Origin of the sequence: Clostridium cuniculi (assembly GCF_004353185.1) — a bacterium.
GTDB lineage: Bacteria > Bacillota > Clostridia > Clostridiales > Clostridiaceae > Clostridium > Clostridium cuniculi.
In genome coordinates, this window is the sequence record NZ_SMUS01000007.1 from 57,672 (window position 1) to 115,342 (window position 57,671).

Sequence of the window (57,671 nt, forward strand, 5' to 3'; positions counted from 1 at the left end):
CCATAATCTTTACTTATTATTTTAGTATCATAAAATTCAGTGTATTTTTCTTTAAATATCATTTCATTCTCCTATATCATTTAAATAATACATTATCATTTTACCATATTCTACATTTTAATGCCTGCTTTCCTTTTTACTTTTGATTCTGTAGCTATTTCATTATTAAAACAATTATTCCTAACCCAAACCACTCTTCTTTTTTGGTAATCCTCAATACTTTCTACAATACTATTTATTAATTCTTTACTTTTGGGAATATTATCTAATTTCTTTTCAATTAATGTAACTTCACCTATTTTTCTACCTATTAATCCTTTAGTTACTCTAACTGGTTTTATACTTTCATCTAATAGTTCTGGTAATATATCTTTAACTTTTTTTAAAACTTCTTCATCTCTTTTTTTCCAATTAATATTCTTTTTTCCTTGTTTTCTTTTCCTTTTCGGTGAATTTTCTCTTAACCAAGCCTTATCATATCTATATAAAAAATCATATACACCTCTATCAAAAGCTCTTATTTTAGTAGTTGTTGAGTGTGGATTTTCTTTTATAAAATTCAGCCATTTTTCTCTCTTTAAATTAATTTCATTAATATCTTTCTTAATCTTTTTGCTGAAAGTACAGTCAAACTCCCTACTATTAAATAACTCTTTTATATCTATTCCTAAGAAATCAATCATAAGCAGATGATATAGTGGATGAAAAAAAGTTCTATGCTTTCTTGTTATCTTAGTTAACCAACTATTATTATCTCCTACTGAAACATCACAATTTAATAACTGTAAATATTTATGTCCATAAAATTCAATAAACTTTTGGTGTAATATATCTTGATTTACTTTATGCTTACCATCTGCAATTCCTAACATAACCAATTTATTAATATAATAATCTCTAAAAAACTCCTTATTTTTATGTATATAAAAATCCTTTAAAAGATACCTCGAATTATTTATTAAAGATATCTGCTTTTTTATAATTTCTTCATCAAGCTCTACTACAATTTCTTTAGCTTTATAATTAAAGTGATTTATATTAATAAACTCCTGTCTATTCTTAACCTCTTCATTTAATACTTCAAAAAGTGAAATCTTATGCTTATCACAAATTAATATGCCTAATATTTGATGTTCTCTATGCCAATATGCCTCCCCATATTTTTCTTTATCTTCTCTAATGCATTCTTTACAATATTTTAAATTATTCTTATTACTCATATTATTATTAGATAATCCTAGTGTAGAAAAAATTCTTGACCCATCCCCACTTTTCATTAATTCAAATATAATATTAGTCCTTTCATAATCTGAAAAGGCTAAATAATATTTATATAATGTAGTTTTATTAATAAATTCTTCTATACTTACTTCATAATTTAAAGGTAAATTCTTTTTCAAATCTATGAAATTTGAAGGAAGATGTTTACTAGCAGTAACACTTACCTTCCCATATAGCTCTCTTAATAAAGCTTTAGAGTTTGTATTACCACTCCAAACTCTATACCTACTTACTAAACTATAAAAAGTTTCATCTTCATATATATAAGGAAAAAAATATATCATTGCTATTACACCTCCTGCAATAAATCATCTAACTTTTTTATATATCCTACCTCTTTCAATTTTTCATATATACTTTTATCTTCATCTTTTGCCCTTTTAGCAATACCTCTAATATCATCTTCTTTAAAGATTTTCTTATTTGTTTTAGTTACTTTACTACTTCTATTTATATCTCCTGTTATTAAATCAATAATAATCCTAACCAATCTATTCACATTTGATTCACCTATAGATAATACTCCTTCTAAATATTCATTAAATTCATTATCTTTATAACCTAATTCTAGTAATTTAATAACTACTTCTTCTTTTAAATCATTTAAGTTCTTCTGTTTAATATCACTCTTAACCTTCTTTAAACTTTCTAATTTTTCATTAAATTCTAATGATTTTTTCTCTTTTTCTATAAAAGAATCTATATTTAATGGCATAATATCATCAAAATTAGCTAATTCATTAACTTTTCCATTTTTTAATGCATTAAGCATAGGTTTCAACATTTTAAAGTTTTCTTTCGCTACTTTTTTTATTAATTTAATATCTATAATCTCCTTATTAGTAGAAATAGCCTTTACTTGAGCCATAAAAAATAACTTTAAAACAATATCTATAATTCCTTGGCTTTCCTCATAAAGAGAATTAATAATATCATTACTTAACTTTTGTGGGTTCTTAACCCTCTGATACTCCCACAAACCTTCAACTAACATTGTGAACTCTTCATTATTATCAAGCCTATTCCAAAATATATTACCTTGTCCGCAACTTCTTCTTGCTTGTCTAAATTCATTTTCAAAAAGTGGTAATACCAATTAGAATTACTGGTATAGATACTGTATTAATTAAAGTAATAAAAAAAGTGCCTTGCGCCACGCTCCCTTCAGGAATTTAATTTTAAGTATTCTAAAAGGCATAGAACCAACATCGGTTCTATGCTATATTTTTCCTATTAATTAATACTTTATTCCGTATATCTCAGTAAATTCTTTAGGTCTCATTATTCCCCCTCACGTTTCGCATGAAAAGCATGGCGGCTCATTAATATCGCTTTGATCCATCTCGTCAAAGTATTCAATCACTTCTTCAGGTATATTCTCTTTAAGCCCACAACTAGTACAAATATATATTATTTCTTCTGTATTTACTTTATCTCCTCCAACTACTTTGTCTTCGGAATTATTTTACCATCTAATATATATTTGATGATAGCATAGTTTTTATAGTTTCTTCCATTTTTTCTTCATTTTCTGATATAATTTTTATTCTTAACCGTTCTCTCATTGATCCATACTCGGGATATACACTGTCATGAAATCTCATCTTATTCTTGCAATTAGAACATTTACACGAATCTACCACCCGCTATAGCTAATATTCTATTTTCCCAACTTGCCATAGACTTTCTTATAGTTAATATCCTTTTATCTATCATTTTTATAAAATTAACTTTTCCTTTACTCCTTCTAGAATATATTCCAAAATATCTTATCATTTTAAAATTCTTCTCTGGAATATGCCTTATTATCCTTTTTATAAACTTATATACATGCACAGTCTCAACTATAACCTTATTATCTTCATGTCTAGTATATTTATAAGTTACATTTTTGCCATCATATTTAAGTATTCTTGATTCCGCTATCGCAGGAACTCCAACATATCTCTCTACATATTTTACTGCTATTTTAGCTGATTTTATCTCCGTCTTAGCATGAACATAAAATCATTTATCTTTCTTTTTATAAAGTTTGTTTTTTAGCAATTTCATTTCTTTTGTATTTCCACTTATTTTAATTATTTCATTTAATAAAACCTTTTGTCACCTTTTTCTTAGCGATTAATAAGATATGTATCTTATATGTCTCCATTCGGTTATCTTTCCTTTTCCACCTTCTGTAATCATCATATGTACATGTGGATTCCACTTTAACGCTCTTCCAAATGTATGTACTACAGTTACTATTCCCGGTGTAAATTCTTCCTTTTTTATTTAAACTATGCATCCAACTCGTAACAGCTCTAGCTGTGCATTTCGGTAATATCTTAAGCCTTTATCTATCTACTCCAAAGAACTTTCTTAACTCTTCTGGTATAGTAAAAACTATATGCCTATGCTTGACATTTATTAAATTTCCTAACATATTATCAATCCAATTATCTGTATAAATCTTTCCACACGAAGTGCAGAATCTACTTTTACATGTAAATCCAATCTTCTTTGTAGTATTACAATTATCACACTTCAATTTAATAACACCATATTTTGTATTTTTACATTTTAAAACTTTTTCTACTTCTTTCTTAACATTAGGTCTAATTTTATTTTTATATACCTTTAAAAATTCATTCTAATGATCTTCTAATATCATTTTTATTTTGCCTTTTTTCATCTGTTAAACCTTCTAATTTATAGTGAATTAATTTAATATACTTAAAGGCTAAAAGTTAGATATTATCTAACTTTTAGCCTTTAAATTTTTTTATACTTTCCTATACTTCAAAAAGAGCCTCATAAGAAATCATTACAATTTCTTATGAGACTCTACTTTCTCGAAACTTTTTATAACTTTCGAAAATTTTTATAATTAAACACTTAAAATTATATTATTTAGCGTTTTCTTCAACTGCAACTGCAACTGCAACTGTCATACCAACCATTGGGTTGTTACCAGCACCGATTAATCCCATCATTTCTACGTGAGCAGGAACTGATGAAGAACCAGCGAATTGAGCATCTGAGTGCATTCTTCCCATAGTATCTGTCATACCGTAAGAAGCTGGACCTGCAGCCATGTTATCTGGGTGAAGAGTTCTTCCAGTACCACCACCTGATGCAACTGAGAAGTATTTCTTACCTAATTCAACACATTCTTTTTTGTATGTTCCAGCAACTGGGTGTTGGAATCTTGTTGGGTTAGTTGAGTTACCAGTGATTGATACGTCAACACCTTCGTGATGCATTATAGCAACACCTTCTCTAACGTCGTTTGAACCGTAGCAGTTAACCTTAGCTCTTGGTCCGTTAGAGTAAGCTTTTGAATTAACTATTTCTAATTTACCAGTGAAGAAATCGAATTTAGTTTCAACATAAGTAAATCCGTTAATTCTTGAAATTATCTTAGCAGCGTCTTTTCCAAGACCGTTTAAGATAACTCTTAATGGTTCTTTTCTTACTTTGTTAGCTTTTTCAGCTATTTTAATAGCACCTTCAGCAGCAGCGAAAGATTCGTGACCTGCTAAGAATGCGAAACATTTAGTTTCTTCTCTTAAAAGCATAGCTCCTAAGTTACCGTGTCCTAAACCAACTTTTCTATCGTCAGCAACTGAACCTGGGATACAGAATGCTTGTAATCCTTCTCCGATAGCTTCAGCAGCGTCAGCAGCCTTTGTGCAACCTTTCTTTATAGCGATTGCAGCACCTAAAACGTATGCCCAAGCAGCATTTTCGAATGCGATTGGTTGAGTTTCTTTAACGATTTTATATGGATCTATTCCATACTCATCACATACAGCTTTAGCATCTTCTAATGTTTTCATTCCATACTTTTCTAAAACTGGAGTGATTTGTCCTATTCTTCTTTCATAACTTTCAAATAATGCCATGTCAAAATTCCTCCTTACAAATTATTCATGTCTTGGATCGATTAATTTAACAGCGTCAGCAACTCTTCCGTATTGACCTGCAGCCTTTTCTAATGCTTCATTAGCATCCATTCCCTTACCGATCATTTCCATCATTTTTCCTAGGTGAACGAACTTGTAACCGATGATTTCATTATCTTCATCTAATGCGATTTTAGTAATGTATCCTTCAGCCATTTCTAAGTATCTTGGACCCTTTTCTAAAGTTCCGTAAGTTGTACCTACTTGAGATCTTAATCCCTTACCTAAGTCTTCTAAACCAGCTCCGATTGGTAGTCCACCTTCAGAGAAAGCAGTTTGAGATCTTCCGTATACGATTTGTAAGAATAATTCTCTCATTGCTGTATTTATAGCATCACAAACTAAGTCTGTGTTTAAAGCTTCTAATATAGTTCTTCCTGGTAATATTTCTGAAGCCATAGCAGCTGAGTGAGTCATTCCTGAACATCCAACTGTTTCAACTAATGCTTCTTGGATAACTCCACCTTTAACATTTAAAGTTAATTTACAAGCTCCTTGTTGAGGTGCACACCAACCTATTCCGTGAGTTAACCCTGAAATATCTGATATTTGTGTAGCTTGTACCCATTTTCCTTCAACTGGAATTGGAGCACATGCATGATTAGCGCCTTTAGCAACAACGCACATTTCTTCAACTTCTTTTGAATACATCATTATATTGATTCCTCCCTAATTAATATTAGTTATAGCTCTCCTAAATACTCTGTAATAAATAGGCTGTACTTAACTGGGTCAGGATTTACCCCGCTGGGAATAAATCCATCCTACTTTTATATAATAACAGATGAATCAATCTCTAACAATAAGAAAATGATATTTTTTTATCATATTGTTAAAATTTATTGCTGTTTTTTCCAAAAATTATCTTAAGTAAACATTTTAATAATAAAAATGATAATTATTCTCAATTGCCTTGCCATTTATTTATACATTTTGCTATAATTAAACAAATATTTGATAATGTTTATCATTAATTTTATGATTTTCTTTGTCATATAGTTATTTCTTATATTTAAGGAGGATTTTAAATGAAAAATGTTGTTGAAATAATTAATGTTGTTGCAAGACAAATACTAGACTCAAGATGCTTCCCAACTGTAGAAGTTGAAGTTATTCTTGAAGATGGAACTGTAGGAAGAGCTGCTGTACCATCAGGTGCTTCTACTGGTATATATGAAGCTGTAGAATTAAGAGATGGAAATAAAGATTACTTCATGGGTAAAGGTGTGCAAACTGCTGTAAAAAATGTAAATGAAGTAATTGCAAAAGAATTAGTAGGATTTAATGTATTTGATCAAACTGCTATAGATAAGAAATTAATCGAGTTAGATGGAACTGACAATAAAGGTTCTTTAGGTGCTAATGCTATATTAGGAGTTTCTTTAGCTGTAGCTCAAGCTGCTTCTAACTTCTTAGGCCTTCCTTTATATCAATATGTTGGTGGGGTAAATGCTAAAGTTTTACCTGTTCCAATGATGAACATAATCAATGGTGGTTCTCATGCTGATAACTCTGTTGATTTACAAGAATTTATGGTTATGCCTGTAGGCTTTGATTCATTTGATAAAGCTATACAAGCTTGCGCTGAAGTTTACCACTCTTTAAAGAAAACTTTAAATGAAAAAGGATACTCAACAGGAGTTGGTGATGAAGGTGGATTTGCTCCAAACTTAAAATCAAATGAAGAAGCTATTGAAGTTATCTTAGAAGCTATAACTAAAGCTGGATACGAACCTGGAAAAGAAATGTTTATAGCTATAGATGCTGCATCTTCTGAATACTATAAAGATGGTAAATACGTTTTAGAACATGAAGGAAAAACTTTAACTGCAGCTGAGATGGTTGATTTCTTAGAAGCATGGGTTAATAAATATCCAATTATCTCAATTGAAGATGGTATGGCTGAAGAAGACTGGGAAGGTTGGAAGCTATTAACTGAAAGACTTGGAGATAAAGTTCAATTAGTTGGAGATGACTTATTTGTTACTAACACTTCTAGATTAGAAGATGGTATCCAAAGAGGTGTTGCTAACTCAATATTAATTAAGTTAAATCAAATTGGTACTTTAACAGAAACTTTAAATGCTATTGAAATGGCTAATAGAGCTGGATATACTGCAGTTATTTCTCACAGATCTGGAGAAACTGAAGATACTACAATAGCTGATTTAGTTGTAGCTGTTAATGCTGGCCAAATTAAAACTGGTGCTCCTGCAAGATCTGAAAGAGTTGCTAAATACAATCAACTTATCAGAATTTCAGAAGAATTAGGTGAAGTTGCTGAATATAGAGGAAGAAAAGCTTTCTTTAATATAAAATAATTATTTTCAGTTTATCTATGTAATTAGGATGATACACATTTACTAGTGTCATCCTTTTTCTATTTGTTCATATTTTCCTATCCTAATGTTACATCCAAAATCATCATAGTTATAAATCCAAGTATTAATCCTATTGTTGTTAAAGCCTTATTTTCAATAGATGCCTCTGGTAATAACTCTGAGCCTACAACTGAAACCATAGCTCCTGCTGAAAAAGCTAAGAAAAATGGAAGCATACTTCTAACACTTATGGCTGCTATTGCACCTAAAACTCCAGCAATTGGCTCCACTATACCAGATGCTTGACCATAGAAAAAACTTTTTCCTCTTGATAATCCTTCTCTCCTTAATGGTAAAGAAACTGCTGCACCTTCAGGAAAATTTTGAAGTCCTATACCTAAAGCTAAACTCATAGCTGCTCCTATTGATGCAGATGGTATTCCAGCTGCCACGCCTCCAAATGCCACTCCTACTGCTAATCCCTCTGGTATGTTATGAAGAGTAACTGCAACTACTAATAATATACTCTTCTTATACTTTTGTACTATTGAATCTTTTGCTATCTCATCATTTTCAGTTATTACACCATAAGAATACTTATCCATCATTTTATCTGCTAATATTATAAATATTCCTCCAGCAAAAAATCCTATAGCTGGTAGTATAATTTGACTATATCCTAATTCCGAACATAACTCTATTGCTGGATTTAATAATGACCAAAAACTTGCTGCTACCATGACCCCAGCCCCAAAACCAAGCATACAATTTAAAATCTTTTTATCAACAGTCTTAAAGAAAAATACTAAACATGCACCTAATGCCGTTATTGCCCATGTAAATATTGTAGCAACCAAACCTTGTACTATAGGGCTTAATCCCATAAACCACTCCATACCTTTGTATTCCTTTCTTTATACGTAGTTCTATCATTATATAAGCAATATATGATAAATTCCTACAAATTGTTCTATAATATTTTCCATAAAATACTACTATTAATAATGTTTTTTTATTGACATAAGAACTGGTATATGTTAACATTATAAATATATTAATTATGTCGGCATGGCGGAACTGGCAGACGCACATGACTCAAAATCATGCGGGCAACCGTGTGGGTTCGATTCCCACTGCCGGCACCAATTATATATCTAACAAGTAAAAAGCCTTAATATTACTCGTTTCCGTAATATTAAGGCTTTTTACTTTTATTTCTCTTCATATACTCGTTATAAGCTTTTCTAAAATATTAAAACTATCCCTTAAACTATTAATTTAACTCATTTTCCAAATTTCTTATAACTTTTGCTGGCACCCCTGCAACAATACAATTATCAGGAACATCTTTTGTTACTACAGCACCAGCAGCTACAACTACATTATTTCCAATATTAACCCCTGGCAAAATTGTACAATTACCACCAATCCATACATCATTTCCAATAGTTATTGGTTTAGAGTTAGCAATTTTTTCTCTTCTCTTTTTAGGAGATAATGGATGCCCTACCGTTGTAATAATAGTATTAGGCCCTATCATACAAAAATCTCCGATTCTTACTGGCGCAATATCTAAAATTGTGACATTATAATTTGCAATAAAATCTTCCCCTACATGAATGTTCTTGCCATTATCACAATTAAAATTAGGTTGTATATATACCTTTTCTTTTATAGAGCCAAATAAATTTTTAATTTCCTTAAGCTGAGCGTCATAATTTGAAGGATCTATGCTATTAAATCTCTTACATCCATTTAACGCATTTTCCTTTCTAGCAGCTACTTCACTGTCAAAAAAGCAATATTCAAGACCAGCATCTAATTTTTCAATTTCTCTCATTTTATTACCCTCCATTCTCTTGCGTTAACTTTCCTTATTTTATTTTTATATTCACCTATATACTAACTAAATAAATCTCAAAATTATAGTAATTTCATTATATTAATGATAAAATTAATCTGCATTTTTTATTGAAAAAGGAGATTATATAATCTTATGAATATAAATAATTTAAACAAAGAAAAGCAATTACATTATATGAGCTTTTTAAATCGAGAAAATAATTATAGACATCACTACTATGATGAAGAAATGCTTCAATATGAATACTTAAAAACAGGTAATTTTGATGCTATTGAAGAAAGTATCCGTATGTTTTCCTCCCCTACTACAGGCTATCTTTCAAATGATCCTTTACGTAACATTAAATATTTATTTGTAGCTTCTATTACACTGGCAACAAGATTTGCTATTGAAGGAGGTATGGATTCTGAAACAGCCTATAATTCTAGTGATTTATATATAAATACTATGGATAAGCTTACTACTATTGATGAGGTAAAAAAACTTCATACAGATATGTTTACTTATTTTACCACTGAAATTAATAAACTCTCAACAAAAAATATTTATTCAAAACCTATTATTCAAATAATGGATTACATATATGAACATCTATACGATACTATTACAGTATCTACCTTAGCTCATCATGTAAAACTAAATTCTAATTATTTATCTATACTTTTTAAAAAAGAAGTAGGAATTCCAATTTCAGATTATATAAGAAAAAAAAGAATTGAAGCCGCGGAAAATATGTTAAAATACTCTGAATATAATTACGCACAAATAAGCTCATATCTTGCTTTTAGCTCACAAAGCTACTTTATTAAAGTTTTCAAAAAAGAAACTGGATATACTCCTAAAGAGTATCGAAAACTATTTTTTAGAAATAGCTTTAGACAAAATAATAAGTAATATAATTGATAAATAAAACAATAAACAAATATACTTAATATATTATTTAAAATATTTTTTAAATAAATATAGAGAAGATTTTTTATCTGAGATACTCATTCTAAAATTTCTTCTCTACTTTAAACTATAACGCTGTTCCTTTTTTAGGCACAAAAAATTTAGACATTTCTAATCCTTCAAGTTCAAGTAACTTTATTTTTTTATCGATTCCACCAGCATATCCAGTAAGATTTCCATTTGCACCTACAACTCTATGACATGGAATAATAATAGATATTGGATTATGTCCTACCGCTCCACCAACAGCTTGACTGGACATACTTTTTTTATTCATTTTAAGTGCTACTTTTTTGGCTACTTCCCCATAAGTAATAGTTTCTCCATATGGAATCTGGCATAAAATCTCCCATACTATCTTGCGGAATTCTCCACCAATGGGAGCTAATGATAATTCAGAAATCTCAGGCTTTTCTCCTAAAAAATATCTATTTAACCACTGTTTTGTTGCTATAAATATGTTTAAATCATTATTTTCAACCATAGACTCTTCTATATTATCAGCAAAATACTTTTGTCCTTCCAACCAAAGACCAATTAAATTTTCTCCATCACTTACCATTGTTATTAATCCTAATGGTGATGAATAAGTTGTTGAGTACTTCATATTTAATCTCCTTATATTAATTAATATCAGATTTAAATATTATTCCAGCTTTTTTTCTTGCAATAGTTTGAACCTCACTTACTATTAAACTATGATCTAACATTTTATAACATCTCTCTAAATCATTATTATGTATAGTATCTATAAACTCTATAAATTCACTAACCATACGGTTATCATATTTATTTTCATTGAATACAGTAGTAGTCCCATCATTCATTATAACTTTTAAATTTTCACAACTATTAACTGGTGTATCTACATATATACACCCATTATTTCCTTGAATATTATTTGCAATTGGTGCTTTACAATCCTTTGCCCCAACACAAACACATTTAAATCTATCATAATCTAATATTAAAATTCCTGATGTATCTATTTCTTTTTCTATATTAGGATAATATTCAATATTTTTAGGCCTTCCAAATAATCCTACCACATAATGAATATTATAAATATTTATATCCATTAATGCCCCACCCGAAAACTCTGGATCAAATGCTGGCAATACATTCCCCTCTTTAAAACTATTATATCTACTTGAATATTGAGAATAATTGCATTGAACTATTTTTATATCTCCTAATTTAGGAAGTAATTCTTTTATCTTTAAATAATTAGGTAAGTATTCAGTAGTAATTGCTTCAAAAATAAATAGATTTCTTTCTCTTGCTAAATCACTTAATATTTTAGCCTCCTTATAATTTGATGTTATCGGCTTTTCAACTATAACATTTTTATTTTCTTCTAAAGCTTTTTTAGAAAATTCAAAATGAAGATTGTTTGGTAATGCTATATATACTGTATCTATATCACTTTTAAGTAATTCTTCATAATCATAAAAAATTTCTTTAATATTATGTTGGCTTTTTAGTCTATTTAGCTTTTCTTCACTACCTTTTCTACCATAAATAGCCCTTAACTCTACTCCATTTAAATATGGCATTATTTCTAAAAAATCTTTAACTATCATACCTGAGCCAATAATTGCTAACTTCATCTAATATAACCTCCTCTATTTACCTTACTTATGTAAAATATTTAGTTAATTATAACATAAAATAAACTGTTGGAAATTTATCTTAAATAAGCTTCCAACAGTTATTATATAATATCTATATTCATTATCTCATACTAATTTTATTTTAAAACTAAAGTTCCTTTTCTCCATCTTTTTCTTCTAATTTATTTCTTGTAAAAAAATCACTTCATTCTTATTAGTAATAGATTCTATAAAATCATTATGACAAATATCTCCTGATATTCTAAGTCCAAGTAAAATTCCAATTAAATCATTAGATGATACATTATTATTACTTATTTCTATATCACTAATCTTTACATTTGCACTTTGTATATCCTCTAATAATTTAGATGCGGCTTTAGTTGAATTAACTAAAATATATATAGTAATATTTCTAGAATTTCTATTAATTTTTTTATCAAGCTTAGAAAGTACCGCTGTAACTGATGCTATAAATAAACATCCTATAATTGCTCCTGAATAAAATCCAGCACCAATAGCTAGTCCCATACATGCACATGCCCAAAGTCCAGCAGCTGTTGTTAATCCTCTTACTTTATTTTTACCTGTAACTATAATGGTACCAGCCCCTAAAAAACCAATTCCACTTATAACTTGGGCTCCTAGTCTTGTTGGATCACTGGATATGCTATACATTTCATACATATAAATATTAGTTGTCATTGCAAGAGTTGCTCCAATAGATACAAGTATATGTGTTCTAAGTCCTGCTGGTCTTCTTTCTCTTTCTCTTCCATATCCAATTATTCCACCAAAAATTATTGCCATCAAAATTCTAATAAATATTGAAATAAAATTTAACTCTCCTAAATATATTACTATATCATTTACCCCATAAAAACACCCCCACTTTATAATATTATTTTAAACAAGGGATATTTACATATATTTTAATTTATATTTTTTTGTTACAGATTCCTAATATACTCTTATCTTAAATCATATAATAATAAAAGGTCCTCTAACAATTAGAAGACCCTTTTTATTATTACTTATTAATTATTCTTTTTCCTACTTAATCCTAATCCACAAAGTAAAGTAACAATTCCACTAATTAATGTTCCTGCAACACCTGCTGTTCCTGTTTGTGGCAATTTACCTGTAGTTGAATTTCCAGTACTTGAGTTACTTGAACCTTTATTATTATTTTTACTTGAATTTGCTGAATTTGAGTTAGCATTTGAATCTGAGTTTGAATTTTGGTTCGAGTTAGTATTTGAGTTTGAATCAGAAGATGCAACTAGTGAATTTTTAGCATTTTTAAGATTTTCTAAAGCTATATTTACTTCTTTTTCAGTAGCTTCTTCATTAGCTAATACCTTATTGGCATCTTCTAAAGCCTTTTCTACTACCTCTGCACTTTTAGCTGTATATTTACTTAAATCAATACTTGAAACTTCCTTAATTAATCCTTCAAGTAAAGACTTATCTGGAGTTAATCTTAAGCTTAAATAAGCTCTTAATAAGGTATTATAAGAAGAGTCTACTTCTTCTTGCATTGCATTTTCATCTGCAAATACTTTATTTGCCTCTTGGAGTATAGCTTCTAAATTACTCCAGCTTTCTTCTGTATAATCCTCTTTATTTAATGCATTAACTGAATTAATTAAGTTTTCTAAATCTGATTTATCTATGACTTTATTTATTGTAATACTATTGCCTAACTCTATATCCCCATTTAAAGTTGTATTTTTACCAACTGTATTTAATATTTCAATATCATTATTGCACTCTAATACTAAACTAAATGTTCCTTCACTTAATGTTGTTGGTAGTGTTCCTTCGAATTTAAACTCCCTTGCATTACCTTCTGATATTGGATTTAATATTATCTTGCTGTCTCCAATCTTTAATATTAAATTTTTATTACCAATTAAGCTTACAGCTTGATCAAAAGATAACTTAACAGTTATTTTGTCTCCTGGAGTATAACTATTCTTACCATCTAATAACTCTATTGACTCTATTTTACCTGGAGCTACAAGCTCTTCTAATGATGATTCATAATCAAACTTAATATATTCTGGCGACATTTCTATATAAGACATTTCTTTATTATCTGTTCCCTCATAAAATAATCCAATATCACCATTTGGTAACTCTGTTAAACATGAATACGCATAAGTACCCGCTTTAACTAATTTATTATATTTCCATTCAAATTCATATCTTGGTTCTCCATTAGAATGAGTTCCATTTTGTTTTATAATACCCAATCTTACTGTTCCATTTGTTCTTCCAGCTCCTTTAGGATTAGCAAATACAATAGCGTCTTCTCCATCTATTTTTTTGCTATAATTCATAACACTTAATTGACAATATGGCTCTGGCAAATTTGTATCTTCATAAACTTCAGAATCCCAAGTTGCTCCACCATCAAAACTTGTAGCTATTCTTACATATGAACCAGTGTTTCTCATAAATAGCTTTAATTGTCCATTAGGCATTTCAACTGCTTGACATTCAGTTAACTCAAGACCACCAGTCATTGTTTGTGAATCTCCAAAGGATCCATCCCCCAAATCTCTACCATCATTAGGAGACTCACCCATATTCCATGTTTCCCCATGATCATCACTATAAATAACTGCACTTGATTGCTTTCCTGCTCCATTTGTATAATATACTGGGAATACTATTCTTCCTGCATATTCTCCGTTTTTAATTTGAATACCTGATCCTGGTCCAGTTCCTAAGAACTTCATCCAATCAGCCTTGATATCTGAGTTTATATCTACTGGTTTACTCCAAGTAGCACCATCATCATCACTATATATTAAACTTAAATAACTTGTACCATAAACCTTTAATTCACAACTTGCAGTCATAACATTACCTACTACATTGTTATCTTTAGTTAATTCCATAGTATTAACATTTACATTATAATTTGTTATATTTCCTTCACTATCATAAACATTTCCTGATTCCCTTATTGTATAAAGATTTCCTGAAGCGTCATATAAGGATCTATATTTAACTCCATCAATCTCTGTATATCCACTACCAGCCTCAGCTTGCCAGAATCCGTAATTCTCTGGGAATGTAGTAACTAATAAGAATACTCTTCCTGTTTCTTCATCCTGTGTTAATGATGTATCAATAACTGATGCTCCATTAGGATAATCTATTACCTTTTGAGCTTCTTCCCACTCTCCTCCTAATGTTTTTCTCCTTATGGCTGAATCTATATCATTCCACGGTGCATCTGCGCCACCTTTATTTCTAACATCAATTGATGCTATAACAGTTCCATCCTTTGTTGTAAATAATGCAGGTATTCTAAAGTTTTGAGATCCTAAATCACCTGGTTTAAATAAATCTATCGGCTCTGTTTTCATACCTTCTGGTAGTATTTCTTCTTCTGACGGTAATACTGTTTGTCCTGTTATATCTATTAAATATTTATCTGAAAGAGCCTCCCCATAGATATCTATAAAATCAATATATCCATTAAAAGGATATTCATTACCTGAGGCTCTATCCGTTTTACCTATAAATACGTTATTAACACCAACTACTCCAGCACTTAATGTTGCGGCAGTAGTTTTAATTTCTCCAGCTAATTTACCATTAATAAAAATTTTATATCCTTCCCCACTTGTAACTTTTAAAGCTACAGTATTTATCCCTTTATTTAAAACTGCTGAAGCCTTTCCAGTAGCTACATTTCCACTTTGATTTCTTACTTCAAATCCAACTGTATTATCAGCTACATAAAGATGAAAATGTCCATTAGCAACAGTATTATTTCCAATGCTAATTAATGATTGAATATCACCTTTACTAGTATCAAACCTTGAAATTATTGTACCACTTTCTAAATTTTTAAGACTTTCAACATCACTAGATATATCTATTCCATTATTATTACTTATCTTTGTATTTTCATAACTAGCTAATGCTGTCATTTGATTTTGAGGAATTTCCTCTTCAATTATTAAGTTTTTAAACTCTTGCATCTCATCAGCTAATACGTTTACATAAGATAGAGAACTAACTGTATTAAATGCTATGGCCGAAGCCGTAATTAATACAGCAATTTTCTTTCTCTTCATAAATACTTCCCCCTTTTATACCTACTTTCTAATCACACTTAATTATATTACATATTTTCCAATTTTTGTATAGTTTTTATGCTTGTTGTGAATAATTGCGATTTATTATAAGTATATTGCGATTTAATATAGTAAATAAGTTTCCTCTCATATATCAAAAGTATTATAATATATTTTATATTTATTAATTTTAATATAAATAATAAAATTATATATAAAACTTATATATTGGAGGTATTTTCATGTATCTTTTAAAAAAGGATGACTATATTGGTATCGTAGCCTGTTCCAATGGTCAACCATTAGCTAATAAGAATAAAATTGAAAACTTATTATTACAATTAAAAAATTTAAATTTAAATCCTATTTGCAGCGAATATATTTATGAAATTAATTCACCTTTTAATGGTTCTGCTAAAGATAAAGGAAAAGCTTTTATGAATTTATATAAAAATAAAGAAATAAAAGCAATTTTTGATATTTCAGGTGGTGATTTAGCCAACGAAGTTTTAGATTATTTGGATTATGATTATATATCTAAAAATCCTAAACCATTCTTTGGTTATAGTGATTTAACTACAGTACTAAATGCTATTTATTCTCAAACTAACAACCCCGTTTATCTTTATCAAATAAGGAATCTTATTTATTCTGATAGTGAAAATCAAAAATCTAATTTTACTAATAGCTTATTCAATAATAAAAATGATTTATTTAATTTTTCTTATAAATTTATTCAAGGTTCTAAGATAGAAGGAACTGTTGTAGGTGGAAATATTCGTTGTCTCTTAAAATTAGCAGGTACTAAATATATGCCTGATTTTACAGATAAAGTTTTATTTTTAGAAAGTATGGGTGGTGAAGCTGGGCTTATGTCTGCCTTTTTAAATCAACTTAAACAAATGGGCATCTTTGATAAAATTCAAGGTTTAATACTAGGTACTTTCACTAAAATGCAGGAAAGTAATATCTCTCCTACTATCGAAGAATTAGTAGTAAAAATAATAAATAATCCTAATTTACCTATTGCTAAAACAGAAGAAATTGGCCATGGAGCTAATTCTAAATGTATTGCTATAGGTGAAAATATTACTCTTCTGTAAAAGAAGACAAATAATGGTAAGGTATTGATTTATACCTTACCATTATTTAACTAACTCTTTAATTTTTCCACTTTCAACTTGTTTCTTATAATTAAGAGGGCTAACCCCCACATATTTTTTAAACTTACTATGAAAATAATCAATATTTTTATATCCTACTTTTTCACAAACTTGATATACTTTAAGTTTATCTTCCATAAGTAGCTTCTTAGCTTGATCTATTCTTATAGTGTCTAAGTAAGTATTAAAACTCATTCCTGTATTATTCTTGAAAACCTTTCCTAAATAAGCACTATTATAGTTAAATATTTCTGCTAAAAGCTCTAATTTTAAATCGGTATAATAATTATTTTCAATATATTTAACTATTCTCTTTATAGATTTATCTGAAGAATTAAAAGAAATAACTTTTGAAATACTAATTAATCTTTTTTCTAAAACCTCTATAATCTCTTGTAAACTTTCAGTGCCATATATCTCCTTTATTATTACTTCATTATCTAAAATTAAACTTCTATCTACTTCATAATCATTTTTAATTTTATCATAAAACTCTAAGCAACTTTTCGTAATTAAAATTTTAATTTGATCTTCAGTATAAAATTTTGATTGAATAACTTCCTTTAAACTTTTTAATAGCTCCTTAATTTTAATATTTTCTCCAATTTCCACATAAGTGAAAATCTTATTTATAATATCCATCTCACCAACTAAAAATTCCATTTTACTAAGCTCACTTACTCTTTCAGCAGTTAATATACTCTCTTCTAAAAATAGAAACTTAGTTTTCATCAATTCATTTGCTGTAGTATAAGATAAAATAATATCATCAATACTATTAACCTTTTTTCCTACGGTTAAAAATATTTTTCCATTTAAAGATTTACTAAGTTCATTACTTACACTATTTAATATATTAAGCGAATGACTACTATTAAAATCACAAAATAATATTGCTACTTTGTTCTTAATCTTACAAACCTCTACTCCATCAATATTATTTAATCTATTTTTTACACAGTTTTCTAGTTCTATTAAATTTTCATTTTTTGTTTTTTCATCATAATTAAATACTAATGCTACTGTATAATTTGAATAATCTAAATAACTTCTAACCTCCTCATAATCATCTACCTTTTTGCCTAGCATAAGCTGAGATAAAGAATATTCCTTAACATATTTTTTTTGAATCTCAATATTTCTAATTTTATTTTTTTCTTCTTCTATTTCATTTTTTAAATTAATAACTATATCATATAGTTCATCTTCATCTATAGGCTTTAACAAATAAGATTTTACACCATATTTAATAGCCAGCTTTGCATATTGAAAGTCTGAATATCCACTTATTATTATAAACTTTCCTTTAAACCCATTCTCTACACTTTCTCTAATTACATCTACCCCTAATTTTCCTGGCATTCTTATATCTATAAGAACTAAGTCAGGATTTAAATCACATATCTTTTTATACGTATCATCTCCATCAGTACCTTCTCCACATATATCAAATCCACACTCACCCCAGGGAACTATATTTTTTATCCCTTCTCTTACATATGGCTCATCATCTGCAATTAAAACTTTTAACATAAATCCTCATCCCCCTCAATAGCTGGTAATACTAACACTACCTTTGTACCTACATTTAACTCACTAAATACATGTATTCCATATTTATCACCATAAAATATTTTTATTCTTTCATTTATATTTCCCATTCCAATACTTTGATGTCCATTTTCCTTTTTATTGGTTTTTCCTAAATTATCATTAATAAATTCTAATCTCTCTCTAGACATACCACAACCATTATCAGATATTTCAACTAGAAGATATCCAAAATCCTCAAATGCACTTATAATTATTTTCCCTTTTTCCTTTGTACCCTCTAAACCATGAACAAAAGCATTTTCTACAATTGGTTGCAATAATAATGGTAGTATATTATATTTTTTTGCATTTACTTCTATATTAAACTCATGTTCAACCTTACCTTTAAATCTTAATTCTTGTATTTCTAAATAATTCTTAACTAACTCTAATTCAGATTCGAAGGAAACATTTTGATTACTAACTTCTAAGTTTCTTCTCATAATTTTACCTAGTTTTTTTACTATACTTGCAAGCTCCCTATCTCCACTACAAAAAGCTCTCATTCTAATAGTTTCTAAAGTATTATATAAAAAATGTGGATTAATTTGACTTGCTAGCATTTTAAACTCAGCTTCTTTTTGTTTAACCATTAATTTTTCCTGTTGAATCTTTCTAATATATACTTCATCAATTAATTTATTTATACTTTCCATCATTATATATAAGTCATCATAAACTTCTGAAATCTCATCATTTCCATCCATGCTCTTTTTAATATTGAAATTTCCTTTAACAACTTTATGCATTTCACTTCTTAATATATTTATTCTATCTGAGAAATTTTTAGAGAAATATAATATTACAATTAATGAAGACATTATGGCAACTCCAATTATAAGTATACCTTTATTAATAACAGTACTTGATTCCATAGTTATTATATCCACTGGAACATTTACTAAGACTTGAAATGTATTATTAAAAGACTTATCTAATTTAAATGTATTTAAAATTAAATGATCTCCATTCTCATTAAACTCTTCATTTATCTCATAATAATAACTTGCTTCAGCTTCACTTCTCCCTAAATCTGCAATTTCTCCAACTTTAAGATCGTTTGAATATATAACTCTACCATCTACTAATATGCTTGTCTTATATCTCTCATCGTTAACTATATCAGCTAGATAATTAGGATTTATACTTATTACTAATACACCTATATGACCTCTAGAAGTTGAATTAATTGCTCTAACAAGAGATAAACTATAATTTCCTGTTGTTTCATCTTTTTTGTATAGCCAAGTTATTATTCCTTTATCTTCTATTGCCTTCTTATACCATGAGCTTTCTCTAATCTCATCTGTAACTTTAAATATTCCTGTTGCACTTAATAGGGTATCGTTATCTACATACATCTCTACACCATTAAACTCATTATAATACTTTAAATAATCTCTTAATATAGTATACTCATTATATGCTGATACAACTTGTCCGTAATTATCATATTCTCTTTTTAACATTGAATGTAAATTATCATCTTGATAAATCATATCTGAAGTATTTATTGCTAATTTTAATACTTCTTCCATTCTAGACTTAACAGAATTATTATTATACCGTCCCTCTTTTATTGCATTTTCTACTACTATATTATTCATTCTAGATATTAGATATACTCCAACTATAAGTACAGTAACTATTACTATAGATAAATATGAAATTATTAGTTTAGTTCTTATTTTCATATTGTTAATTATATTTTTTATTAACTTCATTTCTCAATACCTACTTATAAATTCTTTCTAATTACCTACATTAATTGTAAATTCTACATATTACTTTCAATATATCACATTTCTTTTGTAATTGTATACATAATTTAAAATTTTATTATTTTTTATTTTTAATATATAATTTTTAGTGTATTATTAATCAAATTATTATAGTATTTTTTATTTTATTTTTATTGTAAACTATACATTAATACTCATTTTAAAGCACAAATAATCCCCACTTTAAATAAAGAGAGAATGTGAAAAGTATTAAAGCTAATCACATTCTCCTTTCTATTTTAATCTATAAGTTTTTCCTGCAACTGTATCTATTTCTATAAAGTCATTAATCATTGAACCTTCAAAACTTTTATCAAACTTAACTTTACACTTTCCTCCAACAGTAGATGTTATAGAAAAATTAGTTACAATACTATCTCTCCATTTAAAATCAACTATAAATCCACCTCTTGCTCTTATTCCTTTAACGCTTCCAGATGACCAACTAATAGGAATTGCAGGTAATATTTCTATAACTTCATCATGACTTTGAATTAGCATTTCTGCTATTCCTGCTGTGCCACCAAAGTTACCATCAATTTGAAATGGAGGATGTACGCAAAATAGATTAATAAATGTCAACTTCTTTAATAATACATGTAAATATTTATCTGCTAACTCTGCTTCTTTCAACCTTGCATAAAAATTAATTATCCATGCACAACTCCAACCAGTATGCCCTCCACCTTTGCTTAATCTTCTTTCTAATGTTTTTTTACTTGCTTGAAATAATGATGAATTTTTTCCCTCTGTAATTTCCTTTCCTGGATAAAGAGCAAATAAGTGAGACATATGTCTGTGTCCAGGTTCATATTCATCAAAATCTTTAAACCATTCCTGAACTCCCCCAAACTTATTTATTTTATACTGCGGAATTCTTTCTATTGCTTTTATTAAAGTGCTCTTAAATTCTTTATCATAATTTAATATGTTAATAGCAGATATACAGTTATTAAATAAATCTCTTATAATAGCAATATCCATTGTAGACATTATACTTGCACAACATTTTCTTCCCTCTTCATCCAAGAAATTATTTTCCGGAGATGTTGATGGACATGTAACTAAATTTCCATTTTTATCTTCAATTAAATAATCTAATATAAATGTTGCTGCTCCCTTCATAATTGGATATGCTTCATTTCTTAAAAAATTTATATCTCTAGTAAAATCATAATGTTCCCAAAGGTGTTGACACATCCATGCTCCACCCATTGGCCAGAATCCCCATTCGCTACTTCCACCTACAGTACTAGAATATCTCCATAAATCAACATTATGATTTGTAGTCCATCCATTACAATTAAACATTGTTTTAGCTGTCTTTGCTCCAGTTATACTTAAATCACTTAACATATTTAAAAGCGGAGTATGACATTCTGATAAATTACAAACTTCTGCTGCCCAATAATTCATTTCAGTATTAATATTTACTGTATAATTACTACTCCAAGCAGGTCTTAAATCTTCATTCCAAATACCTTGTAAATTTGCTGGCTGACTTCCACTTCTTGATGAACTTATTAAGAGATATCTTCCATATTGAAAATAAAGACTTATTAGTCCTAAATCCTCATCATTAAGTCTAAGTCTTTCTAATCTTTCATTTGTTGGTATATCACTAAAATCATCATCACCTAAAGAAAACTCTACTCTTCCAAAAAGACTTTTATAATCCCTTATATGATCTTTCAAAATTTCTTCATAGGATTTATCTTTTAGCTTTTCTAATTGTGTTCTACATAAAAGCTTCTCATCTTTTCCTTCAGTTCCCGGCTCTTTATTAAATCCATTAAAGCTTGTATTAGCAACTATTATTAAAGTTACATCAGTAGCATTTTCTATATTAAGTATTCCATTACTTACACTAATATTTCCATCTTTAATTCTTGATTTTAATTGAACTTCAAATCTCATTCCAAGTTGTCCATTTTCATCATAAATAATTGCATCACCTTCGTTTACATAGCCTGGTAAAGCTTTTATAGGTGTTACTCCCTTTAATGCAATAATATCCTTATCTAATTGATAAATTTCTGATTTTAATAAACTTTTCAAAGTAGCACTAAAGCTTATACTTTTTTCTTTATCTGAAGTTAACTTAATTATTATTGCATTATCTGGTGCTGAGATAAAAACTTCTCTTTTATAATTAATTTCATTTATATTGTATGTTATAGTTACTTTTGCATTTTCTATATCTAATTCTCTTTTGTATTCTTCATATTTTTCTATATGATTAAACCTTAAATTTAAATCACCAAGTGGAGCATATGATTCAGTATATCCTGATAAGAGCTTATTATTCATAAGCTCTTGGGCATCATAATATTTTTCACTTAAAATTAAATTTCTTACTTCATCTAAATAGTCAATAGCCTCATAATTGTTTTTATCTACAGGAATACCTGTCCACAATGTATCTTCATTTAATGCAATTCTCTCATTATATACATCTCCTGAAACCATAGCACCTAATCTACCATTCCCAAGTGGAAGAGATTCTACCCATTCTTTTGCAGGCTCTTTATACCATAACTTTAATTTATTACTCATAATTCTTACCCTTAAAATTTATATTTTGATTTAATATTAATACATTCTTCTAAATTAATTTTAGTACAAGAACTACCAACAAGTATATTAAACTTACCAGGTTCTACTATCCATGACTTTTCATCTTCACTATAAAATGCAAAAGCCTTTTTATCCAACGTAATAGTTACCCTTTTACTTTCACCTGGCAATAAAGAAACTTTCTCAAATCCTTTTAATTCTAAAGTAGGTCTTTTTAAACTTGATTCAACATCTTTAACATAAAGCTGAGCTATTTCTGCACCCTTTCTATCACCTATATTTGTTAAATTAAATGATACTTCAGTATTTATTTCATCCTTTTCTTCAATGACATTTACTCTTATATCTTCATATTTAAATTCTGTATAAGAAAGACCATGACCAAATGCAAATTGTGGTTCTACATCATTACTTACAAAATATCTATAACCTACAAATATACCTTCATCATATCTTACCTTCTCTCCCCCTGGGAACTCTCCAATACTGTGTGCTGGTGAATCCTCTAATTTTTTAGGTATTGTAACTGTTAATTTTCCTGAAGGATTTACATCTCCAAATAACACTTCTGCTAAAGCTCTTCCCCCTTCCATTCCATTATAAGAAACGTTAACTAGAGCCTTACAGTTATTAACCCAAGAGCTCATATCAACTGGAGAACCTGCTGTTATAACAACTACAGTATTTGGATTTACTTCTAATAAACTATTGATAATTTCATCTTGTTTATATGGTAATTTCATATCAGTTTTATCATTACCTTCACTATCTATATTTATAACCATGTTTTCTTCTTTTGATGAATGAAGAGCATTTTGGAATAATGAAAAATCTTCTTTTGTATGTTTTAATCCACCAACAAAAATAACAATATCGCTATTTTTAGCTAATTCAATAGCCTCTTCCTTTACTGATTCCCTTTCATTTAAATCATGAGTATACCCTTTAGCGTAAGATACTTCTGCATTTCCACCTAATAACATCTTAATTCCCATTAATGGTGTTACTTCATATAATGACTTAACTTCAGCAGATCCCCCTCCTTCTGAGTGTCTTATATTAGCATTTTCCCCTATTACAGCAACTTTTTTCACCTTCTTACTTAAAGGTAAAACATTTTCTTCATTTTTTAATAAAACTACTGCTTCTCTTGCTATATCAAGAGTTTTTTGTCTACTTTCAGAACTATTATATTCTCCACTTTTTCTATCTTCAGAAAAAATATTTAATCTATACATTAACTTTAATATTTTTCTAACTTTTTCATCTATTAATTCTTCTTTTACTTCACCTTCTTTAACTGCTTTAATTAAAGGGTTAGCAAAGAAATACTCATCAAAATTATCAGTTACAGACATTTCAATATCCATTCCAGCTTCTGCTGCAAGTTTCGTATTACTTATAGCACTCCAATCGGATACTAATACACCATCATATCCCCATTCTTTTTCTAATACATCTCTAAGTAACCACTTATTATGTGAACAATGTAACCCCCAAAGTTTATTATAAGCTGACATTATTGAGTAAGAATTTCCTTCTTTTACTGCAGCTTCAAATGCAGGTAAGTAAATTTCTCTAACTGCTCTTTCATCAATTACAACATCTACATTTAATCTTTCAGTTTCTTGACTATTAACTGCAAAGTGTTTTACACATGCTGCAACATCATTTTCTTGCACACCTTTTATATAAGGTACTGCAAGTTGTGCTGTTAAATATGGATCCTCTGACATGTATTCAAAATTTCTTCCTCCTAATGGACTTCTAACTATATTAATTCCTGGAGCTAAAATTATATCTTTTCCACGGCCTCTAGCTTCTTTTCCTAAAACATTTCCTTCCTCATAAGCTAACTCTCTATTCCAAGTGCAAGCTAGTGCAGAAATGGAAGGTAAGTATGTTACATAATCATCACTATTTCCTACTGGTACCCAACTTGCATTAGGAAACTCATTTCTTACTCCCATTGGTCCATCTGACATATATAATGATGGGATTCCTAATCTTTCTACATTTCCACTTCTAAATAACCCTGCAGCATGAACCATGGCTACCTTTTCTTCTAATCTAAGTTCTGATACTATTTCTTCTATCTTTTCATAATTTATTTTTTCTTTTTCCATACTTAAACTACCTCCAAATTTTTTATATAAAATTTAAGAGTTAAAGATTAAGGATAAAGCTGAGCCCAGCTTTATTTTTCCTCCTCAACCTTTAACTCTCTCTAAAAATTATTTATTAAGTTCAGCTTAACAAAATTTAAATTTTGAGTTTTACTTAAATATTGCAAAGTATTCTATTTGCAGTTGGTATTAACTTAATTCCCTTTTCAGTTAATTCAACACTTGCCCCTTCTACATTTGGCACTTCTGTAATTCCTCTAAGTATTATTGAATAAGAATCCTTAGCCTCAACATTAAACTCAATTGTGTTTTCATTTCTTAATGCTGTAGCATTTAATACTAATTCTCTTTCTTTATTTAATACTTCTACATTGGCTACTTTTCCATCTACTAATTCAAATACTTCTAAAGAAACATCTTTTCCAAAATCATAATCTGGAACTGTATTATTAGCACCTACTGCAATTATACTATTTTCTTTAACCATCATTGGAATACTTAAATATCCGTGCTTTTCAGTTATCCATCTTCCGCCTTCATGCTTTTCTCCAGTTATGAAGTTTGTCCATGTTCCATGTGGTAAGTAATACTCTGCAATACCCTCTTCATTAAATATTGGTGCTACTAATATTGAATCACCTAACATATATTGTCTATCTAAATATCTACAAGCTGGATCATTTTGATTTTCTAAAATCATAGCTCTCATTGTAGGAATTCCTTTTGTAGCTGTATCATTTGCTGTTTTAAATAGATATGGCATTATGCTACATTTTAAGTTTGTAAAGAACTTAACTACATCACAAGATTCTTCATCATAAAGCCATGGAACTCTATAAGAAGTACTTCCATGTAATCTACTATGTGATGATAAAAGTCCAAATGCTGCCCATCTCTTATAAACATCTGGTGTTGAAGTACTTTCAAATCCACCAATATCGTGACTCCAGAATCCAAATCCTGAAAGACAAAGTGATAATCCTCCTCTTAAGCTTTCTGCCATAGATTCATATTCTGATGTACAATCTCCACCCCAGTGCACAGGGAACTGTTGTCCACCAGCTGTAGCTGATCTAGCAAATAGAACTGCTTCATTTTCACCTTTTACTTCTTTAATTACATCAAATACAACTTTGTTATACATTTGTGTATAATAGTTATGCATTTTAACAGGATCAGAACCATCAAAATAAGTGCATTCTACTGGTATTCTTTCGCCGAAGTCAGTTTTAAAACAATCTACTCCCATTTCCATTAAATCTCTTAACTTATCAGCATACCATTTACAAGCATCTGGATTAGTAAAATCTACTATAGCCATTCCTGGTTGCCACATATCCCATTGCCATACGTCTCCATTTGGTCTCTTTATAAAGTATCCATTCTCTCTACCTTCTTCAAATAACGAAGATTCTTGAGCTATATATGGATTAATCCAAACACAAATTTTTAACCCTTTTGCTTTTAATCTTTCAAGCATAGCTTTTGGATCTGGGAACACCTCATTATCCCATTCAAAGTTACACCAATTAAAACCTTTCATCCAGAAACAATCAAAGTGGAATACATGAAGTGGAATATCTCTTTCTGCCATTCCATCAACAAATTGTGTTACAGTTTTTTCATCATAATTAGTTGTAAATGAAGTTGTAAGCCATAATCCAAATGACCATGCTGGTGGAAGTGCTGGCTTACCTGTTAATGAAGTATAGTTTTCTAAAACTTCCTTCATATCATCTCCAGTTATAATAAAGTAATCTAAAGATTCTCCTGGGACACTAAATTGTACTTTTGTAACTAATTCAGAACCAACTTCAAATGATACTCTTTCTGGATGATTTACAAATACTCCATATCCTTTATTAGTAATATAAAATGGTACATTTTTATAACTTTGCTCTGTACTTGTACCACCATCTTCATTCCAACAATCTATAGATTGTCCATTCTTAACAAATGGAGTAAATCTTTCACCTAACCCATATACAGCTTCACCAACTGATAAGGATAATTGCTCTCTCATGAAAGTTTCAATACCTTCATTACTTAAGAATTGTCCACCTTCTTCTTTATAATAAGCTGAGCTTCTATTTGCACTCTTAGTTAACAATTTATTTCCATTAAAGAATTCCATACTAAAGAAATCTTTATTTATATTAACTTTTAAATCTCCAGACTTTACTGTAATAATTTCATCATTTTCAGTTATTTCTGGTTTAAAATTATTATCTTCATATATTTCAAATTCTGGACCATTATTTTGAGTTCCCATATAATGATAAGCTCTTATTCTTAATATATTTTTCATTGGAGAAGATATTTTATAAGTAATAACTGGCCCTCCAAGTGTATCTCCTCTATGATTTATTCTGTTACATGGAGCATGAAGTGTTAAAAGTTTTTCCTCTATCTTACTACTATAAACTTCTTGTGGACTATATCTAACTATTCCATCTTTATTTAACCAACATCCATTACTGAATTTCATTATTTTCACTCCTTATGTTTATATAATATTTCTTTATAACTTAATTATAAGAGCGACCTTTGTAATCGTATACCATAAAAATTTTATATATTTTATTGTAATAATTAGTGCTTTATATAGCTTTTCATTAATAGTAAATAAAAAAGGAGCTATATTGCTCCTTTTTTTATTTACTATTAACTAATTCCATAATTCAAGTCTTTCTTTAGTTAAATTAGTCATTTGCTCATTAAGTTCATCAACACCATAACTCTTTAATGTTGCTTGTATTTCATCCCATGCCTTATCAAAGTCTTCTGGTTTTCCTAAAATAGCTTGTGTTACTGCTTGTTGAATATAATCATCACATTTTTGTTGTATTATAGATATATCGCTATCACTAGGAATAGTATATTGCCATACTTGTCCATGCTTAGAAATTCCTAATTCTTCTGCAGAAGGGAACATTTCTGTAAAGTCATCAATCCCATATCCAGCTAACGTTTCTTTTTGAGCATCATTATAGTTTGCAATAACATTTTCTATAGTAGTAGTAGTATAAGAATTACCAGTTGAATCTACAGCTCCAACTCCTCTTTGTGGGAATGGGTATACATATGCACCTATACCAGTTTTCTTACTAAAGTCAGGATCTGTATTTTTTTGTTCTTGAACTTCTGGTAATAGTTCTCTCTTACCATCTTCATTTATAGTGTAATGCTCACCTTCAATACCCCAGTTTAAAAGAACTTGTGCTTCATCAGATGCCATCCAATCAAGGAATTCAAATGCTCTTTCTTTATTTTCACAGCTTTCTGAGATTGCAATTCCCCAACCTCCACCAAATCCGTAGTTCTTAAGAGATTGATCTTTATATTCCTCACTTACTGTAACAGGTAATCTTGCATAAGTTGAACCTGCCTTACCTTCTGAAAGTAATGTCTTTTCAGCATCACTATAATCCCAAGCAGCATCAGATAGTCCTACTACTCTTCCTGAAGAAATCTTAGCTTTATAAGTATCTTCTTTTTGAGTAAATGATTCAGGGTCTAATAAACCAATATCATTCATGTGATTTAACCATTGGAAGTACTCTTTTATTTCAGGTAATGTAAATTTATAAGTAGTTTCTCCTGTTTCATCATCAACTTTAAATTGTCCATCATCTGGAATTCCTAATGCTGCAGATGCTATGTTACCTGTAGTAATTAACCATCTCCAGTCACTTGCCATTAATGATAATCCTATCCTCTCTTGTCCATCTTCAGTTGTTGGATTCGCTTCTATATAAGTCTTTATAGCTTCTTCATAATCATAAATAGTATTTATTTCAGGATATCCTAATTCTTTTAGTACGTCATGTTGAATTTGTAATGTTCCACCTGGTTCATATACTTCTGCACTAACTCCATAAGTACCTACAGTATATATAGAAGGATCATCTGCACTTGCTTTAAGTCTATCTAATTGATCTCCATATAAGGCTTTTAAATTATCTCCCTTTTCTTCTATCATATCATCAAGCTTAATGATAGCTCCAGCATCAATCAGTTTACCAGTATCCCCTTTAGCATATATTAAATCTGGGTATTCTCCACTAGCTATCATCAATGGAATTGCTTGTGTATCTCCAGCTACTGGATGTGTTATCTCTAATGTTACACCTGTTAATTCCGTTATTTTCTTTGCAACCTCATCAGTAAAATCCCAGTCTTCATTTAAATCACAATTAAAAAATGTTAATGTAATTGGTGTTTTATCCATTCCATCAAGTATTGGCGTATCACTACTTGCTTCTTCAGACTTCTTTCCACAGCCTACAAAACAAGTTACTGTTAACGTTATCGCCATAACCAATGATAATAATTTACGTTTTTTCATATTTTCTCCCCCTAAATTACACATAATTTTATTTTATTATTTTTTAATGGATAATTCAAAATAAATTATCCTATATTTAACTTTTTACTGCTCCTAAAGTCATACCTGTTACAAAGTACTTTTGTACAAATGGATATACTAAAAGTATAGGAACTGTTGCAACCATTGTAATTGCCATCTTAATTGATTGCGGATTTGACTTACTTGCATTTTGTAATAATGGATTATTAACATCCACATTAGAACTTGCATTATCAATAATTTTCATTAACTCATATTGCAGCGTTGTCATACTAGCATTTCCTCTAGCATAAAGGTAAGTATCAAACCAACTATTCCATTGCCCAACTGCTATAAATAATGCTATTGTTGCTATAACTGGTAAACATAACGGCATTACTATCTTGTAGAAGGTTGTCCAATCGTTTGCTCCATCAATTTTAGCTGATTCATAAAGAGCTTCTGGTAAACCATCCATAAATGATCTCATTACTATTACATTAAATGCACTTATTAAACCTGGTAAAATATATACTGCAAAATTATTTATTAATCCTAGGTTTTTAACAACTAAGAATTCTGGAATTAATCCACCACTAACATACATTGTTATTATAAATAATAATGTAACTGCTTTATTAAATATAAAATCTCTTCTACTTAGTGTATAAGCAACCATTGCTGTTGCAATAACTCCAGTAACAGTACCAATAACAGTTCTTAAAATAGAGTTAAAGAATGCTAATGGTAATTTACTACTTCCTGAAAATACTTGTTTATAATTTGCTAATGTAAATTCTCTTGGCCATATATATATTCCACCTTTTACTGTATCTGTAGCATCGTTTAATGAAACTGCCAATACATTTAAGAATGGATATAAAGTTATCACAATTATGAAACACATTATTATTGTAAGTACTATATCAAAAACTTCTATTTTCTTTCTTTTCTTTCTCATATTTTCCTCCTTACCTAGATCAATGACATAATTAATCTAAACGAATATTTAATTTCTAACTTAATAAACTTCCTTCTCCATCGTTAAACTTTTTAGACATTTTATTTGCTAAGAAAATTAAAACAATTCCTACAACAGATTTAAATATACCTATTGCTGTACCAAATGAATATCTAAACATTCCAATACCATAATCTAATGCATACTTATCAATAACTAATGATTTACTTGCAACTATTGGATTTCCAAGTAACATTTGTTTTTCAAATCCTATATTTATTAAGTTACCAATACTCATTATAAGAAGTACTAATACTGTACTTTTTATAGAAGGTAATGTTATACTAAACATTTGTCTAAATCTTCCTGCACCATCAACTTTAGCTGCATTATATAATTCTGGATCTATAGCTGTCATTGCAGCTAAATAAATAATTGCATTCCACCCCATTTCCTTCCATACATCTGAAGCTGTAACTACTCCCCAAAACATACTTGGAGTAGACATAAATTGTATTGGAGTATCTATTAAATTAAGCTTCATCAATATTTCATTAACAATTCCTGATGATGATAACATATTTGTAACTAAACTCGCTGCAACAACCCAAGATATAAAGTGTGGTAAGTAAGAAATTGTTTGTGCTGTTCTTTTGAATTTAGAAGATCGTATTTCATTTAATAACAATGCAAATGTTATTGAAGCTATTGTTCCAAATACTAGACCTAAAATACTCATACCTAAAGTATTTTGAAGTGCTTGATAAAACTGATCTTCCTTAAATAATGTTATAAAGTGCTTAAATCCAACCCACGTTTGATCAAAGAAGCCCTTTTGAGGTTTATAATCCTGAAATGCCATTGTCCATCCAGCTAATGGAAGGTATTTAAATATTATTACCCATATAACAAATGGTAATGACATTGCTATTAAACATTTTTGTTTCTTAATATTATTCCAAGTAATTTTTCTTTCTTTAGGTTTCTTAATTCCCTTTTTTATTTTTTTTGTAGTATTAACTTTTTCTGTTACTTGCACCATTTATTCCTCCATTCCCTTAAGTTCTGTTGATACTATTATTTTAGTCCCTCTTCCATTTTCTAGATACCCATAAAAATGTATATGTTTTCATGTAAAAATTAGAGTATTCTATCAGAAAATACATGTAAAATTTAATATATTACATTTACATGAAATTTTTAATGATAAACCCCTTAACAAATTATGGTATTTCTTTCAAGTCATTTATATTAACATTTATTTAGACTACATTAATAGGAGGTTTATTTAATGACACAATATATATATAAGAACTCTACTTTCCCATTAGATGTAAGGGTAAAGTCTCTAATTTCTTTACTAACTTTAGATGAAAAGATTTCACTCTTACCAACTAGACAAGCTGCAATTGAAAGATTAAATATTAGTAAATATAGTGTTGGTGGAGAAGCTGCACACGGAGTTGTTTCTAATACTGGACCATCAACTGTATTTCCACAACCCCTTGGTTTAGCTTCTACTTTTGATGAAAAATTATTAGAAGAAATAGGTTCAGTAATAGGTGATGAAGCTAGAATTTATTATGATAAAAGTAACAGAAAATATGGTTTGACCTTATGGGCTCCAACTATAGATATGGAACGTGATCCTCGTTGGGGAAGAACTGAAGAAGCTTATGGAGAAGACCCTATTTTAACTGGTAAACTCTCTTCTAATTTAATAAAAGGTATGCAAGGTTATGATGACTTCTATCTTAAATTAGTCCCTGCTCCAAAACACTTTTATGGAAATAATAATGAAGAAGGCAGAATTTATTGTTCATCTAGTATTGATAAAAGAAATAAAAATGAATACTATTTAAAGGCTTTTAAACCTGCCTTTGTAGAAGGAAAAGCTAAGTCAATGATGACAGCTTATAATTCTATCAATGGAATACCTTGCATACTAAATAAAGAAGTGCAAGATATCGTTAAAGATACTTGGAGATGTGATGGATTTATAGTTTGTGATGGTGGTGATTTTTCTCAAACTGTTGATTATCATAAATATTATAAGACTCATGCTGAAACTATAGCTGGTGCATTAAAAGCTGGAATTGACTGCTTTACAGATGATGCAGAATTAGTAATAAATGCAGCTAAAGAAGCAATATCCAGAAATCTTATAACTGAAAAAGATATTGATAAGGCAATATCAAATATATTAAAAATTCGATTTAGGCTAGGCCAATTTGATGATGACTCTTTAAATCCATATGCAAATATATGTCCAGAAAAACTTTGCTCTAAGTCTCATAGTGAGCTTTCCTTAAAGGCTTGTTTGGAATCAATTGTACTTCTAAAAAACGAAAATAATATTCTTCCTCTTAAAGAAGATAAGATTAATAGTATTGCAATTCTAGGTCCATTAGCCAATGAAATATATAGAGATTGGTACTGTGGAACACCACCTTATAAAGTAACAATGTTAGATGGAATAAAAAATAAATTAATTAATAAAGATATTAAGTTTCACAATGGAAATGATATTGTTAAGTTATCTGTTAATAATGAACATTTATTTAACAATAATTTTGAAATTTGTGATTGGGGATTTGGTAGTATTACTTTAAAAGATACTTATACCAATAAATATTTAACTCTTGAAGAAGATGATAATAAAATCTCCCCTTCTGCTGATATTATATGGGGATGGTTTGTAAAAGAAGTTTTCAAATATAATGATATATCTGATAACAACTTTACATTAAGAACCTGGGATAACGGAAAAATTTCTTTTAATAATGGATTACTAAATAAAAATGTTGATGAAAATAGTGATCTTATATTAAATAAAAAAATTATTGAAAATGGTATAAAAGAATGTACAACTCTTGCTGCCAATAGTGACGTAGCTATAGTGGTTGTTGGAAATCATCCATTAATTAATGGTAAAGAAGAAATAGATAGAACTGATTTAATTTTACCTCCATCTCAAGAAGAACTAATAAAAAGTGTATATTCTGTAAACCCAAATACAATCGTAGTAATGATTAGTAGTTACCCTTTTGCAATAAATTGGTGCAATGATAATATTCCTGCAATTCTTCATTGTACTCATGGGTGTCAAGAACTTGGAAATGCACTAACTCAATGTTTATTTGGTGATTATAATCCAGCTGGAAGATTGCCTATGACATGGTATAAATCAATAAATGATTTACCTTCTATTATGAATTACGATATTATAAATAGTAATTCAACATATATGTATTATAAAGGTGAACCTCTTTATGAATTTGGTTATGGATTAAGTTATACAAATTTTAAATATAGTAATTTAGTAATTAGCTCTAATAAAATTAGTAATAGTAAAGAAATCAAAATTGATTTTTTACTTGAAAATATAGGTCCTTTTGATGGTGATGAGGTCGTTCAACTTTATGTTTCATTAACTTCAAGTAGAGCGAAACGACCAATTAAACAACTAGTAAATTTTAAAAGAATACATTTAGATAAAAATGAATGTAAATGGGTTACTTTTAAATTAAATAGTAGTGATTTAGAATACTTTGATGTTTCAAGTAACAACTTTATTTTAGAAAGTGGCAAATGTTCAATATTAATAGGTAGTTCTTCAAAAAATATTAAATTAAAAAAAGATATAACTATTATAGGCGAGACCTTAAAGCCTAGAAACTTATCATATCTAACTAAAGCTGAAGATTATGATAGTTGTAATAATATTATTTTAGATGAATGTAGTTTAGGTGGGACCTGTGTAACAACTTCTAAAAACAATCTGTCTTGGATAAAATTTTCTGACGTTGACTTAAAAAACTATTCTATTTTATCTATAGAAGCTATTTTTAACTCTATAGCTAATATAGAAATACGAATCGATAGTATTAATGGAGATATTTTAGGTAGTTTAAAAATTACAACTGAAGAAATTAAAGATAATTGGAATAATCATATTTGTAAATTAAAACCTTTAAACTCTATAAATGATTTATATTTAGTAATTAATGGTGATTGCTTAATTAATTCATTAAAGTTTATCTAAATTTATAATTAAAATATTATAAAAATTAAAGATATAGATTAAGAAAATATTTAGTAAATTCTTAATCTATATCTTTTTATTAACTTGAGTATTTTTCCTTTAAAGCTACTTCTACATCACTTAAAATACTATCTTCCATTCTTAAAATTAAGTAGCAAACAGCACTAGCTCCAAACAAAGTAGCTATTAATGATATACTTGTAAAATTAACAATTGCTACCCCTATAATTATTAAAGAAATATTAGTTAGTGTTATATAAAATTTCTTAAATACTAACTTAATAGATATTATAAATAAATCTATAGTTTTAGCATTTATCCTTGCTAATATAGGATATATATACAAGCTTATTGCTCCCATAAATATAGCTAAAGCTATAAAAACATAAGAAATTATTTTCATATTAATTGAAAAAAAGTATCCAATATCTATATAAGAAATCATTAAAACTATATTTATTATTGCAGATATAAATATACCTTGTGCAAAATTAATTTTATAAAAGTGAAAATAATCTCTAGTAGCCACTTCTTGCTTATCCTTCATTAATCTTCCCATAACAGAAAACATAGTGGATAATGCTGGACCTATGGATATTCCTAAAAATGTTAAAATAGGAATAGATAAATTTTCTCCCGAAATAAAAAAATAAATTATAAATGGTGAAACAGTTACTAAAAACCATATATTTGTTATAAACAAATACATCACCTTACTAGTTAATAAATAAATTCTATTATCACAAGCTTCTCTAGAATTTGCCATATATCCACATCCTTTTTACTATAATACCCCTTTATTACCTCTGTTATTTTTTAATTATACTAAGTTTAAATTTCTATTTATACATTAAATATTACATATAAAATACATTTAAAATTAGTTATTATAAAATAAAGGCTGAAAACTATATTTTTATAATTTTCAACCTCTATTTTTTTTAATTATTATTTAAATATAAATAAAAATTTGCTTCTGTTAATTTTTGATATGGAGCTACCCAAAGTGCGGCAATTCCTAATGTTACTAATGAAAGCAACCACCATCCAATAAATGTTAAGTTCAAATAGAATAATTCCCACTTATGACCACTCATTAAATTAACACTTTCATTTATACATTGTGTTATAGACTTACTTGGATCTTCTGACAATATATAAAATGCCTGTGAAAACATAAGAGATACTATTATACCTGGTACTATAAATAATAAAGTTCCTGCCAAAACAGCTAAGGTTATTAAAATATTTAATCCCAATGTTTTTAAATAAATATTAAAGCTTGAAAATAATGTATCAAATCTAGGTTCTTGTCTCTTAGTTGCCATATCTAATAAAAATCTACACAATCCAACTGATATAACACCACCTAATAATAGCGCAATTAAATCTAAAGAATATGACAGTCCTTCCATACCTAGCTTGGAAGCTGCCTTATATCCTACATCTACCTCTAATATTATATTAGCAACTAACACTGTTCCTATTGCTACTACCCACTTACCTCTTAACTGCTCCTTTGCTCTACTTTTTAATTCTGCTGTATCCACAGCACCACCCCCTATATTCTATTGTGAAAATATGGTGATATTTGTTAATATTGTTTTTCATACTCGTACATATAATAATTGCATTGATTCATTCCTAGATTAGAGTAGGTCTTTTGTGCAACATAATTCTCTCTTTCCACATATAATCTTATTCCACATATATTTTCATCTTTATCACACATATCTTTTATATAAGTATATAATGCTTTAAAGACTCCTATTCCTCTATTTTCTTTATTTACATAAACACTTTGCACCCATAAAAAAGTTCCGTTTCTCCAATCACTCCACTCATAAGTATACATGATTTGTCCAACAACCTTGCCATCTATCTCACAAACATGATAAACACCTTTACTTTCATCTTCAATTAATCTTTTAACACCATTAGTTAAAATATTCATATCAAGTTTTTTATCTTCCGTTTCAAATGCAAGATTATAATTATATTTAGCTATAATATTTACATCATCTAACGTTGCTCTTCTTATTTTCATCTTAACCTCTCCTAAAAATTATTCTAAAAATATATCTATATAGTACCATAGCATTTAACTATTGTTAATATTTTCTATATAACTATATTAATAATATCATTATACAAAGTAAAAAGGTATAAAGAAATCATACTAAAATTTCTTTATACCTTTTTACTTTTTCTATTTCATTTTCTTTAATGCATTTTTCATATTTTCTAAAGCATCTTTAAATTTCTCTTTTGCTTCTCCTCCAAGATCCTCAATTTCATTAATGACATTACTAATTTCATCGCCTATTTCTTGTGAAAGTCTTCCTTGCTTAATCTTTTTACTAATTTGATTTACTTTTTTCTCAAGTTTTTCAAAAGCCATAATTAAAACCTCCAATGTCTATAAATAATTCTATATAATTATCTTATCCATTTTATATTTTAAAATACCTCCTACTCTTTTGATAATCTTTACACAAAATGTATGATTTTAAATCAACTCTCTAAGTAAATCCATTCTAACTTCATATAACTCTATAGAATCTTCCTTTAAATACTTCCAATAGTTCTTATTTCCCTTTAATTCTTTCAATAATTTATTTAGCTAAATCGTCATCTTAAATATCTAATCCCCATACACCTATAAAAATCAAAGCCTCCATATATCTTTTTATACTTTTTAAATATTATATGAAGTTATATTTTATAGTATTGTTAAAATTTGTAATTTTTTTATTCTTTTACCCATGTTGCTATATACTTATAATTATTTGGCATACCGCTAATATTAGGATCACTTACTTTGAAATTTCCTTTTATCCCTTCTTCCTTACAGGTTAATTCAAAATGACACATTGCAATTCCCATATCAATCCTTTTAATATCATAACTATCTTCTTTTTTTTCTTCCTTCTCTTCATTTACATAAAAATAAAATTCATTTCCACGTTTAACTATTCTCCAGGGTTGTTTATTAACTGCAGATGGTGCTAATCTTACATTTTCAAACATATCCTTAAACCCATCCAAAGTACAATATTGAGTTAATGGACATGAAAAATCTCTAAGGTAAAATATTTCATTCCATTGTTTTCTTTTATCACATTTTGATATAAACCTCATAGTTTTATCAATAAGGCTTCTCTTTTCTTTCGCATACCCTATAGGCAACACTATTGGTAATATTTCTCCTTCTCTTAGCTCCATAGCCTTTGTGAACTGTCCCTTCTTAAAGGTTCCCCCTATCCAACATGTACCTAACCCCATAGATGTTGCATATAGAACTAATGACTCCATTTCATAACCTAACTCTTCTAAAGAATATTGTCCCTCTTTTACCTTTGCTACTATAAACTTAGTTGCTCCTTTAATTACTCCATAAGTTCCAAGTCTGGCACCATTTATACGTTCTTTTGAGTCTAATATTTTAAATGTTATATTCTCTTTAAACGGTCCACTTATTTCATTTATATAATCATTAAGTTTTCCTACTATTTCACTTGATATTTCTTCAGTATTATAAGTTCTTATAGACTTTCTCTTTCTAACTATATTATTTATAGGTTCATTAAATATAAATTCCTTAATTATAATCCCCTCCTATCCTTTTAATTTTTAATATTATAAAAAAACTCACATTTATTAATATTTATTATTACTTCTATTTTTATTCATTTATATTTTTATTTATAAAAAAATGCCATCATAAATAAAATTGATAGTATTTCTATTTCCCCTACTTCTTTATTTAAAAATAGAGACGTATTTTTACGCCTCTACTATACTGATTATTGCTTAAATATATATGCTTTTATTACTCCAAAGAACTCTCGCACATAAAATACTAATGCTGAAGCCTTATGTGATGGTGCAGGATAACTATAAGTATTAAAACCAACCTCTTTTGCTAAAAACTTAGCCCTATACATATGAAAATTATTAGATATTATGGTTATTGTAAAATCTTCTTTTCCAGTCTCTTCTTCTAAAACATTTTTAGTATATAAAAAATTCTCATAAGTATTTGTTGATTTATCTTCCATTATAATTAAACTTGGATCAACACCATTATCTACTAAGAAATTTCTCATAGCTGCGGCTTCAGCCATATCTTCTCCCTCTCCTTTTCCTCCAGATACCACTATTTTCACATCTGGATACATTTCATGAAAATCTAATGCGGTTTCTAATCTATATAACAAGGATGCACTTATACTGCGCCCCCTTAAACCTGCTCCTAAAACCACTAAATAATCTGGCTTCTGAGTATCATGATGATGTCCATTATAAATTATAATACTCTCAATTCCTATAAATATTACTAATCCTATAGTAAATATAGTCATTATTATTATTCTATAAACCTTAGGGATATGACCCCAAATATCTATATTGAACTTTAATTCAACATACCCATAAACCAGTAAAACTATCCCTAAAATACAAAAAGCGCTAGAGAAAGCTATAAATCCAAACATTACCTTTAACATTAAGTAATACAAAATTAATAATATACCTATAATTTCAAAAGAAATATATACATTCTTTTTTCTCTTTGACATATAATTATTCATAAATTTTTCCTTTCCAATTCTTTTTATTATATTATAAAATATAAAATTGTTAATATAAAATATTATTTTACTTTTTACCTAATAAAGCAATTAATTATATTATTAGTTTTCATTTTTATTAATAAAGTACTATAATGAAAGTATACAAATAGATACAAGGAGATAGGAACATGAATCTTAATAGAAATGACCACTGTTGGTGTGGTAGTAATAAAAAATACAAAAATTGTCATTTGCAATTTGATGAAAAAATAAACTCTTATAGGCTTAAAGGTCATATAGTACCACCTAGAAGCATCATTAAAACACCTGAACAAATCGAAAAAATAAAAGAAAGTTGTGCTATTAATACTGCAGTTTTAGACTTAGTAAGCAAAAATATTAAAGCTGGGATGTCAACTGAAGAAATAAATACTATAGTTCATGATTTTACAGTATCACAAGGTGCAATTCCAGCTCCACTTAACTTCCAAGGATATCCTAAGAGTGTTTGTACTTCTGTAAATGATGAAGTATGCCATGGTATTCCTAGTGAAGATATAATATTAGAAGAAGGAGACATTGTTAATGTAGATGTTTCTACTATATATAATGGATATTTTTCAGATGCCTCTAGAATGTTTAAAATTGGAAATGTACATCCTGACTTAGAAAAGTTAGTCAGAGTATCAAAAGAATGCTTAGATAAAGGCTTAGAAGCAGCTAAACCATGGGGGTACTTAGGTGATATAGCAGAAGCTGTACAAAAACATGCTGAAGCTAATGGCTACTCTGTTGTTAGAGAGTTTGGAGGACATGGAATAGGACTTGAATTCCACGAAACTCCTTTCGTTTCTCACGTTGGTAAAAAAGGTACTGGAATGTTGTTAGTTCCTGGTATGGTATTTACTATTGAACCTATGATAAATATGGGTTCTCCTGATATATTTATTGATGAAGCTGATGGTTGGACAGTTTTAACTGAAGATGGTTATCCTTCATCTCAATGGGAATATACAGTTTTAGTAACTGAAACTGGTGTTGAAGTATTAACTCATTAATAAATAAAAATGGTGTAGATTGTATATCTGCACCATTTTTATTTATTCTAATATATATCATCATTTATTAACATTTTAATTATTTCATCCCAATTTTTATAATAATTTAATATATAATATCCAATTTATTGTCTATATTTTGTCATATTATTAAAAGTAATATTTCCTATTTAAATTTTAATAATTCTGTTATAAAATTAATTAATAAATGCAAGAAACATTTCAATGTTTTACACACTCTGAAAGGAGACATTCAATATTGAATACAGAATTAACTAAAGAAAACCTAGAAAAAATTTATGGTAAAGTAAGCCCTTTTGAATTTAAAGATAAATTATTACAACTTGCTACAATAAATAATAATACTATCTTAGATGCTGGTAGAGGTAATCCAAATTGGACAGCAGCAACTCCTAGACAGGCTTTCTTTACATTTGGGCAATTTGCTATATTAGAAACACAAAGATCATTAAATATTGGTGATTTAGCTGGAATGGTTCAAAAAGAAGGAATCTCCAAAAGATTACTTGAGTATATTAATGCTAATCCTTCTTTACCTGGAATAGATTTAATAAGAGAAATTTATAACTATGGTATAAATGAACTTGGATTTGATGAAGATGAATGGATTTTTGAGTTAGCTGATGGAATAATAGGCGATAATTATCCTGTTCCTGATAGAATGCTTGTACATATAGAAAAAATAGTTAATAAATATTTATTAAGAGAGTTATGTGGAAATACACAATTTGAAGATGATTTTGATATTTTTGGTGTTGAAGGTGGAACAGCTGCAATGTGCTATATTTTTGACTCTTTAGAAAAAAATCATCTACTAAATAAAGGAGATAAAGTTGCACTTATGACTCCAATCTTTACTCCATACTTAGAAATACCTCATTTACCACATTATAATTTTGATGTAATTAATATTCATGCAAATGAAGTTGATGAAAATGGAATACCTACATATCAATACTCTGAAGATGACTTAAATAAATTAAAGGATACAAGTATAAAAGCTGTGTTTATAGTAAATCCAAATAATCCAGCTTCAATAGCATTAAATGATAAATGTAGAGAAACCTTAAAAGATATAGTAAATAATTATAATCCAAATTTAATGATTATTACTGATGATGTTTATTGTACATTTGTTAATAACTTTAGATCTGTTCTTAGCGATTTACCTTATAATACTATTGGAGTTTATTCACTTTCAAAGTATTTCGGTGTAACTGGATGGAGACTTGGAACTATAATATTAAATAAAGATAACATATATAATAAATTAATTTCAGAAATGTCAGAAATACATAAAGCTAATTTAAATATAAGATACTGTCATTTATCTTGTAATCCTGAAAAAATATCATTTATAGATAGAATTGTTGCAGATAGTAGACAAGTTGCTTTAAATCATACTGCTGGACTTTCAACACCACAACAAGTTCAAATGGCATTCTTCTGTGCTTTTGCATTAATTGATTCTAATGATAATTATAAAAATTTGACTAAATCAATTTGTCAAAAGCGTAAACAACTATTATGCCAAGGGCTAAATGTTAAAATATTTAATGATCCACACTACGCTTCATACTATACTGAAATAAATATTTTAGATTGGGCTAGAGTTGAATATGGAATTGAAGCAAGTAAGTATATAGAAAAAAATTATACTCCTTTTGATATACTTTATAACTTAGCTAAAAACTATTCTACTGTTCTTTTAAACGGTGATGGTTTTGCTTCATCTAGATGGGGACTTAGAGTTTCTCTTGCCAATTTAAATGATGAAGCCTATTTAAAAATCGGACAAACGTTAAGAGAAATATTTGATAACATTATAAAGGAATTTAAAGCTAATCATAAATTAGAAATAAGCTGCTAATACTAAAAGTGCCTAATACTTATTTATAGGCACTTTTTTCTTTAGTTTGCTTTTTTAAATAATTTAATATCAAAATTTAATATTATATAATATACTTATTAAAGATTAAATGGAGATGATTTTATCCGATGATGTTTCACGTCCCTGGATAAGTTCATCTAGCCAAATATGAAATTTGGAGGTTTAGTTATGGAAAATAAAATAGATCAATTAAGCAAAATATTAAGTGAAAGTAATAACATAGTATTCTTTGGTGGAGCAGGTGTTTCTACCGAATCTGGAATTCCTGATTTCAGAAGCTCTAATGGATTATTTAATGAAAAACTTAATATAACATTTACTCCAGAACAACTAGTTTCACATAGCTTTTATATTAGATATCCTGAAGAATTTTTTAATTTTTATAAAGCAAAACTAATATATCCTGAAGCAAAGCCTAATGGAGCTCATATAGCCTTAGCTAAACTTGAAGAAATGGGAAAACTAAAAGCTGTTATAACTCAAAATATAGATGGATTACACCAGGCTGCTGGTTCTAAAATAGTTTACGAGCTTCATGGTTCTGTTCTTAGAAATTATTGCGTAAAATGTCATGCTTTTTATGATGAAAAGTTTATTTTAGAATCTAAAGGAGTACCTACTTGTACTAAATGTGGAGGAACAGTTAAACCTGATGTAGTTCTTTATGAGGAAGGATTAGATGATTCTACAATTAGAGGTGCTGTAAATGCTATAGCTAATGCAGATACATTAATAATAGGTGGAACTTCTCTTGTTGTTTATCCTGCTGCTGGTCTTATTGATTATTTTAAGGGTAAAAACCTTGTACTTATAAATAAGGGTACAACTTCTGCTGATAATAAAGCTGATTTAGTTATTAATGATTCTATTGGAAAAGTATTAACTACTGCTGTAAATTCAATTTCCTAGGAAATTACTAAAAAAATTATCCTAGTCAAGGAAAATTACTTTCCTCCACTAGGATAATTTAATGATATATTATTCTGCAGCTTTTTCTGAAGAATTTTCTATTTTATCAGAATTTTCTTCATCTCTGCATTTGCACTTATTTTCTTCTTTTTTATGATCCTTACACTTACTATCCTCTTTCTTTACATCTTCCTTGCATTTATCGCTATCTTTTTTGTCATGCTTCTTATGACCCTTTTTATCATCTTTGCATTTTTTCTTATCTTCTTTTTCTTTTTCTTTTTCTTTTTTCTTTTCTTCCTTTTCTTTCTTCTTGCAAGGATTACTTGAAGTATCTTCTACATCATCTTTTGATGATCCCTTAGAAGTCTTTTTACTCTTATCTTCTGTACTCTTTTCTTCTGGAGCTGAAGTTTCCTTCTCCTTCTTTTCCTCTTTATTTTCTGAAGGCGCTTCTATTGTAGCCTTATTACCATCTGCTGGACTAGTACTTAAAGTTTGTGCATAAGTAGTAACACCTTCAACCATCATTAATGCAGAACATATTAATAATGATACAACTTTTTTCTTCATAACTTTTTTCCTCCAATGTTTTCTTTAGTTTATTATTACTCCTAAGTATTTCAAGTTTAGTATTACCCTTTTTAAGCCAAATTATTATTGTCCACCACCATTGTATAGCCCTAAAACTATGATGTAAATAAATCCTTTTTAACTACTAATTTCTCAAATTTGTACAATATAGAAAAAATCTTTTTATCATAGACTAATACTTCTATATTAGTTCCTGAAACCATAGGTGATATTTTAACTTGAAATTCTCCATTAGCCTTTGCTTGAGTTGTTCCTACAGTTCCATTTTCAGATACAATAATAATATTACTGTTAGGAAGAGTCTTACCTGTAATCTTATCACTACTTGATGTAATCTTATCTACTTCTAAGTTAACGTACTCTTCATAATCTGAAATTACTTGTGCTGCCATCATTGCATGTCCAACTTTATTAGGAGAAATTCTAGCTACTCCATTTTCAACCTTAAAATTTAAAACTTCATCATTACTTAATATGTGATAACAATCTAGAATTTTATAATCATAATTACTATTATTCTTAACTATTAAATCATTAATTAAACTTATTTGTTCATCAAAAAAATTATAAATATTACATTTTTTATTAATAGGATTATATACTGTATTTACATATATTTCTGATTCCGGCGCTAATTTTTTAATTTTTTTTATTATCTTAGGAAAATCTTTTGAAAATTTATTTACTTCATTTAAAATTTCACTTTTTATTTCATCACTATTTAAATATTCACTTATTATAGAATCAAACTTCTCTTCATCACATCCCTGTAATATAGTTTCATCTATATTTAGATTTGCTAATATAGCATTTAATATATTGTTACCTCCAATTGATACTGTAATTAAATCTGAATCTTTTATTTTTTCCTTATTTTCGTCTATTATATTTAATAGATCTGATGAAGTTATTCCATCCTTACTTAAATTACTGTAATCTAAATTATCATTTAATGCATATAAAAAATCTTTAATTAATGAAACATATGCAACATCATAATCATTATCTGCTTCCGTAGATATCTCATCACCTATAGCAACATACTTATCCAATACCTTATTAGAAACTTCCCCCTTAACTTGCATAGCTATAGGTAGTGCTAATAAAATTATTCCTATAGTTATTATAAGTATTACTTTAATTCTATTCCTCTTCTTCACAATACACCCTCCACACTTTTGAACTCCTATACTTATTATAGGTGCTTTTTTTCTAAATTTATAGATTTTTTAGGTATTTTTTTCCAAAAATATATCTACATAAATTCTCTCTATATTTAAAAATATTTTAATTTTCTACATATTATTTTAATATAAACCTTTTTAAAGACTCAAAAAATAAGCTACCTTAGGTAATTTCCTTTATTACCTAAAGTAGCTTAAAATTCTACATATATTTTTCTAAAGTTTCAGCTCTATTATAAGATTTTTTTATTATCTCTTTTGGATAACCTATATGATCTAATAGCTTAATGGCATTACGTGTTTTAGATACCCCTCTTTTTAGCTTATAATCAAAATTTAACCCCTTACTATCTACTTTCTCACTAAAATAGAAGAAGTCATAATTTTCTTTAAGAATATCTGTAAGTTCTCTATCATGGGTTGCAACTATTGATATACTATCTTTGCTATTAATATATTTTAGTATTTCTGCAGAAGATGCTATTCTTTCAATTGGATTTGTACCTCTAAAGATTTCATCTATTGGACAGAATACTGGTAAATCTAACTCTAAGGCTTTAATTATTCTAAGTAATGCTTCAGCCTCAGCCATATAATAACTCTTTCCTAAAGTAACATCGTCACTTGGACTTATTGATGAAACTATATTAAATAAACACGCTTCATACTTTTTAGTTAATGTAAAATTAAATGTTTGTGCAAATATAATGTTAAGACCTATCATTCTTAAAAATGTTGATTTTCCTGCCATGTTTGTTCCTGTTAAAACAATTCCCCTTTTCTCAAAATTAATTGAATTAGGAACTGCATCTTTGATTAATGGATGTACACCATCTACTATATTAATACCAACTTTATCTACAAATTTAGGCTTAGTATACTTTCCTTTTATTTCTTCTTTATAAGATGCTATAGACATATAACTTTCTATTTCACCTATTAGATAATATAAATCTAAAATATACTCTCTCTTTTCCTCTAATAAGCTAGCAATTCTATAAAAAGCAGTTTCCTCTAATAAAAATGGAATAGTTAAAACTTCAAACACGCCACCAGCTGTATTAGCCAATTGAATCGGTCTAGTAGCACTATCAATCCCCTTTAATTCTTTTAATAACTCTTTAATTTCTTTATTGTAATTTTCAATTGCAGGGTGTTTTATCTCTTGAATTTTTTTTGCAGAGATTATAATATTTCTTAAATAAAGTAACCCTTGTGATTTAACATTTTTTCTTTCTTTATCATTAATAAATACATTAACCCATAATAATACAAATGTAGCTAAAAGTAAGGTAGGCTCTTTTAATAATATTGATAATATTATTGTTCCAAACATTAAAACTCTACCAAATAAAATATATAAGTAATACTTGGTTTTATTTTCCTCTAAAGATTCCACTATCATATCTAAGAATGTATTTTTTCTATCATATCCTAGTTTAAAATAAATCATTTGTAACTTTGTTCTTAAATCAGTAGATTTTCTTAATGTTTCAACTAATTCATCTCTTTCCTCTAATCTCTTCTTATCATGAAGTGGATTTCTAAGCATTTTATATAAAATTGCTTCTCCCGCACTACTATAAGTTCTATCAACCTTAGCAAAAACTTCATCCATATTAAAATCATCCCAAGTTTGATCATCTATTGTATATCCATCATGTTCTTCCATATCAAAGTAAGTTCTTATATGTTTAAAATTTCTTTTCTTTTTTCTTTCTTCACCAAAATCTTTTTCCATCATATCATAAAGACCTAAAAGTGAATCCATTATATTTTTCATTTTGCACCTCTTTTTATCCATTAAGTTTAATATGAACATTTAATTACTATTATACACTATATTCTTATTCTATTATATAAAAAGCAGCATAATATCCTAAAAAAATCTCCCTATAAGTCTAAATATAAATCTTAAAACTTATAGAGAGTATAAAAATAATTTTATTTTTCTATTTCATTATTTTTTATGTGTAAATCCATTTGTGGATAAGGTATACTAATCTCTTCTTCATCAAACTTAACTTTAACTGCTTCAAGTAAATCAAAATGTACTTTCCAATAATCACTATTATTAACCCAAGCTCTTACTACGAAATTAACAGCGCTATCTCCATGTGCAGAAAGTGCTATAAATGGTTCAGGGTCTTTTAAAATTAACTCATGTGCCTCTACAATGTTAGATAATACTCTCTTTACCTTAAGAACATCTTGTTCATATCCAACTCCAAAAGTTAAATCCACTCTTCTTAACTCTTTTGCTGAGTAATTTACAATGCTTCCATTTGCTAAATTACCATTTGGAACAAGTATAAGCTTATTATCTACAGTTGTCATATGTGTATAAAACATACCTATTCTTTCAATAGTACCTGAATGACCAGAACCTTCAATATAATCTCCAACATTAAATGGTCTTATTAATAATATTATTACTCCTCCTGCAAAATTAGATAAACTACCTTGTAATGCAAGCCCTATAGCAACCCCTGCAGATGCAACTAAAGCTGCTATTCCTGTTGTTTTAATTCCTACATAATCCAAGAATATATAAATTACTATCCCCTTTAACACTACTTCTACAAAAGTATCTAAGAATGAGCTTACTGTTGCATCCACATTTCTTTTCTCTAATGTTTTACTCATTATATTTACTACTTTTTTAGCAAGCTTCCACCCAATCCATAATAAAATTAATCCTATAATTAACTTTATTCCTTCTGTAGTTGCCCAATTAATAATTTTGTTTAAAAACTGTTCTAAATTCATATTTCTACAAAGTCCCTCCTAATTTTATTCATTATTTTATTATATACAGATTTACTTTTTTGTAAACTTAAATTAATTTAATTCATTTTTTATTATAAATTCCATTAAATTTCTCTTAATATTCTCTTAAGCTAATTTCAAAAAGAACATTTTAAGTATATAATATATTTGCTTCTTGTAATTTCTCAAGGTATCTTACCAGAAAGGAGTTATTATCGTATAATGAAATTTAATTTTAAAAATATACCTAAGTATTTATTAATCGTATTATACCCATTATTTTTATCAATTTTATTAGAATATAATATCTGTCAGAACTTTAATGACACATTAAAATTCTTAATAAAAAAACCTAACATATTATTATTTAATATTATTATTTGTACAATCTTATTTGCTGTGATTTTTCTTATATTTAAAAAATCTTACTTATCTATGACTATTCACGGAGGCATACTTTATATTCTCTCTTGTATTGAATATTTTAAATATAAAACTAGCGGCAGTCATTTGGTTATTAGTGATTTATTAATGACAAAAAACTTAAGTGACGTTGGAAAATTTGCTTCATTAAAAATTACTTACCCATTAATTCTTAACTTTATAATATTGGTCTTATATATTTTCTTAACTTATAAAAATAATTTAAATTTAAATTTTTCGCTAAAAAAACGTATTTGTAGTTGTGCTCTTATAAGTTTATTAATAACTGTAATGTTAGCAACATCTATTTCTGCAAGAATTTTTTCAATTTTTGAAATAGAAACTACAGCAGCCACTAATATATTAGAAAGTAATGAGCAATTTAGTGATATAGGATTTCTTCCTTATCTAACAAAGACTACATCAGAAAATTTAATGGATATCGTAGATCCACCGGAAAATTATAGCTATGATTCTATAAAAAATTTACTAACTAATAATGATACAAGTACAAGTTCTGAAACTACATATGAAAATACTCCTAATGTTATTTTTATTATGTCTGAATCATTTAGTGATTTTAGAGTTTTTGACTCTTTAGATATTGATAGTGATATTTACTCTGGATTTGATTCAGTTGGATCTGAAGGCTATGTTGGAAGTTGTGTAGTTCCAACCTTTGGAGGATATACTACAAGAACTGAGTTTGAATTGTTGACAGGCTTACCAACCTATGCTATTAATACACCTTCGGTTCCACAAAACTTATTGAAAAAGCAGGACATCATTGATACAATTCCTAGCTACTTTAAATCTCTTGGCTATAGTACATCATATATTCATCCTTTTAGTAAAACTTTTTATGATAGGGATACATTATATGCAGAATATGGATTTGATCAATTATATTTTGATGATAGCATGACAGTTGAAACTGAAAACTTTAGAAGATATATTTCTGACGAAAGTGTTTTTAATCAAATTAAAAGTGTTTTACAATCAAATGAAAGTCCAAGCTATATATTTGCTACTACTATGCAAAACCATCAACCATACTATGCTGAAACTGCTGAAGGAGCAGATCAATTATCATACTACTTAGCTGGTATTAAAGAAACTAGTAATCAATTAAGAGAATTTACAAACTGGTTAAAGGATTTTGATGAAGATGTATTGCTTGTTTTTGTTGGTGATCATTTTCCTTTTTTCACACCAGATGATGATGTTTATGATAGATTAGGTGTTTCTGATGACAATGCAGAATTAATTTATAATCAAAAGTATATATTATGGAATAATTACGATTCTACTATTTTTAATAAAGATATGGATACTATTTCTGCATTTTATATACCTTATGTTGTTACAGACTTAATCAATTCTAAAAATACTGATTTTATGAGAACTATGAAAAATTTAATGAAGGACTATCCACTTTACTCACCAAGTATCCAAAGCTCTGATACTCGAAATGAAGCCTTAGATTTGATTACTTACGATAGAGTTCTAGGTGAAAATTATAGTTCCGATAATAATAATAATAATAATAATAATAATAATAATAATAATAATAATTGAATTTACTAAACTTGAAATTTTGGCCCCCTTAATTTATATTATATCTGTATTATACATATGTATTTATAAATTAAGGGGGATATATTATGTTAGAACATATTTTTGATATATTACTTCCAATATTAATTCACATATTTGAGTTAATGGGAGTAATTGTATTAACAGTAGGCGCATTTACAGCATTTTATCACTATGTAAAATCTAAATTTGGTAAAGAAGGCTATTCATTAAAATATCAATTTGCAAACTCTATGATTACTGCACTTGAATTTAAACTTGCTGCTGAAATACTAAAAACTGTTTTAGTAAAAAGTCTTGATGAATTAATAATTTTAGGAGCTTTATTCCTAATAAGAGCCTTAATGACCTTTGTTTTAGAACGTGAAATTAAGGATAGTGAAAAAAATCATAAAAATTCTTTAGAATATTAGTAAAAAATTTGACTCTAAAATATTTTAATAATAAAAAATATTTTAGAGTCATTATAAATAAATTTATTTCAAATCAAATATTATATTTCCTTTATCATCATAAGCTAATTCTTTAACAAATGTATGTCTATTTGGATCGTATAGTGGATCTCCTACTATCTCTTTATAATTCCTTGCATGATATACTAATATATCCTTTTTACCATCTTCTGATACAGTAAAGCAACTATGTCCTGGTCCAAATATTTCCGCTTCTTCATCTGTCTTTAAAACTGGTTTTTCTGACTTATGCCATGAATTTTTATTTAATAAATCACTATTTTCATCAGCTATTAATACTCCCATACAATAATTATAATCAGTAGCACTTGCAGAATATGAAATAAATATCTTTCCATTTCTATTTAAGACTGCCGGTCCCTCATTAACTAAGAACCCAATCTTCTCCCAATCATATTCTGGTTCTGCAATCATTACCTGTTCACCTTCTATTGTCCAAGGATTCTTCATCTTTGCAATATATAAATTTGAATTTCCATATATATTGGGATCTTTTTGAGCCCAAACTAGGTATCTAACTCCTTTATGTTCAAATGTAGTTGAATCTAATGCGAAAGATTCCCAATTAGTTTTTAATTGTCCCTTTTCAATCCACTTTCCCTCTAATGGATTTTCACTTTCATTCTCTAATACAAACATTCTATGATCAAATAATCCTTCATTAGTTTCTGTAGTTCTAGCTGCTGCAAAATATACATACCATTTACCATCAATATAATGAATTTCAGGTGCCCATATATTTGCACTCAACATACCCTCATCATGTTTCCTCCAAATAGTTACCCCATCTGCTTCTGATAATCCATTTATTGTTTTTGCTCTTCTTATTTCAATCCTATCATATTCAGGTACCGAAGCTGAGAAGTAATAATATCCATCTGTATGCTTATATATCCATGGATCTGCTCTTTGTAATATAATAGGTTTTACTAATTCTTTAACTGTCATAACTCTCCCCCATATTTAATACCAAATTTATAATATCTTTTTACTATTTTTTTGCATACTCTATTTTCATTATTATATCTTGTGGATAGTCTCCAAAAGATTTTCCAAATATACTTATTCCACCTATATTTTTTGCATTTTCTTTTATACCGATTTTAACACTTACAAAATCATTATTTGTAATATTAAAATCACTAATCTTTTTATCTGATAACTTTACATCATCAATATAAGTCCCGTTCTCCTTAATTCTCCAATATTTTAATAAGCCGTATTGATTTATTGTATCTGGCCACCATTGTGGATTATTTCTACCACGCCTACCCCCAAAATCACCAGGACTAGTCCATGTTCCAACTTCTATATCGTTTATCCACATAGTTATATCTGATGGCCAATCATTTTTATAATGTGGAGCTTCTGAACACATTTCTATTGAGATTTCTAACATATTTATGTCTTTATTTTTTAATTCTTCATATGGAAATTTATATTCTATATATCCATTATAAAACCATAATAATTGGGCATTAACCTTTTCTGGATAATAGAAACTACTTGGCTTATCAAATCGTCCTATGCTACCCTTTTCACTAACCAACCCGCAAGATGGTAATATACAACAATCACTGTAATTCCCAATAGGCATATTTATATAAACACAGTTTTCTGATAAAGTATTTATACTATCATTTAAATTAATAATAATATTGCTACAAGCCTTACTACTTACCTTCATAGAACCTCTAATTCCTGGTTGTAACTCTGTAAGCACTAATCCAGCCTCTTCTAAAATCTTTATATTTAATGCTGTTGTTGATACTGGTAAATCTAAAGCTTCAGCAATTTCATTTACATTTAAGCACCCTCTATCTAATAACTGCAAAATATTTATTCTTGCTTCATTGGCTAATGCTTTTATAACGCTAAGCATCTCATTTTTATCACTATAACTTAGTTCTATCTCTTTTAACATTCTGCGACACTCCTTCTTGTAAATACCACTTTTTAATTTTTGATAATATTAATCTGCAAGTAAATTATAAAGCGATTAAAAAAACTACTATAGTACACTAATAATTGAAAATTTAAGATACTTAACGAATATATTAATATACCTTATATACTTTTCTCTAACCTAATTACATTGCAAGAAATTTTGCTTAATGTTGAAACTAATATCATCATTTAAATTTTTATTTACTATAAATATAGTATCAATTTCTTAATTATCTTAAGAAATTCATTCTACATCATTAGCATCTTTAAAATATATTGTACCATGTTTTTACGATGATATTGCTACTTGTAATTCTATTCCATTGTATTTGTATTTTTTTATTCTTTATCCTTTAACAGCTCCTGCTGTCATACCATCAATAAAGTACTTTTGGAAGCATAAGAAAATTATTAAAACTGGAATTACTGAGAAAAATGATCCTACTATTAATAAATCATAATTATTTCCATAAGGAGTTAATAATGTATTTAATCCTATTGGTAAAGTAAATTTAGTATCACTCTTTAAAACTAGTAAAGGCCATAATAAGTTATTCCATGCACCCATTGTATTTAAAATTGCCATTGCTGCAAAGGCTGGCTTCATAATTGGAATTATTATTCTAAAGAAAATACCATATTCTGATGCACCATCAATTCTTCCTGCATTAATTAAATCTCTTGGTATACCCGTTAAATATTGTCTAAAGAAGAATATAGTAGAAGCACTAGTTATTCCGGGCAGTATAATTCCTGTATAAGTATCTATTAATCCCATATCTATTATCTGACTATACATAGGTACCATTAATATTTCAAAAGGAACCATCATAACAAATAATACGCAAATAAACAAGAAATTTTTAAACTTAAAATCATACATTGAAAACCCATATCCAACTGCTGCACATACAAATAAAGTTATTATTACAGAAACAGCTGTTAAAAATAAGCTATTAAAAAACCATGTAAAATACTGATGATCTCCAGTAAATAAGAATATAAAATTATCTAGAGACATTTTATCTAGTTCAATCTTTAAATTTATTCCATAACGGATTAAATCGTTGCCTGGTTTAAATGATGAAATAACTAATATATAAAAAGGTATAATTATAATACAAGATAAAATAAGGAATAAAGCAAAAACTAATACTTGTAATGCCAAACGCTTTTTATTTCTAGTAGCTTTCTTTTTTACTGGTTTTTCTATATTTGTTGATACATTTAAATTAGCCATTACCTACTCCTCCTTTGAAAATGTTCCATTTAATTTTAATTGAATCATATTAATAGTCATTGCTATTATGAATAGTACGATACCAACTGCAGATGCATATCCCATTGCATTCTTTTCAATACCTTGTCTATACAAGTATCCTACAATTGTAAGTCCTATATTCTTTGGTGATGCATTTCCACCCCAAATCATATAACTCTCTGTAAACATCGCTAATCCAGCATATATTGAAATAGTCAATACATATACTATTGTTGGCTTTAATTGTGGAATTGTAATATAAATGAATTTTTGAACAGCATTTGCTCCATCTATATCTGCTGATTCATATAATTCATCTGGTATGTTCTTAAGACCTGATAGAAAATATAACATATTAACTCCTGTCCATCTCCAACACGCTAAAAGTAATAATGCAAAGAAACCTGTTCCTGCACTTTTTAACCATTTTATAGGCTCCATTCCAAAGAAACCTATAATAGAGTTCATTACTGCACTATCTAATTCACTAAATGCTAATCTAAATATTGTACCTGCAACAACTACAGATGTTAATGCTGGTAAATATAATGCAGATTTAAAGAACTCCCTTCCTTTAGCAAATTTACTATTTAAAACTGTTGCAAGTAACATAGGAATTGGAATAAGTAATATTAAAGTCCAAATCATATATTTCATACTGTTCATAATAGCTTTAATGAATACTTTATCACCTAATAATCTAGTATAATTATCAAATCCAATCCATTCTGTTATTCCTGGTAAAACTGATTGAAAACTCATTATTATAGTTCTTACCATAGGTGATATAAAAAACACTAAGAATATGATTATAAATGGTAATATAAATACATATGGTGCAACTTTTTTATTGTATATAAACCTTTTTACCATTGCTTTGCTCCCCTCGTATAAATTATGCAAAGTTCATCTAGAATGATGAACTCTGCACTTATATAATTTTATTTATTGAATAGCATTTTCTACTTCTTCTTGTGCATAATCTAATTCTTCATTTACATCTCCACCATCTTCAAATATACTATTCAAAGTAGTTGTACATAAAACTTCATTTACAGATGGTGTATTTTCAACAACTTTACATAATCCAATTTCATCTTTTATTTCATTTAATACATCAAATGGATTGTTTTTGAAATACTTAACATATTGATTTTCAGGATTATGAGTAACTTCTTCATTATCCCAAACAGTTGTGTTAACCGGATCAAATCCTAGTATTTCCCAAACCTTTATATTACCTTCTTCTGAAAGCTTAGCAAATGCTAAGAACTCTTTAGCTAAATCTGCATTTTCACACTCTTTAGTTACAACAGTACCAGTACCGCCTCCACCAACAGAACGATCTTGACCTTCTTCAAAAACAGGAGCTGGAGCTATAGCAATTTTACCTGATAACTCTGGCATATAGTTTATAAATCTTGACATAAACCACATTGGCATAATAGCACAAGCATAATTTCCATTGTTATATTCACCAAAAGCTTCTTCCATATCTGGTTGTCCACCTGCAATTGTAGCAATTGCATTGCTATCTTGAAGGTCTTTTAATGTTGATAATACTTTTTTCATTTCATCACTATTAAGTATTGGATTACCATCTTTATCTATATAATCACTTCCAAGTTCTGATAACATTAATGATTCAGTCCATAATGTACCTGTATCTGCAGTTCCTAAATATTTCCCTGTAGCTTCATAATACTTACTACCAGCTTCTTTAAAATCATCCCAAGTTTTTATTGTAGTATAATCAATTCCTGCAGCTTCTAATAACTCAGTATTATAGAATGCAACTGTTGCACCAACGTGTGTTGGTAATCCATATATATCTCCATCTTTACTATAAAGATTAAGTCTTGATTCAACTATTGAATCTTTATAAGGTTCAACAACATCATTTAATGTTTCTAATTGTGGCACACCTTTTAAGAAATTAGGGAATTGTCCAACTTCTATATCACATAAATCTGGGGCACCCTTTCCTGCTAATAATGAAGATTGTAATTTAGTATGCATATCTCCAAAAGGTAAAACTGTCATTTTTAAATTAATTGTTTTATCCGGATTTTGCTCATTCCATTCTTTAACCATTTCTTGATAGAATTGAGCATGTAATTCAACGAATGTCCACATTTCAAACTCAGTACCATTTTCATCCCCTACAGTTACTACTGTTGGCTCCTCTTCGGATGAATCTGATGTAGCTTCTTCAGATTCATTTGTTTCTCCTGAATCCCCTGTACTTTTATTAGATCCACACCCAACCATTAAACCCGTAGTTAATGATGTGGCTAACAAAAGTCCCATCAACCTCTTAAACGTTTTCATCTTGATCATAATATCCCTCCATAAATCCATATAAATATATTACAAAAGCATAAGCTTATGTAGACACCCAAATACTTCAATTCCCTTTTAAAAATAACTCTCTTTTATTTTATTTTTATTTTTTTGAATTATTACAATATTATTGTAACTAATTAATTACAGGATTGTCAATACATTTATGTATATTTATTACAATTTATTTTGAAATTTTTTTCACTTTTATGGATTAATCCTATATCCTTGTTTAAATTGTACTGACAATCTCTATTTTTTCTATTCTTTTTAATATACTTAGTATTTCATAATTGCTTTTTATTTCACTATTTTTCTTTAAAATTTGATATCATTATAAAATACTATTCTAACAAAAATTATCCACGATTTCTTTAATTTTATCGTGGATAATTTTCTACTCATTGATATTAATTATAATCTCATATATTTCTTATTTATATTAAACATTATAAATAAGAATTTATTTAAATTATAATATTAACTTTTTCTTTGATTTTTCTATTATTTTCTCAACTATAGGATCAAATAATTCAGCTACTTCTTCCTCTTCTTCAATTAATTCTATAGATCCATAATTAGTTATAGCTCTATGCATAGGTAATTCCCCTAATAGCTCTACATTCATATCTTTTAAGAACTTTTCAGTATTTTCTCCGTTAAATAATTTAATAGTTTTATCACAATCTGGGCATTTAATATAACTCATATTTTCTATTACCCCGAATATATCTATGTTCATTTTTCTAGCCATATTTATTGATTTAGAAACTATCATAGAAATCATATCTTGAGGAATAGAAACCATCACTACACCTTTTATAGGTATAGTTTGCATTACTGTTAATGGAACATCACCTGTTCCTGGTGGCATATCTATTATTAAGTAGTCTAATTCTCCCCAATATACTCCAGTCCAGAATTGTTTTACAACGCTAACTATAGCTGGCCCTCTCCAAATAACAGCTTCGTCTTCTTTTTCTACAACAAGATTTAAAGACATTACTTTAATTCCTTCACTACTTTCTACAGGAAAAATAAGAGTTTCTGTTCCTCTTGCTCTTTCCTCTTCTATATGAAGTAATCTTGGTATACTAGGTCCAGTTATATCAGCATCTAAAATTCCTACTCTATATCCTCTTTGAGCTAATTGTCTAGCCATCATAACAGACATTGTAGATTTTCCTACTCCGCCTTTACCACTCATTACAGCGATTATATTTTTTATTTTATTTTCTGGATTATTTTCAATTCCACACTGTGTTTCATCTTTTCCACATGATCCATGACTTGGACATGTACTACAGTTTCCCATTTACTTCACCTCATTTTATGTATCTTTTTATATTTATTTATCATAAGTTTATTCCTAATATTTGTCTTTGTCAAATATTAAAAAACTGCCTCCGGGGTAAATCCAATATATGGATTGACCCCGGAGGCAGACCCATTTATTTACAGAGATTGTTTTAACATATAGTCTTTCCAATCACCGTTGCTTATGTAAATGCTGTTCTTTTCAAAAACCTCTTTATCATTCATAGCATAATAATAAACATAACAGCTTTCCTTAGTTCCATCTGAAAGCTCAACATCCATTATTATCCTATTATACTCATTCCTATTATCATTTACTCCATAGTAATTTTCCATTTTATCCATTGGAATCATTACACTTTCAAAGTCATTTAAAGTCATTACTTCTCCTATTACCACATCATCACCTTCAATTAATGCTGGATACCCCTTATGTGGCATATGATATAATTTTCCTTTTACTTTTCCCTCTTGAGCATTTGATATTTTTCCTAATAAATATTTATTATAGTTAAAGAATCCAGTTCTCAAACTACCATAAACAAAGATTTTCTTTTGTTCTCTTGGTTCTAACATTTTAACAAATAGCTCCACCAACAGCCTTAATATCTTCTGAATTTTCTACTGCTGCTTTTATTGC

46 protein-coding genes, 1 tRNA gene and 1 pseudogene (2 of these 48 cut by a window edge) are annotated in these 57,671 nt (G+C 28.2%); 10 read left to right on the plus strand and 38 right to left on the minus strand.

Annotated features, from left to right (window positions below):
* The 6 genes and pseudogenes from EJJ37_RS04795 to EJJ37_RS04820 all read right to left on the minus strand — a co-directional run.
* A protein-coding gene (locus tag EJJ37_RS04795) for an ATP-dependent DNA helicase (RefSeq protein WP_133014459.1) crosses the window boundary here: on the minus strand, nt 1-62 show its 5' end (the start). Its footprint begins 1,981 nt before the window's first position; the window shows 62 of its 2,043 coding nt (coding positions 1-62); the start codon lies at nt 60-62; its stop codon lies off the left edge, out of view.
* A 48-nt stretch (nt 63-110) separates the two neighbouring features.
* Nucleotides 111-1,565, minus strand: coding sequence for a TnsD family Tn7-like transposition protein (locus tag EJJ37_RS04800; RefSeq protein ID WP_133014460.1), 1,455 nt, complete (start codon nt 1,563-1,565; stop codon nt 111-113).
* 5 nt (nt 1,566-1,570) lie between these two features.
* Nucleotides 1,571-2,377, minus strand: a complete 807-nt coding sequence (locus tag EJJ37_RS04805; protein WP_133014461.1) for a hypothetical protein — start codon at nt 2,375-2,377, stop codon at nt 1,571-1,573.
* Nucleotides 2,378-2,724: 347 nt separating this feature from the next.
* Nucleotides 2,725-3,955: pseudogene (locus EJJ37_RS21205) on the minus strand (IS91 family transposase).
* A 214-nt stretch (nt 3,956-4,169) separates the two neighbouring features.
* Nucleotides 4,170-5,168, minus strand: a complete 999-nt coding sequence (locus tag EJJ37_RS04815) for a GGGtGRT protein (protein ID WP_133014462.1) — start codon at nt 5,166-5,168, stop codon at nt 4,170-4,172.
* Nucleotides 5,169-5,189: 21 nt separating this feature from the next.
* On the minus strand, nt 5,190-5,882 hold the full coding sequence (locus EJJ37_RS04820; protein WP_042396479.1) for an iron-sulfur cluster assembly scaffold protein: 693 nt from the start codon (nt 5,880-5,882) through the stop codon (nt 5,190-5,192).
* 374 nt (nt 5,883-6,256) lie between these two features.
* Here EJJ37_RS04820 and eno point away from each other — a divergent pair, with 374 nt between their 5' ends.
* Nucleotides 6,257-7,549, plus strand: coding sequence for a phosphopyruvate hydratase (gene eno, locus EJJ37_RS04825; RefSeq protein WP_133014463.1), 1,293 nt, complete (start codon nt 6,257-6,259; stop codon nt 7,547-7,549).
* 77 nt (nt 7,550-7,626) lie between these two features.
* Here eno and EJJ37_RS04830 read toward each other — a convergent pair whose 3' ends face one another.
* Nucleotides 7,627-8,445 carry a ZIP family metal transporter gene (locus EJJ37_RS04830; RefSeq protein WP_133014464.1) on the minus strand — a complete coding sequence of 273 codons (819 nt, stop codon included), beginning with the start codon at nt 8,443-8,445 and terminating at the stop codon, nt 7,627-7,629.
* A gap of 166 nt (nt 8,446-8,611) precedes the next feature.
* Here EJJ37_RS04830 and EJJ37_RS04835 point away from each other — a divergent pair.
* A tRNA-Leu gene (locus tag EJJ37_RS04835) sits at nt 8,612-8,694 on the plus strand.
* A gap of 128 nt (nt 8,695-8,822) precedes the next feature.
* Here the strand turns inward: EJJ37_RS04835 and EJJ37_RS20985 are convergent.
* Nucleotides 8,823-9,389 carry a sugar O-acetyltransferase gene (locus tag EJJ37_RS20985; protein ID WP_133014465.1) on the minus strand — a complete coding sequence of 189 codons (567 nt, stop codon included), beginning with the start codon at nt 9,387-9,389 and terminating at the stop codon, nt 8,823-8,825.
* Nucleotides 9,390-9,545: 156 nt separating this feature from the next.
* Here EJJ37_RS20985 and EJJ37_RS04845 point away from each other — a divergent pair, with 156 nt between their 5' ends.
* Complete coding sequence (locus EJJ37_RS04845) at nt 9,546-10,307, plus strand: helix-turn-helix domain-containing protein (RefSeq protein ID WP_133014466.1); 762 nt, start codon at nt 9,546-9,548, stop codon at nt 10,305-10,307.
* Between the two features lie 124 nt (nt 10,308-10,431).
* Here EJJ37_RS04845 and EJJ37_RS04850 read toward each other — a convergent pair whose 3' ends face one another.
* From EJJ37_RS04850 to EJJ37_RS04865, 4 genes are all read right to left on the minus strand, one after another.
* Nucleotides 10,432-10,971: a methylated-DNA--[protein]-cysteine S-methyltransferase gene (locus EJJ37_RS04850; protein ID WP_133014467.1), complete on the minus strand. Its 540-nt coding sequence runs from the start codon at nt 10,969-10,971 to the stop codon at nt 10,432-10,434.
* Between the two features lie 16 nt (nt 10,972-10,987).
* Entirely contained in the window at nt 10,988-11,974 is a 987-nt protein-coding gene (locus EJJ37_RS04855) for a Gfo/Idh/MocA family protein (protein WP_133014468.1), read from the minus strand.
* 180 nt (nt 11,975-12,154) lie between these two features.
* Entirely contained in the window at nt 12,155-12,787 is a 633-nt protein-coding gene (locus EJJ37_RS04860; RefSeq protein WP_133014469.1) for an MgtC/SapB family protein, read from the minus strand.
* 227 nt (nt 12,788-13,014) lie between these two features.
* On the minus strand, nt 13,015-16,077 hold the full coding sequence (locus tag EJJ37_RS04865) for a sialidase domain-containing protein (protein ID WP_133014537.1): 3,063 nt from the start codon (nt 16,075-16,077) through the stop codon (nt 13,015-13,017).
* A gap of 242 nt (nt 16,078-16,319) precedes the next feature.
* Here EJJ37_RS04865 and EJJ37_RS04870 point away from each other — a divergent pair, with 242 nt between their 5' ends.
* Nucleotides 16,320-17,180 carry a S66 family peptidase gene (locus EJJ37_RS04870; RefSeq protein ID WP_133014470.1) on the plus strand — a complete coding sequence of 287 codons (861 nt, stop codon included), beginning with the start codon at nt 16,320-16,322 and terminating at the stop codon, nt 17,178-17,180.
* 42 nt (nt 17,181-17,222) lie between these two features.
* Here EJJ37_RS04870 and EJJ37_RS04875 read toward each other — a convergent pair whose 3' ends face one another.
* The 8 genes from EJJ37_RS04875 to EJJ37_RS04910 form a co-directional block, all read right to left on the minus strand.
* A complete protein-coding gene (locus tag EJJ37_RS04875) occupies nt 17,223-18,773 on the minus strand; it encodes a response regulator transcription factor (RefSeq protein ID WP_133014471.1) in 1,551 nt (516 codons plus the stop codon).
* Entirely contained in the window at nt 18,767-20,557 is a 1,791-nt protein-coding gene (locus EJJ37_RS04880) for a cache domain-containing sensor histidine kinase (RefSeq protein ID WP_133014472.1), read from the minus strand. The genes EJJ37_RS04875 and EJJ37_RS04880 overlap by 7 nt, the downstream gene beginning before the upstream one ends.
* Nucleotides 20,558-20,848: 291 nt before the next feature.
* On the minus strand, nt 20,849-23,170 hold the full coding sequence (locus EJJ37_RS04885) for a glycoside hydrolase family 95 protein (RefSeq protein WP_133014473.1): 2,322 nt from the start codon (nt 23,168-23,170) through the stop codon (nt 20,849-20,851).
* 11 nt (nt 23,171-23,181) lie between these two features.
* The gene (locus EJJ37_RS04890; RefSeq protein WP_133014474.1) at nt 23,182-25,317 is read right to left on the minus strand and encodes a beta-glucosidase; all 2,136 of its coding nucleotides are present in this window, start codon (nt 25,315-25,317) and stop codon (nt 23,182-23,184) included.
* Between the two features lie 154 nt (nt 25,318-25,471).
* A complete protein-coding gene (gene yicI / locus EJJ37_RS04895; protein WP_133014475.1) occupies nt 25,472-27,805 on the minus strand; it encodes an alpha-xylosidase in 2,334 nt (777 codons plus the stop codon).
* 180 nt (nt 27,806-27,985) lie between these two features.
* A complete protein-coding gene (locus EJJ37_RS04900; RefSeq protein WP_133014476.1) occupies nt 27,986-29,665 on the minus strand; it encodes an ABC transporter substrate-binding protein in 1,680 nt (559 codons plus the stop codon).
* Between the two features lie 76 nt (nt 29,666-29,741).
* On the minus strand, nt 29,742-30,626 hold the full coding sequence (locus EJJ37_RS04905) for a carbohydrate ABC transporter permease (protein WP_133014477.1): 885 nt from the start codon (nt 30,624-30,626) through the stop codon (nt 29,742-29,744).
* A 55-nt stretch (nt 30,627-30,681) separates the two neighbouring features.
* On the minus strand, nt 30,682-31,668 hold the full coding sequence (locus tag EJJ37_RS04910; RefSeq protein ID WP_133014478.1) for an ABC transporter permease: 987 nt from the start codon (nt 31,666-31,668) through the stop codon (nt 30,682-30,684).
* Nucleotides 31,669-31,917: 249 nt separating this feature from the next.
* Here EJJ37_RS04910 and EJJ37_RS04915 point away from each other — a divergent pair, with 249 nt between their 5' ends.
* Nucleotides 31,918-34,671 carry a glycoside hydrolase family 3 C-terminal domain-containing protein gene (locus tag EJJ37_RS04915; RefSeq protein WP_133014479.1) on the plus strand — a complete coding sequence of 918 codons (2,754 nt, stop codon included), beginning with the start codon at nt 31,918-31,920 and terminating at the stop codon, nt 34,669-34,671.
* Between the two features lie 79 nt (nt 34,672-34,750).
* Here EJJ37_RS04915 and EJJ37_RS04920 read toward each other — a convergent pair whose 3' ends face one another.
* From EJJ37_RS04920 to EJJ37_RS04945, 6 genes are all read right to left on the minus strand, one after another.
* Nucleotides 34,751-35,437, minus strand: coding sequence for a DUF624 domain-containing protein (locus EJJ37_RS04920; protein ID WP_133014480.1), 687 nt, complete (start codon nt 35,435-35,437; stop codon nt 34,751-34,753).
* 175 nt (nt 35,438-35,612) lie between these two features.
* Complete coding sequence (locus tag EJJ37_RS04925) at nt 35,613-36,221, minus strand: DUF975 family protein (RefSeq protein ID WP_133014481.1); 609 nt, start codon at nt 36,219-36,221, stop codon at nt 35,613-35,615.
* Between the two features lie 44 nt (nt 36,222-36,265).
* Nucleotides 36,266-36,718: a GNAT family N-acetyltransferase gene (locus EJJ37_RS04930; protein WP_133014482.1), complete on the minus strand. Its 453-nt coding sequence runs from the start codon at nt 36,716-36,718 to the stop codon at nt 36,266-36,268.
* Between the two features lie 162 nt (nt 36,719-36,880).
* Entirely contained in the window at nt 36,881-37,072 is a 192-nt protein-coding gene (locus EJJ37_RS04935) for a hypothetical protein (protein WP_133014483.1), read from the minus strand.
* Nucleotides 37,073-37,422: 350 nt separating this feature from the next.
* Nucleotides 37,423-38,283: a nitroreductase family protein gene (locus tag EJJ37_RS04940; protein ID WP_338032246.1), complete on the minus strand. Its 861-nt coding sequence runs from the start codon at nt 38,281-38,283 to the stop codon at nt 37,423-37,425.
* Between the two features lie 194 nt (nt 38,284-38,477).
* Entirely contained in the window at nt 38,478-39,263 is a 786-nt protein-coding gene (locus EJJ37_RS04945) for a YdcF family protein (RefSeq protein WP_133014485.1), read from the minus strand.
* Between the two features lie 170 nt (nt 39,264-39,433).
* Between EJJ37_RS04945 and EJJ37_RS04950 the strand changes: the two genes are divergently transcribed.
* The 3 genes from EJJ37_RS04950 to EJJ37_RS04960 all read left to right on the plus strand — a co-directional run bounded on the left by EJJ37_RS04950 (nt 39,434) and on the right by EJJ37_RS04960 (nt 43,124).
* Nucleotides 39,434-40,303 (plus strand): methionyl aminopeptidase, encoded by an 870-nt coding sequence (locus tag EJJ37_RS04950; RefSeq protein ID WP_133014486.1) that lies wholly within the window; start codon nt 39,434-39,436, stop codon nt 40,301-40,303.
* A 256-nt stretch (nt 40,304-40,559) separates the two neighbouring features.
* A complete protein-coding gene (gene aspD, locus EJJ37_RS04955; RefSeq protein WP_420808520.1) occupies nt 40,560-42,194 on the plus strand; it encodes an aspartate 4-decarboxylase in 1,635 nt (544 codons plus the stop codon).
* Nucleotides 42,195-42,383: 189 nt separating this feature from the next.
* The gene (locus EJJ37_RS04960; protein ID WP_133014488.1) at nt 42,384-43,124 is read left to right on the plus strand and encodes an NAD-dependent protein deacylase; all 741 of its coding nucleotides are present in this window, start codon (nt 42,384-42,386) and stop codon (nt 43,122-43,124) included.
* A gap of 69 nt (nt 43,125-43,193) precedes the next feature.
* Here the strand turns inward: EJJ37_RS04960 and EJJ37_RS04965 are convergent, their stop codons facing one another.
* The 4 genes from EJJ37_RS04965 to EJJ37_RS04980 form a co-directional block, all read right to left on the minus strand.
* Nucleotides 43,194-43,697: a hypothetical protein gene (locus EJJ37_RS04965; RefSeq protein ID WP_133014489.1), complete on the minus strand. Its 504-nt coding sequence runs from the start codon at nt 43,695-43,697 to the stop codon at nt 43,194-43,196.
* A 116-nt stretch (nt 43,698-43,813) separates the two neighbouring features.
* Nucleotides 43,814-44,878: an Ig-like domain-containing protein gene (locus tag EJJ37_RS04970; RefSeq protein WP_133014490.1), complete on the minus strand. Its 1,065-nt coding sequence runs from the start codon at nt 44,876-44,878 to the stop codon at nt 43,814-43,816.
* Nucleotides 44,879-45,104: 226 nt separating this feature from the next.
* Complete coding sequence (locus EJJ37_RS04975) at nt 45,105-46,673, minus strand: MutS-related protein (protein ID WP_166484669.1); 1,569 nt, start codon at nt 46,671-46,673, stop codon at nt 45,105-45,107.
* A gap of 173 nt (nt 46,674-46,846) precedes the next feature.
* Nucleotides 46,847-47,671 carry a mechanosensitive ion channel family protein gene (locus EJJ37_RS04980; protein ID WP_133014492.1) on the minus strand — a complete coding sequence of 275 codons (825 nt, stop codon included), beginning with the start codon at nt 47,669-47,671 and terminating at the stop codon, nt 46,847-46,849.
* A gap of 531 nt (nt 47,672-48,202) precedes the next feature.
* Between EJJ37_RS04980 and EJJ37_RS04985 the strand changes: the two genes are divergently transcribed.
* Nucleotides 48,203-49,672, plus strand: a complete 1,470-nt coding sequence (locus EJJ37_RS04985) for an LTA synthase family protein (protein WP_166484664.1) — start codon at nt 48,203-48,205, stop codon at nt 49,670-49,672.
* A gap of 86 nt (nt 49,673-49,758) precedes the next feature.
* Complete coding sequence (locus tag EJJ37_RS04990; RefSeq protein WP_133014494.1) at nt 49,759-50,103, plus strand: DUF1622 domain-containing protein; 345 nt, start codon at nt 49,759-49,761, stop codon at nt 50,101-50,103.
* A gap of 63 nt (nt 50,104-50,166) precedes the next feature.
* Here EJJ37_RS04990 and EJJ37_RS04995 read toward each other — a convergent pair whose 3' ends face one another.
* The 8 genes from EJJ37_RS04995 to pcp form a co-directional block, all read right to left on the minus strand.
* On the minus strand, nt 50,167-51,111 hold the full coding sequence (locus tag EJJ37_RS04995; protein WP_133014495.1) for a glycoside hydrolase family 43 protein: 945 nt from the start codon (nt 51,109-51,111) through the stop codon (nt 50,167-50,169).
* Nucleotides 51,112-51,154: 43 nt separating this feature from the next.
* Nucleotides 51,155-52,087, minus strand: coding sequence for an ArsR/SmtB family transcription factor (locus tag EJJ37_RS05000; RefSeq protein WP_133014496.1), 933 nt, complete (start codon nt 52,085-52,087; stop codon nt 51,155-51,157).
* A 369-nt stretch (nt 52,088-52,456) separates the two neighbouring features.
* Nucleotides 52,457-53,350: a carbohydrate ABC transporter permease gene (locus EJJ37_RS05005; protein WP_133014497.1), complete on the minus strand. Its 894-nt coding sequence runs from the start codon at nt 53,348-53,350 to the stop codon at nt 52,457-52,459.
* A gap of 3 nt (nt 53,351-53,353) precedes the next feature.
* Nucleotides 53,354-54,244: a carbohydrate ABC transporter permease gene (locus EJJ37_RS05010; protein WP_133014498.1), complete on the minus strand. Its 891-nt coding sequence runs from the start codon at nt 54,242-54,244 to the stop codon at nt 53,354-53,356.
* A 72-nt stretch (nt 54,245-54,316) separates the two neighbouring features.
* The gene (locus EJJ37_RS05015) at nt 54,317-55,711 is read right to left on the minus strand and encodes an ABC transporter substrate-binding protein (protein WP_133014499.1); all 1,395 of its coding nucleotides are present in this window, start codon (nt 55,709-55,711) and stop codon (nt 54,317-54,319) included.
* Nucleotides 55,712-56,186: 475 nt separating this feature from the next.
* Nucleotides 56,187-57,029 (minus strand): Mrp/NBP35 family ATP-binding protein, encoded by an 843-nt coding sequence (locus EJJ37_RS05020; RefSeq protein ID WP_133014500.1) that lies wholly within the window; start codon nt 57,027-57,029, stop codon nt 56,187-56,189.
* Between the two features lie 140 nt (nt 57,030-57,169).
* Nucleotides 57,170-57,607, minus strand: a complete 438-nt coding sequence (locus EJJ37_RS05025; RefSeq protein WP_133014501.1) for a gamma-glutamylcyclotransferase family protein — start codon at nt 57,605-57,607, stop codon at nt 57,170-57,172.
* 1 nt (nt 57,608) lies between these two features.
* Nucleotides 57,609-57,671, minus strand: the end of a protein-coding gene (pcp, locus tag EJJ37_RS05030; protein WP_133014502.1) for a pyroglutamyl-peptidase I. It continues 579 nt past the right edge of the window; the window shows 63 of its 642 coding nt (coding positions 580-642); its start codon lies off the right edge, out of view; its stop codon occupies nt 57,609-57,611.

Bases quoted from the DNA above. Each gene is read 5' to 3' on its own strand.
- EJJ37_RS04800 (WP_133014460.1), bottom strand. From the start codon at position 1,565: ATGATATATTTTTTTCCTTATATATATGAAGATGAAACTTTTTATAGT.
- EJJ37_RS04815 (WP_133014462.1), bottom strand. From the start codon at position 5,168: ATGGCATTATTTGAAAGTTATGAAAGAAGAATAGGACAAATCACTCCA.
- EJJ37_RS04820 (WP_042396479.1), bottom strand. From the start codon at position 5,882: ATGATGTATTCAAAAGAAGTTGAAGAAATGTGCGTTGTTGCTAAAGGC.
- eno (WP_133014463.1), top strand. From the start codon at position 6,257: ATGAAAAATGTTGTTGAAATAATTAATGTTGTTGCAAGACAAATACTA.
- EJJ37_RS04830 (WP_133014464.1), bottom strand. From the start codon at position 8,445: ATGGAGTGGTTTATGGGATTAAGCCCTATAGTACAAGGTTTGGTTGCT.
- EJJ37_RS20985 (WP_133014465.1), bottom strand. From the start codon at position 9,389: ATGAGAGAAATTGAAAAATTAGATGCTGGTCTTGAATATTGCTTTTTT.
- EJJ37_RS04845 (WP_133014466.1), top strand. From the start codon at position 9,546: ATGAATATAAATAATTTAAACAAAGAAAAGCAATTACATTATATGAGC.
- EJJ37_RS04850 (WP_133014467.1), bottom strand. From the start codon at position 10,971: ATGAAGTACTCAACAACTTATTCATCACCATTAGGATTAATAACAATG.
- EJJ37_RS04855 (WP_133014468.1), bottom strand. From the start codon at position 11,974: ATGAAGTTAGCAATTATTGGCTCAGGTATGATAGTTAAAGATTTTTTA.
- EJJ37_RS04860 (WP_133014469.1), bottom strand. From the start codon at position 12,787: ATGGCAATAATTTTTGGTGGAATAATTGGATATGGAAGAGAAAGAGAA.
- EJJ37_RS04865 (WP_133014537.1), bottom strand. From the start codon at position 16,077: ATGAAGAGAAAGAAAATTGCTGTATTAATTACGGCTTCGGCCATAGCA.
- EJJ37_RS04870 (WP_133014470.1), top strand. From the start codon at position 16,320: ATGTATCTTTTAAAAAAGGATGACTATATTGGTATCGTAGCCTGTTCC.
- EJJ37_RS04875 (WP_133014471.1), bottom strand. From the start codon at position 18,773: ATGTTAAAAGTTTTAATTGCAGATGATGAGCCATATGTAAGAGAAGGG.
- EJJ37_RS04880 (WP_133014472.1), bottom strand. From the start codon at position 20,557: ATGAAGTTAATAAAAAATATAATTAACAATATGAAAATAAGAACTAAA.
- EJJ37_RS04885 (WP_133014473.1), bottom strand. From the start codon at position 23,170: ATGAGTAATAAATTAAAGTTATGGTATAAAGAGCCTGCAAAAGAATGG.
- EJJ37_RS04890 (WP_133014474.1), bottom strand. From the start codon at position 25,317: ATGGAAAAAGAAAAAATAAATTATGAAAAGATAGAAGAAATAGTATCA.
- yicI (WP_133014475.1), bottom strand. From the start codon at position 27,805: ATGAAATTCAGTAATGGATGTTGGTTAAATAAAGATGGAATAGTTAGA.
- EJJ37_RS04900 (WP_133014476.1), bottom strand. From the start codon at position 29,665: ATGAAAAAACGTAAATTATTATCATTGGTTATGGCGATAACGTTAACA.
- EJJ37_RS04905 (WP_133014477.1), bottom strand. From the start codon at position 30,626: ATGAGAAAGAAAAGAAAGAAAATAGAAGTTTTTGATATAGTACTTACA.
- EJJ37_RS04910 (WP_133014478.1), bottom strand. From the start codon at position 31,668: ATGGTGCAAGTAACAGAAAAAGTTAATACTACAAAAAAAATAAAAAAG.
- EJJ37_RS04915 (WP_133014479.1), top strand. From the start codon at position 31,918: ATGACACAATATATATATAAGAACTCTACTTTCCCATTAGATGTAAGG.
- EJJ37_RS04920 (WP_133014480.1), bottom strand. From the start codon at position 35,437: ATGGCAAATTCTAGAGAAGCTTGTGATAATAGAATTTATTTATTAACT.
- EJJ37_RS04930 (WP_133014482.1), bottom strand. From the start codon at position 36,718: ATGAAAATAAGAAGAGCAACGTTAGATGATGTAAATATTATAGCTAAA.
- EJJ37_RS04935 (WP_133014483.1), bottom strand. From the start codon at position 37,072: ATGGCTTTTGAAAAACTTGAGAAAAAAGTAAATCAAATTAGTAAAAAG.
- EJJ37_RS04945 (WP_133014485.1), bottom strand. From the start codon at position 39,263: ATGAATAATTATATGTCAAAGAGAAAAAAGAATGTATATATTTCTTTT.
- EJJ37_RS04950 (WP_133014486.1), top strand. From the start codon at position 39,434: ATGAATCTTAATAGAAATGACCACTGTTGGTGTGGTAGTAATAAAAAA.
- EJJ37_RS04960 (WP_133014488.1), top strand. From the start codon at position 42,384: ATGGAAAATAAAATAGATCAATTAAGCAAAATATTAAGTGAAAGTAAT.
- EJJ37_RS04965 (WP_133014489.1), bottom strand. From the start codon at position 43,697: ATGAAGAAAAAAGTTGTATCATTATTAATATGTTCTGCATTAATGATG.
- EJJ37_RS04975 (WP_166484669.1), bottom strand. From the start codon at position 46,673: ATGGATTCACTTTTAGGTCTTTATGATATGATGGAAAAAGATTTTGGT.
- EJJ37_RS04980 (WP_133014492.1), bottom strand. From the start codon at position 47,671: ATGAATTTAGAACAGTTTTTAAACAAAATTATTAATTGGGCAACTACA.
- EJJ37_RS04985 (WP_166484664.1), top strand. From the start codon at position 48,203: ATGACAAAAAACTTAAGTGACGTTGGAAAATTTGCTTCATTAAAAATT.
- EJJ37_RS04990 (WP_133014494.1), top strand. From the start codon at position 49,759: ATGTTAGAACATATTTTTGATATATTACTTCCAATATTAATTCACATA.
- EJJ37_RS04995 (WP_133014495.1), bottom strand. From the start codon at position 51,111: ATGACAGTTAAAGAATTAGTAAAACCTATTATATTACAAAGAGCAGAT.
- EJJ37_RS05000 (WP_133014496.1), bottom strand. From the start codon at position 52,087: ATGTTAAAAGAGATAGAACTAAGTTATAGTGATAAAAATGAGATGCTT.
- EJJ37_RS05005 (WP_133014497.1), bottom strand. From the start codon at position 53,350: ATGGCTAATTTAAATGTATCAACAAATATAGAAAAACCAGTAAAAAAG.
- EJJ37_RS05010 (WP_133014498.1), bottom strand. From the start codon at position 54,244: ATGGTAAAAAGGTTTATATACAATAAAAAAGTTGCACCATATGTATTT.
- EJJ37_RS05015 (WP_133014499.1), bottom strand. From the start codon at position 55,711: ATGATCAAGATGAAAACGTTTAAGAGGTTGATGGGACTTTTGTTAGCC.
- EJJ37_RS05020 (WP_133014500.1), bottom strand. From the start codon at position 57,029: ATGGGAAACTGTAGTACATGTCCAAGTCATGGATCATGTGGAAAAGAT.
- EJJ37_RS05025 (WP_133014501.1), bottom strand. From the start codon at position 57,607: ATGTTAGAACCAAGAGAACAAAAGAAAATCTTTGTTTATGGTAGTTTG.